The following is a 57,671-nucleotide window of genomic DNA, read 5'->3' as shown; positions in this document are numbered from 1 at the left end:
TTTTTCTTGCGGCGGGCCAGCACTTCTATAGTATTTTCAATCTCCTGAGCGCGCCCAAGCACGGGATCCAGCTTACCTGCCCGTGCCATTTCGGTCAGATCGCGTCCCACTTTATCCAGGTTAGGCGTACCGGTCGGCGTGTCAACCCGCCCATCCTCTGCTCCTTTACCCACGATTTTCACCACTTTCTGGCGAATAGCCTCCGGGGTAATACCATATTTCTTCAACAACGCACCGGCGACGCTATCCGGGACTTCACTCAACCCGATAAGTAAGTGCTCAGGTCCTACATAAGAGTGCCCCAGCTCACGGGAGGCCTGGAAAGCGTACATGAAGGCTTTTTTCAAACGGGGTGAAATGGAGAGGTCGCCTGGCCCCCCCCCGGTTTCCGTCGCGCCGCTGTAAGCATTCTGATCGATGTAACTTTTAATATCCTCTGGGGAGATTTTGAGATCTTTAAACAACGCTGCACACACGTCGGCATCTGCCAGAACGTACAGAAGATGTTCGGTGTCCAGCTCCGTACGATTGAGCTGGTGAGCCTTTTCGGCTGCCTTTTGTAGCAGCTCCAGAGACTGCTTACTGAAGGTTTCCGTCGTATCAATCGACTCCCGTGGCACCGCACCGAAGATATCGTCTTCACTCCCATCGCGGATATTATTACCGAAGCCGTTGAAGAAACCGGAAAGTCCCCCACGCCCCAGTAAGGAATCAAAAGGGTTCAGAATATTCTGGTGCCGCATCAACTGACGGTGATCATAATCACAAATAGCAATCGTTTTTCGTTGACCATTCTGGACGAGCGTAACTTGGCTGGTAGCCGGTCTTACCTGACAAATATCACATAATGTTGGCATTATTCGCCTCCTGATGTAGAAAATGGGTAACACCCAGTGAGACCCATATTTAAGCGTAGCAGAAGGCACCAAAGACATTATACGAAGTTATGAAACATCATGGACCTTCAGATTAAACAATGAAATAACACTAATCAGGTGAGAGATTATCTCCGTCTGCAGCGTTTCATAGGCCGTCCATTCTGTAAGACGTGTAAAAGCATAAATTTCGACGGGCAATCCATAAGCCGTCGGCTGCAGCTGCCTGACCATTAAGGTCATCTCGGTGCAGATGGATCCATGTTGACGCAAATACGCTTTGGCGTATTCCTGGAACAGCTCAATATTCGTCTCAAGCGGAGTCTTCACGTTGGTGAAAAGCGCTAACGTGACGTTTTTGATGATGGCCTGTTTTTCGTCAGGCGTAATAATATGGACGGTCTTGATGTCGATATTGATATTTCTCTGGAGCCGTCTGGCACTGTGTTCAATCATATATCGCCAGTTTTTAAACGAGCCAGAAACCAGGGTGTAGGTTGGAAGGGTGGTGATACTGTTATCAAAATTAAGCACCTTCACTGTGGTCAGACCGATATCTTGTACGACGCCGTTGGCTCCCAACTGCTCCATTTCAATCCAGTCTCCCGGCTGGAGCATATCATTCGCGGAAAGCTGTATACCGGCAACCAGACCAAGCAGCGGATCTTTAAACACAAGCAGCAGCACCGCTGCAATTGCGCTTATACCACTGAGCAGAATAAGTGGCGATTTATCCAGCATCATGGACAGCAGAAAAAGGCAATAGATCAGGGCCCCGACCAGTTTGAGACTCTGTTCAATGCCGCGATAAGGTAGCCCCCTCAGCTGGCTATTGGTTTTTAATAAATCGCCGGCGACATCAATAAATGAATAGAAAGCCAGCAACGCGAACGTCAGAGTCCAGATTCGAGCCCCTGCTAGGATGACATCCAGCACCCTGTTTTCCGTGCTCACGATAAAAGAAAGCTGGCCCGCCAGCACCGCTCCTTGCAGAGTTAAGACAACATAACGGAAGAAATGATGATGGGTGATTACCGCCAGCTTTGAGGACTTGCGTTGCAAAGGGAAGGTGCGAATAAGCGGGGAAATTCTTCTCGGCTGACTCAGTCATTTCATTTCTTCATGTTTGAGCCGATTTTTTCTCCCGTAAATGCCTTGAATCAGCCTATTTAGACCGTTTCTTCGCCATTTAAGGTGTTATCCCCAGTTTTTAGTGAGATCTCTCCCACTGACGTATCATTTGGTCCGCCCGAAACAGGTTGGCCAGCGTGAATAACATCGCCAGTTGGTTATCGTTTTTCAGCAACCCCTTGTATCTGGCTTTCACGAAGCCGAACTGTCGCTTGATGATGCGAAATGGGTGCTCCACCTTGGCCCGGATGCTGGCTTTCATGTATTCGATGTTGATGGCCGTTTTGTTCTTGCGTGGATGCTGTTTCAAGGTTCTTACCTTGCCGGGGCGCTCGGCGATCAGCCAGTCCACATCCACCTCGGCCAGCTCCTCGCGCTGTGGCGCCCCTTGGTAGCCGGCATCGGCTGAGACAAATTGCTCCTCTCCATGCAGCAGATTACCCAGCTGATTGAGGTCATGCTCGTTGGCCGCGGTGGTGACTAGGCTGTGGGTCAGGCCACTCTTGGCATCGACACCAATGTGGGCCTTCATGCCAAAGTGCCACTGATTGCCTTTCTTGGTCTGATGCATCTCCGGATCGCGTTGCTGCTCTTTGTTCTTGGTCGAGCTGGGTGCCTCAATGATGGTGGCATCGACCAAGGTGCCTTGAGTCATCATGACGCCTGCTTCGGCCAGCCAGCGATTGATGGTCTTGAACAATTGGCGGGCCAGTTGATGCTGCTCCAGCAGGTGGCGGAAATTCATGATGGTGGTGCGGTCCGGCAAGGCGCTATCCAGGGATAACCGGGCAAACAGACGCATGGAGGCGATTTCGTACAGAGCATCTTCCATCGCGCCATCGCTCAGGTTGTACCAATGCTGCATGCAGTGAATGCGTAGCATGGTTTCCAGCGGATAAGGTCGCCGGCCATTACCAGCCTTGGGGTAAAACGGCTCGATGACTTCCACCATGTTTTGCCATGGCAGAATCTGCTCCATGCGGGACAAGAAAATCTCTTTTCTGGTCTGACGGCGCTTACTGCTGAATTCACTGTCGGCGAAGGTAAGTTGATGACTCATGATGAACCCTGTTCCATGGCTCCAGATGACAAACATGATCTCATATCAGGGACTTGTTCGCACCTTCCCTAGGTCAAGCTTCATCAGGTAAAATAATCGAAAAAAAACAAGCGCTTTTCCGCCATCCACAGCAACACATGCGCAACGACTTTTTCAATCATATCGATGACAACGCTCTCGGTGATTCCCATCTGCTCCATTTCTTCTCGACTGAGATGATTTTCTTTAACTGAAGTCCTGACGTTAAAAATACCCACTATACTTGGGGGGCTGGTTTGTTTGTTCCTTTTTGGCGATTGACCACATCGCACAATCCGGGCTGAGTACCTTCAAAGTTATCTACTTTCCGCGCAGTTATTTATCAAATATTGCTGTCAGAGAATGAACACATTTTCAGCAGAAATACTTCATCAGAAAAATCACCAGCGTTTAAAAAACAGGTTATTCCCTTTCTGCATGACCGGGATTCTAAAATTTCATTTCCCCCCTCATTTCATTGGACCTATAGTCTATCTGCCTACAGAACATAAATTTAGTTAAGATCTATAAGGAAAGAAAAATGATCGTTTCAGCTCCCGCCGATTATCGTGAGGCCGCCCGTCATCGCCTTCCTCGATTTCTGTTTGATTATATTGATGGCGGCGCAGTAGCAGAAAATACCATGCACGCGAACTCAACTGAACTCGCCTCAATTGCGCTGCGTCAGCGGGTGCTTTGTGGTGTTGGCGACCCGACGCTGACGACTAATATCCTTGGAACGTCATGGGCAATGCCGGTCGCGCTGGGTCCTGTAGGAGCCACTGGCATGTACGCACGGCGCGGCGAAGTCAAAGCGGCGCGAGCCGCAACCGACGCCGGCATCCCTTATACCCTTTCCACGGTATCGGTATGCCCGATAGAAGAAGTTGCGCAGCATGCCTCCGGAGAGCTCTGGTCACAGCTGTACGTGCTTAAAGATCGCGGTTACATGCGCAATGCTCTCGAACGCTCGTGGGCCGCAGGGATGAAAACGCTGGTTTTCACCGTCGATATGCCCATCCCCGGCTCGCGCTATCGCGATAATCGCTCGGGTATGTCCGGACCGTGCGCCACTCTGAGACAATATCTGCAGGCCTGTACCCACCCCCGTTGGGCCATAGACGTTGGGCTGGCTGGCAGACCCCTGTCGTTTGGCAACATTGAAACCTACACCGGACACAAGATGACGATGGACGACTATATGGGGTTTATAAGCAATAACTTCGACCCCTCCATTGCATGGCACGATTTGGAGTGGATACGCGACAGCTGGAAAGGGAAGCTGATTATCAAGGGTATCCTTGACCCTGAAGATGCAAAGAATGCCGTCCGTCTGGGCGCTGATGGCATTGTGGTTTCTAATCACGGGGGCAGGCAGCTTGATGGCGCAATTCCAACGGCCAGGGCGCTACCTCGGGTGGTAGATGCCATCGGCGATGATCTCACGGTTCTGGTCGATTCAGGAGTGCGTTCCGGGGTGGACGTTATCCGGATGCTTGCCCTTGGCGCAAAAGGGGTACTGCTGGGACGTTCATATATTTATGCGCTGGCGACGGCAGGAGAAGCTGGTGTCGCACACCTGCTGCGCCTGTATGCTGAAGATATGAAGGTAACGATGACTCTGACGGGCGCAGCATCACCGGCGGATATTCACGCTGACTGCCTCGACCGTTTAGAGAAAGATATGGCGCAGCTAGCCAGGACGCATTCTGGACAATAGAACCATGAGACCAGACCCACGCTATGCTTACACGGGTCTGGTCGCCCACTAAAAAGTTTACTGGAGTTCAGCGAGAATTTTTATCGGGAAAAACGCAGCCGATGAAAGAGTGCACTGAGCTATCCAATACCACCATGACAGGCGTCACCGTCACTCCCAGTCGCTAGTGTAGAGCGGATTTTTTAATCACCAGATTTTTACATTTTTCTGAGCTATCTTTGCCTGCCAAAAAACCAGCCATTGCGTTCTGCAGGCTTTTCTGACGATCGTTGGCGCACCACACCCGCTCCGAATCCTTGATGGATGGCGGCCCCACCGTCAGAAATGACATTGTCAGGCCGGCACCAGTATATGTTTGACGTGGCTTTGTTGAATAAATCAGATTTCGGGTAAGTCTCCCCCGTAGCGGGTTGTGTTTTCAGGCAATACGCACGCTTTCAGGCATACCTGCTTTCGTCATTTTGTTCAGCGCTCGTACCAGGGCCATAGCCTCCGCAACCTGACCATCGTAGTCACGCAGCGTCAGTGAACCCCCGAACAGCTGTTTTACCCGGTACATCGCCGTTTCCGCTATCGAGCGACGATTGTAATCTGTTGTCCATTTCCACCGCGCATTACTCCCGGTCATTCGCTGATTAGCCACTGCACGGTTACGGTCTGCATATTCACCGGGCCAGTAACCCGCACCTTTTCGGGGAGGGATAAGCGCGCTGATTTTCTTACGCCGCAGTTCATCGTGACATAGCCGGGTATCGTAAGCGCCATCGGCGGCGGCTGACCTGATTTTCCGGTGGGTTTGCCGGATTAACCCGGGGAAGGCCTCTGAGTCCGTAACGTTGTTCAGCGACAGGTCAGCGCAGATGATTTCATGTGTTTTACTGTCAACGGCGAGATGCAGCTTACGCCAGATACGGCGGCGTTCCTGGCCATGCTTTTTGACTTTCCACTCGCCTTCACCGAAGACCTTCAGCCCGGTGGAATCAATTACCAGGTGTGCGATTTCACCCCGGGTGGGCGTTTTGAAACTGACATTAACCGACTTTGCCCGCCTGCTGACACAGCTGTAATCCGGGCAGCGTAGCGGAACGTTCATCAGAGAAAAAATGGAATCAATAAAGCCCTGCGCAGCGCGCAGGGTCAGCCTGAATACGCGTTTAATGACCAGCACAGTCGTGATGGCAAGGTCAGAATAGCGCTGAGGTCTGCCTCGTGAAGAAGGTGTTGCTGACTCATACCAGGCCTGAATAGCTTCATCATCCAGCCAGAAAGTTATGGAGCCACGGTTGATGAGGGCTTTATTGTAGGTGGGCCAGTTGGTGATTTTGAACTTTTGCTTTGCCACGGAACGGAACGGTCTGCGTTGTCGGGAAGATGCGTGATCTGATCCTTCAACTCAGCAAAAGTTCGATTTATTCAACAAAGCCGATGAACGATAATACCCTGTCGAATACCGATTCTTTAAACGATATCGTGAAGGATGGACGGCAACAACTCGCTCGAGGCAGAAATGATTTTCTGCTTTTTAACTCTCAGACCGTCAGCCCGGGAACCAACCTGAGCAGCCTCGATGCGCTTAAACGCGATTATTTGGCCTACGCTGATGTCCTTGATAAAGCGTTAACGCTTACGGAGCAGGGAAAACTGGATGACATCCTACGGCTACGTATTCAGGATTATCAGGTATCCATGCAGGATAGCTATAATCGCTGGCGCGTCACTTATGAAGACGTAAGTCGACGGGGGATCAGTGAAAATCAGAAAACCTTTACAGAAATGCTGTGGACTATGGGGGGTCAGTTTGGATATAGTGAATTATTGTACGGTAAGCCTGTTTTTTTGGACAGGTTTACCTCTAGCAATAGGGTGTACTCCCGCGCTATACGCCGTTTCCCGTGGATTTTGTCTAATCGGATAACCTAAATACGATACGGAATACGCGATAATTTAAAAGCGATAGCCACTGGCACTAAATCAATCCCTTATGGGTTGGCGTGGTTAAATAATGCGCTAAACGTATAATAATTTCCGATCTCCAAACTGCCCCCCTCAATCAGCGGTTGCAGAATAGATACTGGTTTTTCAGTCGGGTGGCGGCGGTTGCCACTGATCGCTAAGGTTTGGCGTCGCTTCTAGAGCGCTGTTTGGCGATGGTTCGAAGGATGCCTACCAAGTTTTGGACGGTAGCTGACTTCTCACGTGGTCGGTGCACCAGTGCAATGGTCGTCCTAAGCACCTTGTGCTTGATTTTCTGATAGGTCACACCGGTCGCATGTATTTGTCGAATGGACTCGGGGATCAGTGTCACACCGAAGCCGGCCGCAACCATGTTCACGGTCGAGGAAATCTGCGGAGATTCCATCTCGATCTGCGGTGAGAAACCCGCAATGCGGCAAGCACTGATAATCGAGTCATACAGGTCAGGGCCTATGTGGCGAGGAAAGAGAATAAGCGGATCGCGCGACAGTTGCGCCAGTTCAATGCTTCTCAAACGGCCCAGGCGATGACCCGATGGCAGGACCGCGACCATTTCCTCCTCAACCAGAGAAACGGTGTCGAGGTCCCGACAATTCAATGGGAGCCTAACCAAAGCGCAATCGACCTTGCCATCCATGACTGTTTCGAGAAGCGTTGTGCTATTGCTCTCTTCGGACTTGATCGAAACGCCCGGATAACCCTGGCGAAATTGACGCATGACCGTAGCCACCAAGGGATGAAAGACCGTCGATCCGGCAAAGCCGATGGACAAACTGCCACTTTCGCCTCTGGCAGCCTTCTTCACCTGTACTAGTGCACGGTCGGCATCTTCAAGTATGCGTCTCGCGCTCTCCCTGAAGATGGTGCCAGCCTCAGTCAGCTCTACTCGTCTCGGATAACGGAAAAAGAGCTTTGTGCCGATTTCCCGCTCAAGCTTGATGATCTGTTGGCTTAGGGGAGGCTGGGCGATGCCGAGTCGCTCTGCTGCGATGGTGAAATGCAGATGCTCGGCCACGGCCAAAAAATACCGCAACTGGCGAAACTCCATGGTATGTCCTCCGGTTCAAGGTGCGTGCGGGCGAAAGCCCAAGACTCCAGATCAGCCATCTGAGCATGGCGGCTTCAGTGCCTGCACCGTATGCGCGTGTACGGAAACGAGGCCGAGCGGCGCACGCCGTCATCTTGGGCACGCCTGCACCCAAATGGAGGGAGAGCGCACGGATACGACCAGCATACCTCGACCAACTTGTTTTCGATATGTTTCTCGTCTTGAAAACGTGTCTATGAAGTATTGGATCGAATCGCGACATGCTCCTAAGCTGACAACATCATCAACAAAGGGCGGTTTTTCTCGTAGGCCAACCAGAGCAGATCCTTGATCTCTGTGCCCTTCGTTTGACGCCCTTAAACAAATAAGGAGTCTCTCGTGTCCTCAATGCTTGAATGGCCCACGGCCGCTTCGGTCCAACCGGCTGGTGACCGCAGCCTTCTCGTCTCCAACTTGACGGCCATCGTCGGCCGAAAAAACGTTTTGACCGATGAAGCCGCGACGAAACGCTATCGAACGGGATTCAGATTTGGCACCGGCAAGGCTCTGGCAGTCGTCAGGCCCGGGTCACTTGTCGAACAATGGCATGTACTGAAGGCCTGCATCAATGCCAACGTGATCGTTATCTCGCAAGCGTCCAACACGGGACTAACGGGTGGTTCAACGCCCGACGGTAACGACTATGACCGCGACATCGTCATCGTCAGCACCATTCGCATGAAAAAGGTCTATCTGATCGAGGGTGGTACGCAGGTTGTCTGCCTACCGGGTGCGACGCTCGATCAGCTTGAGCAAAAGTTATTGCCCATTGGGCGGGAACCGCATTCTGTCATCGGCTCCAGTTGCATCGGCGCCTCAGTATTTGGCGGGGTATGCAACAACTCGGGGGGCGCGCTGGTTCAGCGCGGCCCGGCGTATACGCAGATGTCGGTATTCGCACGCGTCGATGACGAGGGACATTTACACCTGGTCAATCATCTCGGAATCCGTCTGACTGGGTCGGAGGAGGACATCCTGGGACACCTCGACAGCGGTGATTTCTCCGACTCTGACGTCGTTCACGACGCTGGAGCAGGGTCAGATCACAACTATGTCCAGCATGTCCGCGAGATCGACGAGGACACGCCGGCCCGCTTCAATGCGGACCCTGGACGGCTGTACGAGTCCTCCGGATCCGCCGGCAAAGTCATGGTGTTTGCAGTGCGCCTGGACACATTCCCGATCGAGAAGAACCCCCAGGTATTCTATATCGGTACAAACAAGACCGACGAGCTGACCGATATCAGGCGGCAAGTACTCGGCAAATTCAAGCATATGCCGATCTCTGGCGAATACATGCATCGCGATGCGTTCGAAATTGCTGAGAAGTATGGGAAAGATACCTTTCTTATGATCCATTACCTCGGCACGGCGAGATTGCCAAAGCTGTTTGCGCTGAAGGCCCGATTCGATACTATTTTTGACCGAATCCCCTTTCTGCCAGCGCACCTGACCGATCGCTTCATGCAGGCAGCAAGTCACCTGTTCCCGAATCATCTGCCGGCGCGCATGAAAGACTTCCACGAGAAGTTCGAACATCACTTGCTACTCAAAGTCTCGGCGGAGGGCACGGACGAGGCCCGAAGCTTTCTCAAGGACTACTTCTCCACGGCGACCGGTAGCTTCTTCGAATGTACGCCCGAAGAAGGCGACAAAGCTTTCCTGCATCGTTTCGCGGCAGCCGGCGCAGCCAACCGCTACCGTGCGGTACACGCCCGGACCGTGGAGAACATTCTCGCCCTGGATATCGCATTGCCACGCAACAAACGGGACTGGTTCGAGAAGCTGCCGCGGGAGATCGAGACGCCAATCATCCTCAAGCTCTATTACGGCCACTTCCTCTGTCACGTGTTCCACCAGGACTACATCGTGAAGAAGGGCAACGACTGCATGGCGATCGAGCACAAGATGTGGAAGTTGCTGGATCAGCGCGGTGCCGAATACCCAGCTGAACACAATGTCGGACATCTGTATTACGCCAAGCCCGCCCTGCGCAATCACTATCAAGGGCTGGACCCCTGCAACTGCTTCAACCCCGGTATCGGCCACACGTCGAAGTTCACTAACTATCGCTAGCCTGAGGCCGACACGCCAGCAGTACGGGTTGCTCCGAAGCCAGCGGCGCCATGACCGTCGGACCATGAATGGCTTGTAGGCGCTCTAGCACCTGCTTGGGAAGACGGCTTCTAAGGGAGCCGCACACATACACACGAAAAGTAACTCAGCTCAGCTATCGCTCATGCCGATGGTTGCTGGACCCTTGATGGTTAGGAAACTCAATCGACCCTTATTGGGTTTCCTAACCATGAACTGTGGCAAGGAAGAACCCCAGATGGTGCGGGCTGTCGCAGAGTAATGCGGGTAAATGCCAGTTTTGCTGTGTTTTTAAGCTAAAACCCATTTTTCAGGCGCACTTATCCAGATCCGGCGCTTGAAGCCATCGTTTTTTAGCCATCCGATGCAGCCTGTCGGACAGCATTTTGGTGGCGTGTTCACCCGCCATGGCGCCGGCAAAACGCAGCCGGCCTTTGCAGAGGATGCACTGGTACGGATCGGTGCCCAGGAAGCCCTTCATAAGTACTGCGAACCCGGGCCGCTTCGGTTTTTCCCGTACCGTCATTTCCAGCGCATTGTAGACCTTCGGCAGCAGCGAGCCTCGCTTGCGGTTGGCCAGAAAACCGTAGTACCGCACCATTTTAAAATGCCGCGCCGGGATATGGCTGACGTAACGCTGCAGCATCTCCTCCTGGCTGATTTTCTGGCGTTTGTGCTGCTGCGTTCGGTGGTCGTAATACTGATGCACCACGGCACCGCCGCGGTAGTGGCGCAGCTGAGAAGCGGCCACCGGCGGGCGCTTCAGATAACGGCCCAGGTATTTCACGCTGCGCCAGGCGCCGCGGGTCTTTTTGGCGAAGTGCACTTTCCAGGCACGGCGATACTGGGCATGCAGGTAACGGTGCCACCGGTCTTCATTACGGATATGACCGAGGCCCGGCAGGCCGCCGGGGTTGATTTGCGCATAGTTGTCGCGCAGCAGGTAAACCACGGCGTTGCGCCAGATTTGCTCTACCTCTTTCTTTTTAAAGAACAGCTGCCGCCAGGTGCTGTGTTTGATGTCGAGGCCGCCGCGGGTGACGGAGACGTGGATATGCGGATGCTGATTCAGCTGTCGGCCGTAGGTGTGTAGCGCGCAAAAGATGCCGACTTCGATCCCCTGTTGGCGCGCCCAGCGGAGCATGGCGCGAGTGGCACAGCGAAACAGGTCATTGAGCAGGGGCCAGTTGTTGTTGAAGAACGGCCACAGCAGGTGAGGCATGGTAAACGTGATGTGCTGCCAGTCGCAGTCGGGCAGGATGTGCTGCTGTTCGGCGATCCACTGCTCAGTGGCCTTGAGGCCACAGCTGCTGCAGGCTTTGGACTTGCAGCTCTGGCAGAAAAAGCGGGAATGGGTGCAGTCCGGTGAGGCGCAGCAGTAACGGCGCACGCCCATGGCGCAGGTGCCGCAGGCGAGCATGCGCTCGACGGCGAGTTTAGTCCAGTCGCTGAGGGCGTCGCCGTGTTTGTCGAGATAGCGGCTCCAGCCGTCATCATGCTGGAACAGCAGCTTTGCCGGTCGGGGAATATACATGGTGCAGAGTCTACAGGGCGGCAGGGAACAGGAAAAGGGCACCGGCGCCAGCGGGCTCACGTCGCAGGCGTGCTCATTTTATGCGGGTGTTGCGGCAGGGGGCATGCGCCCCCGTGCGAGCTATAGGTCAGTCAGACGGCGTCGGCGTCGGCGTTGAGGTGAGGCTGTATCTTAAAGACGGTTGAGGCAGCAGCGCTGCCGTGCTCGCCCCGCAGGGGCGCTACGTTCTTGGTCGAGCTGGGTGCCTCAATGATGGTGGCATCGACCAAGGTGCCTTGAGTCATCATGACGCCTGCTTCGGCCAGCCAGCGATTGATGGTCTTGAACAATTGGCGGGCCAGTTGATGCTGCTCCAGCAGGTGGCGGAAATTCATGATGGTGGTGCGGTCCGGCAAGGCGCTATCCAGGGATAACCGGGCAAACAGACGCATGGAGGCGATTTCGTACAGAGCATCTTCCATCGCGCCATCGCTCAGGTTGTACCAATGCTGCATGCAGTGAATGCGTAGCATGGTTTCCAGCGGATAAGGTCGCCGGCCATTACCAGCCTTGGGGTAAAACGGCTCGATGACTTCCACCATGTTTTGCCATGGCAGAATCTGCTCCATGCGGGACAAGAAAATCTCTTTTCTGGTCTGACGGCGCTTACTGCTGAATTCACTGTCGGCGAAGGTAAGTTGATGACTCATGATGAACCCTGTTCCATGGCTCCAGATGACAAACATGATCTCATATCAGGGACTTGTTCGCACCTTCCCTAAGGAAATTGGTGCCATCATTAATGTTATCGATGGTATTGCGTTTCAGACTAACATTCTCGCCCTTAACGCGGCCGTTGAAGCAGCAAGAGCTGGGGAGCAGGGGCGCGGATTTGCCGTGGTGGCTGGCGAGGTTCGCAACCTTGCCCAGCGCAGTGCGCTTGCGGCTAAAGATATCAAGATACTCATTGAGGCCTCAGTCAGTCGTATTGAAAATGGCTCAGGCTTGGTTAAACGTGCTGGCGACTCGATGTCTGATATCGTCAATGCAGTGACCCGAGTGACAGATATTATGGCAGAAATTGCTGCTGCATCCGATGAACAGAGCCGCGGAATTGAGCAGGTTGGTATTGCGGTTCACGAAATGGACAGTGTGACGCAGCAGAACGCATCCCTTGTTGAAGAGTCCGTTGCAGCGGCGGCGGCACTTGAAGAGCAGGCCGGGTTGCTGCAACAGTCTGTATCAGTATTCAGGCTCCGGGACGACAACCTGGTTGTACCAGCACAGAAAGCGATTTAACCGACTGAACCGCGTTTCCGGTGGCCGTCGGCAGGAAATTGCGACTGGCTACCAAACACTGCCGGAAACGCGGCTGAACGGTTTTAGCCATGAAGCATGGTGTCGTAAACCTCTTTACAGACTGTAGTCTTGTGCCCCAGATCGGCAAAGAGGTTTACGCGGATGCCGTTCGCCTTCCCCACATAATCACTACTGATTAAAAGTAGTCCATCAGGATAATCTGCCTAACTTCCCCCGTTCCGTTCGGAAAACCGAACATAGCATCCGTATTTTTCCGGATAACCGGAATACCTAAAATCACAGCTCACAATTAACCTCCATTTATCAATTACTTATTTTTTATAAAAAGTGGCACGCTCAGTGCAATGACAGAGATGCGATGAACGTTTCATTCATCAACAGACAATGATTCAATTTGGAGAGTTAAATATGACTGTGTTGCAGAAATCCCTTCCGAAAGGGGTCGAATTATTAAAAAATCCAGGTCTGAATAAAGGCACGGCTTTCTCCCAACAAGAACGTCGTACCTTTGGTTTTACATGTTTTTGTTCGCCGTTGGCTATTCTGTGGGACCGCAGTTCATCCGCGCGATTCGTAGCGATGGCATGCCGCAGGTAGTTTTCACGGTGATCGTCTGCCTGTCAGGACTGGGGACCGCGATTCTTATTGGTAAAGGTCTGCATTATGGCGGGCCGATGACGGCAGGGTTGCTGGCTGGAGGATATTCCCCTGTTGTTTAACCTGTTTGTAAACCAGTCATCGATCAGTTTCAATCGCACAGCCCCAGTGATTAAAGAGACAAAACTTCATCAGTTGATGGCCTGGCGTTGGCCCGGGAACGTAAGGGAGTTGCGAAATGAAGCCGAGAGATTTGTTCTGGGCATTAAGAGTACAATCACAATGGGAGATATTTCTTCGGATATCTCCTCGTTCTCACTGATGCAAACCGTTGAATATTTTGAGAGAGGTTTGATTGCCACTGAGCTCGCACGCCATGCAGGTAGCCTTTCTCGTACAGCAGAGTCACTACAGGTAGCCAAAAGTACGTTGTCCGATAAGATAAAGAAATATGGGCTAAAATTTTGAAAAAATGGAATTCATCCAATAATGCAATAAATTAGAATCGTATTGCTGATTTTCGTTGATTCCAGTTGATCATATAGAACCATGAATCATTATGCCCATCATCACCGAGGATTCCCCTTTTGCATTGGTTAGTTCGTCTACGCCTGACCTGGCGCCAGGTCGTCACTGGATTTCCTTCACGTGCGAGGCTGGCAGCGCGTGATGCACTTGCTACTGCACTCGCCTGCCTGCTGTCATGGATACTGGCCGTATGGCTGCTGGGACATGAACATCCTACTTTTGCCATCGTCAGTGCCGTGGTATGTCTTGCTCCGGGCGTACCCAGTCACCTGAAACAAGCAAGAAATCTAGTGATTGGTTGTACGTTCGGTATTGTGATGGGGGAGTTGATGTGGCAGTTACCCGATACTCACCCACTGATTCGGATGTGCGTCGGTATGTTCTTCGCTATTTTGTTTGGTGCCGCCATTGGCCCGGCCCCGGTGGTACCAATCCAGGCTGGAGTATCGGTTGCTTTGGTTCTTGCCATGGGGCCAGAAAGCGCGGGTGGAACCCGTTTGGTGGATGTTTTGCTGGGAGCCTCTGTAGGATTATTATTCAGCCAGGTGCTTTTTACGTCTAATCCATTTAGTGATATTGGGCGTTCAACTTCTGATTTCCTTCGACAACTCGGTAATGGGATGGATCGAATGCTCAGAGCCTGCGAGGTGCAAAGCAGTAAGGGGGCAGAAGCCGCTTTGAGTCAGCTTTCAGATGCTCAGTCAGCTCTGGCAGCTCTTCGTGCCGCTGTAGCTGAAGCACAGGTCAGTAAACGCTGGTCGCTACGGGGTCGGCTACATGCAGAGCGGATTAACATCGTCACGCAACGTTACGACCGCCATGCAATACGGGTATACGCAACTTCCCTTTTATTAGCGGAAAGCATAAGCCGAGCCATGTCGCACACGCATACTCCGCCACCCGCCGCAGTTATGACGTATTGCCAATGGCTATCAGATAACTGCATGGAATTAGCCCGGCAATCAACCGTTTTTGTGCTAAAGGAAAGTGCCCCCCAAGCTTATATGGGCAAGCAGCCACAGAGCACAATCTATAAGTGCGATATATTACCACCAGAATGGCTCATTGTAGAAGATAATGCTAAACAACTGGAGTATGCCTTACAGGTGCTACTGTGTTCACGAGACGCATAATTGTAATGCCGAGATAACTGTATGCTGAACTACTGTTAGTATTTATCGACGTGTGTCACTTCCGTCACTTGGCTGAACAGTGGAAGATCTAATGACAAGTGGGTAATGACTCCAACTTATTGATAGTGTTTTATGTTCAGATAATGCCCGATGACTTTGTCATGCAGCTCCACCGATTTTGAGAGCGACAGCGACTTCCGTCCCAGCCGTGCCAGGTGCTGCCTCAGATTCAGGTTATGCCGCTCAATTCGCTGCGTATATCGCTTGCTGATTACGTGCAGCTTTCCCTTCAGGCGGGATTCATACAGCGGCCAGCCATCCGTCATCCATATCACCACGTCAAAGGGTGACAGCAGGCTCATAAGACGCCCCAGCGTCGCCATAGTGCGTTCACCGAATACGTGCGCAACAACCGTCTTCCGGAGCCTGTCATACGCGTAAAACAGCCAGCGCTGGCGCGATTTAGCCCCGACATAGCCCCACTGTTCGTCCATTTCCGCGCAGACGATGACGTCACTGCCCGGCTGTATGCGCGAGGTTACCGACTGCGGCCTGAGTTTTTTAAGTGACGTAAAATCGTGTTGAGGCCAACGCCCATAATGCGGGCAGTTGCCCGGCATCCAACGCCATTCATGGCCATATCAATGATTTTCTGGTGCGTACCGGGTTGAGAAGCGGTGTAAGTGAACTGCAGTTGCCATGTTTTACGGCAGTGAGAGCAGAGATAGCGCTGATGTCCGGCGGTGCTTTTGCCGTTACGCACCACCCCGTCAGTAGCTGAACAGGAGGGACAGCTGATAGAAACAGAAGCCACTGGAGCACCTCAAAAACACCATCATACACTAAATCAGTAAGTTGGCAGCATCACCTCTGAGACGCCAGAATATTTGTTCTGGCGTCTGATTTTGAGTTTATTTGACTAATGAAAATAGATCATTGAGTGATTCGCTCATCGACGGATGAGTAAATATCTGATCGCGTAATATGCTATAAGGCAGCCCGGCATCCATCACCATTTTCACTATATTGATCATCTCGTGGGAGTCAACACACAGCAGTGATGCCCCTAATATACGTTGGGTTTTATTATCAACAATCGCTTTTAATACCCCACGGGTATCGTTCATCACTCTGGCGCGCGGAATTGCAGCTACAGGCAATGTCACCACCTGAATATCAGCACCACTCTCTCTGGCTTGTTCTTCTGTCATACCAACCCTGGACAGGGGCGGTGTCATAAATACGGAATAAGGCACATTTTTCCGATCATCAGTACTACGTTTGCCTTCACCCAGTAACTCATCACGTACAATGCGGTAATCATCCAGTGATATGTAAGTAAATTGCAGCCCGCCGGTAACATCTCCCATCGCCCAAATATTGTCTGCGGTGGTATGTAATCGCTTGTCAACGACAATTGCCCCGCGCTCGTTTACTGCGATACCGGCATTTTCTGGATGTAACGAAGCGGTAGCCGGTTGACGACCGGAAGCTATTAACAGTGCATCCACCGCCAGTTGGGCGTGCTCGCTATGCACTTGCACTTGATTTTCATGGTGACTGATTCGCTCCACATGGGCATTGAGGATAATATCGACGCCCTGATCGCGTAAAATCGTCGCGATATTATCAGCAATATCCCGATCTTCCCGAGGCAAAAACAGCGAAGCTGCCTCTAAAATGGTTACTTTGCTGCCAAAATTAGCGAACATAGAGGCGAACTCAACGCCAATATATCCGCCGCCCAAAATACCTAAATGCCCAGGCAATTCTTTTAGATTAAGTAATCCGGTGCTGTCATATACACCAGGCGTGGTGGTAATTCCAGGAATTGGCGGAACCACGGCTTGTGCACCGGTATTAATAAAAATTTTCTCGCCATGAATCTCCAGATTTCCCTCAGGCCGATGAACACGCAGGCTATGATTATTGATAAACTCCGCCTGGCCGTCGATCACGTCGATATTGGGCATATCCGCAAGATTATGAAAATTCTTATTACGTAAAAAATTAACCACTTCATTTTTACGCTGTATGGCACGGACAAAATCTGTGTGCTGCTGTGCGTCATGAACCAATGTTTTGGTTGGGATACAGCCGATATTAATACAGGTCCCGCCATACATTGCATTTGATTGTTCGATGAGAGCCACACGCCAACCTGCTTTTGCCAGCGTGACGGCTAATGTTTTTCCAGCCTTGCCAAAACCAATAATAACTGCCTGATATTTATTCATGATGATTTCCTGTCGAAACGCGTTCATTTGATATCATGACTATAGACGCAAAAGGTGATGCTGCCAACTTACTGATTTAGTGTATGATGGTGTTTTTGAGGTGCTCCAGTGGCTTCTGTTTCTATCAGCTGTCCCTCCTGTTCAGCTACTGACGGGGTGGTGCGTAACAGCAAAAGCACTGCCGGACATCAGCGCTATCTCTGCTCTCACTGCCGTAAAACATGGCAACTGCAGTTCACTTACACCGCTTCTCAACCCGGTACGCACCAGAAAATCATTGATATGGCCATGAATGGTGTTGGATGCCGGGCAACCGCCCGCATTATGGGCGTTGGCCTCAACACGATTTTACGTCACTTAAAAAACTCAGGCCGCAGTCGGTAACCTCGCGCATACAGCCGGGCAGTGACGTCATCGTCTGCGCGGAAATGGACGAACAGTGGGGCTATGTCGGGGCTAAATCGCGCCAGCGCTGGCTGTTTTACGCGTATGACAGGCTCCGGAAGACGGTTGTTGCGCACGTATTCGGTGAACGCACTATGGCGACGCTGGGGCGTCTTATGAGCCTGCTGTCACCCTTTGACGTGGTGATATGGATGACGGATGGCTGGCCGCTGTATGAATCCCGCCTGAAGGGAAAGCTGCACGTAATCAGCAAGCGATATACGCAGCGAATTGAGCGGCATAACCTGAATCTGAGGCAGCACCTGGCACGGCTGGGACGGAAGTCGCTGTCGCTCTCAAAATCGGTGGAGCTGCATGACAAAGTCATCGGGCATTATCTGAACATAAAACACTATCAATAAGTTGGAGTCATTACCGGCTTTATTGAAGCCTACGCCGGTAGAGGAGGCCCGTACCAATCATTGAATCACGCCTTACTCTCGCGGCCAGTTGTTCTTCGTTCAGGTTCTCCGTACCAGCCGGGCGTTGCGGCAGTACGAAATAGCAAATTTCGGCATTACTGTCCCAAACGCGAATTTCTTTCTCCGGTGGAAGCTCAGTACCGAACTTCTTCAGCACGCCTCTTGGATCAATCACCACACGGGAGCGGTACTGTGCAGATTTAAACCAGATTGGCGGCAATCCCAGAACCGGCCACGGATAGCAGGAGCACAGCGTACAAACAACGATGTTATGTACCGCATCACTGTTTTCGAGGACGTGAATGACTGCGCCTTCGGCACCTGAAAAAACCATCTCGCTGATGGCAGCCGTGCCATCTTCAAGCAGCTTTTTTTAAATTCGGCATCAAGCCAGGCGCGCGCCACGACACTGGCACCGTTACGGGGACCGATCTTGTTTTCAAAATAGTCCACGATGGCGTCTGAAGTTTCTGGATCGAGCTGACCTTTCTCCGTCAGGAATGACTGAATCGCCCGCACTTTGATGGCATTTTCGGAAGGTAAGACATCATGATTTGATATGCTGACTCCACTGTAAGTGATTCATAACTGATTGCTCCAGCCTGTTGGCTGGAGCAAAGAAAATTAAAGGGCGGGATGAGTGCGATGCCAGTCAGTAACCTGCTGCCACGCCCAGCCAGACTGTATCAATGCGGTTTCGCCAAAATGTGGTGCAACAAGCTGGAAGGCGATTGGTGCGCCTGCAGCAGTACGCCCGCAGGGCAATGTCAGAGTTGGGTGGCAGGTCAAATCAAAAACGCTGGTGTAACGCAGCACACCACTGAACAGTGTTTCGTCCTGACCAAACATGCTCATGAGGACTTTTACATGATAAAGCAAATGCGCCAGCAGGGTGCGTATATTGTTGATATTGCCACTCAGGTTGGTTGCTCTGAGCGGACTGTCAGACGGTACCTGAAATACCCGGAACCTCCGGCCAGAAAAACACGCCACAAAATGGCCAAACTCAGGCCGTTCATGGACTATATCGACATGCGTCTGGCTGAGAATGTCTGGAACGGCGAGGTCATCCTCGCGGAAATCAAAGCGATGGGTTATACCGGCGGACGCTCCATGTTGCGTTACTACATCCAGCCAAAACGTAAGATGCGGCCATCGAAGAAAACGGTTCGCTTCGAAACTCAGCCCGGTTACCAGCTCCAGCATGACTGGGGAGAAGTTGAGGCTGAGGTTGCCGGGCAACGATGCAGGGTTAACTTCGCGGTTAACACGCTGGGGTTCTCACGTCGCTTCCATGTCTTCGCGGCACCAAAGCAGGATGCTGAACATACCTATGAGTCACTGGTCCGCGCCTTCCGCTACTTCGGCGGCAGCGTGAAAACCGTGCTGGTCGATAATCAGAAAGCCGCAGTGCTGAAAAATAACAACGGGAAGATGGTGTTCAACTCCGGGTTCCTGCTGCTGGCCGATCACTATGGCTTCCTGCCACGGGCATGCCGTCCATGAAGGGCCAGAACCAAAGGTAAGGTGGAGCGGATGGTGAAATACCTCAAGGAGAACTTCTTCGTCCGGTACCGCCGGTTCGACAGCTTCGCCCAGGTTAATCAGCTACTGGAGCAGTGGATGGCTGACGATGCCGACAGGCGAGAACTTCGCCAGTTCAGGCAGACACCGGAACAGCGCTTCACGCAGGAACAGGAGCATCTGCAGCCGTTGCCGGATACGGACTTCGATACCAGCTACTTCGATATCCGTCATGTCTCCTGGGATGGCTATATCGAGGTTGGCGGAAACCGTTACAGCGTGCCGGAAAGCCTGTGTGGCCAGCCGGTATCAATACGGATCTCGCTGGATGATGAACTGCGGATCTACAGTAATGAGCAGCAGATGGCATCGCACCGTCTCTGTTCGGCTGCATCCGGCTGGCAGACCGTGCCGGAGCATCACGCCCCGCTCTGGCAGCAGGTCAGTCAGGTGGAACCCGAAATCTGATTTATTCAACAAAGCCGCACCAAATCATCACTCGAAGATATTCAGGCATGGTACATCCGCGGCAAGCCCCTAATTTGTACTGAGGGGCAAAGTGAAAAAAGTTACTTTTTGTTGAAACGACAGTTAGCAATAACCCCCGCTTGCGGGGGCCATACCCACCAGGAGCAAACGCAGAAAGCCCGAGATACTTCTGCTGTACCGGGGGCTGGCGACATTTCAGGCAACACTCATAGTTGACATCCTCCCCGCCCTAAAGGGCGGGGAGGATGTCAATAATAGCAGACCACATCATGATGTCATTCTGACCGACAGATGCCAGAAGCAGAGGATCCATCCCATTTTATACCTACCTTATAACACTTAGAAAAACAACATGTTAAAAATGTTTATTGGAAACAATTTTATTTCCAATTGTAATGATAACCATTCTCATATTAATATGGCTACGTGATAATTAACTTTTGATGCACTCCGCATGTCTGACCGTGCCACTACCACAGCTTCCTTAACGTTCGAGTCGCTTTATGGCACCCATAACGGCTGGTTGAAAAGTTGGCTGACGCGCAAACTCCAGTCTGCTTTTGATGCAGATGACATTGCCCAGGACACTTTTTTGCGGGTAATGAGCAGCGAAACGCTCTCGACGATCCGCGATCCTCGCTCTTTCCTGTGCACTATCGCCAAACGCGTGATGGTGGACCTGTTTCGCCGAAACGCGCTGGAAAAAGCGTATCTGGAGATGCTGGCGCTTATGCCGGAGGGGGTAGCGCCTTCACCTGAGGAACGCGAAAGCCAGCTCGAGACCCTACAACTCGTCGACAGCATGCTGGACGGGCTAAACGGAAAAACACGTGAAGCGTTTCTGCTTTCGCAACTGGATGGCCTGACATACAGCGAGATTGCGCACAAACTCGGTGTTTCCGTCAGCTCCGTGAAAAAATACGTGGCGAAAGCCGTCGAGCACTGCCTGCTGTTTCGTCTGGAGCATGGGTTATGAATCCTTCGTTAACCGATTCCCGCCGTCAGGCGCTGCGTTCAGCTTCCCACTGGTATGCCGTGCTAAGCGGCGAGCGCGTCAGCCCACAACAGGAAGCGCGCTGGCAACAGTGGTATGAACAGGATCAGGATAACCAGTGGGCCTGGCAGCAGGTTGAAAACCTGCGCAACCAGCTTGGCGGTGTGCCTGGCGACGTTGCCAGCCGGGCGCTGCACGATACCCGCCTCACCCGCCGTCACGTGATGAAAGGATTACTGCTGTTGCTCGGCGCTGGCGGAGGCTGGCAACTCTGGCAGTCGGAAACCGGCGAAGGTCTGCGGGCAGATTACCGCACCGCCAAAGGCGCAGTCAGCCGTCAGCAACTGGAAGATGGCTCCCTGCTCACGCTGAATACCCAAAGCGCGGCGGATGTGCGTTATGATGCGCATCAGCGCACCGTCCGGCTCTGGTACGGTGAAATCGCCATTACTACCGCGAAAGATGCGCAGCAACGCCCCTTCCGCGTCCTGACCCGTCAGGGCCAACTCACCGCTTTAGGGACAGAATTTACCGTCCGCCAGCAGGATAATTTCACGCAGCTTGACGTGCAGCAGCACGCCGTGGAAGTGCTTCTCGCCAGTGCCCCCGCGCAAAAACGCATCGTGAACGCTGGTGAAAGCCTGCAGTTCAGCGCCTCTGAGTTTGGCGCAGTGAAACCGCTGGATGACGAGAGTACAAGCTGGACGAAGGGCATCCTGAGCTTCAGCGATAAACCGCTGGGTGAGGTGATAGCCACGCTAAGCCGTTACCGCAACGGCGTGCTGCGCTGCGATCCCGCCGTTGCCGGGCTGCGCCTGAGCGGGACGTTCCCGCTGAAAAATACCGATGCGATCCTGAACGTTATCGCTCAAACGCTTCCCGTTAAAATTCAGTCTATTACGCGGTACTGGATAAACATTTCACCGCTGTAAGAAAAATAATTCTCATTTCGATTGTCCTTTTTACCCTTCTCGTTCGACTCATAGCTGAACACAACAAAAATGATGATGGAGAAGGTATGACGCCGTTACGCGTTTTTCGTAAAACAACACCTTTGGTTAACGCCATTCGCCTGAGCCTGCTGCCGCTGGCCGGTCTCTCGTTTTCCGCTTTTGCTGCACAGGTTGATATCGCACCGGGATCGCTCGACAAAGCGCTCAATCAGTATGCCGCACACAGCGGAATTACCCTCTCGGTTGACGCCAGCCTGACGCGCGGCAAGCAGAGCAACGGCCTGCACGGAGATTACGACGTCGAGAGCGGCCTGCAACAGCTGCTGGACGGCAGCGGACTGCAGGTAAAACCGCTGGGAAATAACAGCTGGACGCTGGAGCCCGCGCCCGCGCCAAAAGAAGATGCCCTGACCGTGGTCGGCGACTGGCTGGGCGATGCGCGTGAAAACGACGTATTTGAACATGCTGGCGCGCGTGACGTGATCCGCCGTGAGGATTTCGCCAAAACCGGCGCAACCACCATGCGTGAGGTGCTTAACCGCATCCCTGGCGTCAGCGCGCCGGAAAACAACGGCACCGGCAGCCACGACCTGGCGATGAACTTTGGCATCCGGGGCCTGAACCCACGCCTCGCCAGCCGCTCGACCGTCCTGATGGACGGCATCCCCGTCCCCTTTGCCCCTTACGGTCAGCCGCAGCTTTCACTGGCTCCCGTTTCGCTCGGCAACATGGATGCCATTGACGTGGTGCGCGGTGGTGGTGCGGTGCGTTACGGACCGCAGAGCGTGGGCGGCGTGGTGAACTTTGTTACCCGCGCCATTCCGCAGGACTTTGGTATCGAGGCGGGGGTGGAAGGTCAGCTCAGCCCAACCTCTTCACAAAACAACCCGAAAGAGACGCACAACCTGATGGTGGGCGGCACAGCGGACAACGGTTTTGGCACCGCGCTGCTCTACTCCGGCACGCGCGGCAGTGACTGGCGCGAGCACAGCGCCACCCGCATCGACGACCTGATGCTGAAAAGCAAATATGCGCCGAATGAGGTGCACACCTTCAACAGCCTGCTGCAATATTACGATGGTGAAGCCGACATGCCCGGCGGCCTGTCCCGCGCGGATTACGACGCCGATCGCTGGCAATCCACCCGCCCGTATGACCGCTTCTGGGGCCGTCGCAAGCTGGCGAGCCTGGGCTACCAGTTCCAGCCGGACAGCCAGCATAAATTCAACATTCAGGGGTTCTACACCCAAACCCTGCGCAGCGGCTACCTGGAGCAAGGCAAACGCATCACCCTCTCGCCGCGTAACTACTGGGTGCGCGGTATTGAGCCACGCTACAGCCAGAGCTTTATGATCGGCCCTTCCGCGCACGAAGTGGGCGTGGGCTATCGCTATGTGAATGAATCAACGCATGAAATGCGTTACTACACCGCCACCAGCAGCGGGCAGTTGCCGTCTGGCTCAAGCCCTTACGACCGCGACACGCGTTCCGGCACCGAGGCGCACGCCTGGTATCTGGATGACAAAATCGACATCGGCAACTGGACCATCACGCCGGGTATGCGTTTCGAACATATCGAGTCATACCAGAACAACGCCATCAAAGGCACGCACGAAGAGGTGAGCTATAACGCACCGCTTCCGGCGTTGAACGTGCTCTATCACCTGACTGATAGCTGGAATCTTTATGCAAACACTGAAGGCTCGTTCGGCACCGTACAGTACAGCCAGATTGGCAAGGCTGTGCAAAGCGGCAATGTGGAACCGGAAAAAGCGCGAACCTGGGAACTCGGTACCCGCTACGACGACGGCGCGCTGACGGCGGAAATGGGGCTGTTCCTGATTAACTTTAACAATCAGTACGACTCCAACCAGACCAACGACACCGTCACTGCACGTGGCAAAACGCGCCATACCGGGCTGGAAACGCAGGCACGTTACGACCTGGGTACGCTAACGCCAACGCTTGATAACGTTTCCGTCTACGCCAGCTATGCGTATGTGAACGCGGAAATCCGCGAGAAAGGCGACACCTATGGCAATCAGGTGCCATTCTCCCCGAAACATAAAGGCACGCTGGGCGTGGACTACAAGCCGGGCAACTGGACGTTCAATCTGAACAGCGATTTCCAGTCCAGCCAGTTTGCGGATAACGCCAATACAGTGAAAGAGAGCGCCGACGGCAGTACCGGCCGTATTCCCGGCTTCATGCTCTGGGGCGCACGCGTGGCGTATGACTTTGGCCCGCAGATGGCAGATCTGAACCTGGCGTTCGGTGTGAAAAACATCTTCGACCAGGACTACTTCATCCGCTCTTATGACGACAACAACAAAGGCATCTACGCAGGCCAGCCGCGCACGCTGTATATGCAGGGGTCGTTGAAGTTCTGATGTGTTAACGCCCGGCTTGCCGGGCTTTTAGCTGGAATGTGACTATGTTGGCATTTATCCGTTTTCTTTTTGCAGGCCTGCTGCTGGTGATCGGCCACGCCTTTGCCGCCACGGTTCAGGACGAACACGGCACGTTTACACTCGATAAAACGCCACAACGGATTGTGGTGCTGGAACTCTCGTTCGCCGATGCGCTGGCCGCCGTGGACGTCAGCCCGATCGGTATTGCCGACGATAACGATGCAAAACGCATCCTGCCCAAAGTGCGTGCGCACCTGAAACCGTGGCAGTCCGTCGGAACGCGCGCGCAGCCGAGCCTGGAAGCCATTGCTGCCCTGAAACCAGACCTGATCATTGCCGACAGCAGTCGCCATGCGGGGATTTACACCGCCTTGCAGCAAATCGCGCCGGTACTGCTGCTTAAGTCCCGCAACGAAACCTACGCTGAAAATTTGCACTCAGCGGCTATCATCGGCGAAGTGGTAGGTAAAAAACGAGAGATGCAGGCGCGTCTGGAACAACATAAAGAGAAGATGGCGCAGTGGGCCAGCCAGCTTCCCACAGGGACACGCGTGGCCTTTGGCACATCACGCGAACAGCTATTCAACCTGCATACCCAGGAGACCTGGACCGGCAGCGTGCTGGCTTCTCTGGGGCTGAACGTTCCCGCTACGATGGCGGGCGCGTCCATGCCGTCCATCGGCCTGGAGCAACTGCTGGCGGTCAATCCTGCCTGGCTGCTGGTTGCCCACTATCGCGAAGAGAGCATTGTTAAACGCTGGCAACAAGATCCGCTCTGGCAGATATTAACCGCCGCGCAGAAGCAGCAGGTTGCTTCAGTCGACAGTAACGCCTGGGCGCGGATGCGCGGTATTTTTGCCGCAGAGCGTATTGCCGCTGACACGGTAAAAATCTTCCACCATCAGCCGCTTACCGATGTGAAATGACCGCGCTAAAACACCCGGTGCTGCTGTGGGGGCTTCCCGTTGCAGTACTTATTATTATTTTCTGGCTGAGTCTGTTTTGCTACTCGGCCATTCCTGTTTCCGGAGCAGACGCAATCCGCGCCCTGCTGCCTGGACACACGCCAACGCTACCAGAAGCGCTGGTGCAAAACCTTCGTTTGCCGCGAAGCCTGGTCGCCGTTCTGATCGGCGCAAGCCTGGCGCTCGCGGGCACGCTGCTGCAAACCCTGACCCACAACCCAATGGCCTCTCCTTCACTGCTCAGCATTAACAGCGGCGCGGCGCTGGCTATGGCGCTTACCAGCGCGCTGAGTCCGACGCCGGTTGCAGGCTATTCCCTGTCGTTCATCGCGGCATGCGGGGGCGGCGTGAGCTGGCTGCTGGTCATGACCGCAGGAGGCGGGTTTCGTCATACCCAGGACAGAAACAAACTGATCCTCGCGGGTATCGCGCTGTCGGCCTTTTGTATGGCCCTGACCCGCATCACCCTGCTGCTGGCCGAAGATCATGCTTACGGCATCTTTTACTGGCTGGCAGGCGGAGTGTCCCACGCCCACTGGCAGGATGTCTGGCAGCTCTTGCCGGTGGTGGTCACTGCAGTCCCTGTCGTGTTGCTGCTGGCGAATCAACTGAACCTGCTCAACGTCAGCGACAGTACCGCCCATACGCTGGGAGTGAACCTGCCGAGACTACGTTTGATCATCAATATGTTAGTGCTGCTTCTGGTTGGCGCGTGCGTCAGTGTGGCAGGTCCGGTGGCGTTTATCGGCCTGCTGGTGCCACATCTGGCGCGCTTCTGGGCAGGCTTCGATCAGCGCAACGTACTGCCGGTGAGCATGCTGCTGGGGGCCACGCTGATGCTGATGGCAGATGTACTCGCACGCGCGCTGGCCTTCCCCGGCGATCTGCCCGCAGGCGCAGTGCTGGCGCTGATTGGCAGTCCTTGCTTTGTCTGGCTGGTGAGGAGGCGAGGATGAAAATTGCGCTGGTCATTTTCATCACCCTTGCCCTGGCAGGCTGTGCGCTGTTATCACTCCATATGGGGGTGATCCCCGTGCCGTGGCGCGCGCTGCTGACCGACTGGCAGGACGGACGCGAGCATTATTATGTATTGATGGAGTACCGACTGCCGCGCTTGCTGCTGGCACTGTTTGTCGGTGCAGCCCTCGCCGTGGCGGGCGTGCTGGTACAGGGGATTGTGCGTAACCCGCTAGCATCACCGGATATTCTCGGCATTAACCATGCCGCCAGCCTTGCCTCTGTGGGAGCACTGCTTCTTATGCCATCACTATCCGTGATGGTGCTGCCGCTGCTGGCCTTTGCGGGCGGTATGGCGGGGTTGATCTTGCTGAAGATGCTGGCAAAGACCCACCAGCCGATGAAGCTGGCGCTCACCGGCGTGGCGCTTTCCGCCTGCTGGGCGAGCCTGACGGATTACCTGATGCTCCTGCACCCGCAGGATGTAAACAGTGCCCTGCTGTGGCTGACGGGTAGCTTATGGGGGCGCGACTGGCACTTTGTGAAGATTGCCGTGCCGTTGCTCATTCTGTTTTTGCCGCTGAGCCTGCGCTTTTGTCGCGATCTCGACCTGCTGGCGCTGGGCGATGCACGAGCAGCCACGCTCGGCGTGTCGGTTCAGCGCACCCGGTTCCAGGGGCTGATGCTGGCTGTCGCGATGACAGCAACCGGCGTGGCCGTCTGTGGCCCGATAAGTTTTATTGGTCTCGTCGTGCCGCACATGGTGCGCAGGATCGCCGGCGGGCGTCACCGCTGGCTGATGCCCGTTTCGGCCCTGACGGGCGCGTTGTTGCTGGTCATTGCCGATCTGCTGGCACGAATCATTCATCCGCCGATGGAGCTTCCGGCAGGCGTGCTGACCGCCATTATCGGCGCACCGTGGTTTGTCTGGCTGCTTGTGAGAATGCGATAAATGAGATTACGTACTGAAAATCTGACCGCCAGCTATGGCGCACAAACCGTGCTGGATGGACTTTCTCTCGCCCTGCCTGCCGGAAAAATCACGGCCCTGCTCGGCCCTAACGGTTGCGGGAAATCGACGCTGTTGAACTGTTTTTCTCGCCTGTTAACACCAGACTCTGGCGAGATATTGCTTGATGAAAAACCCATAGCCGGTTTTTCCGCCCGCCAGCTGGCTCGCCGCCTGGCTTTACTGCCGCAACACCATTTATCCCCCGAGGGGATCACTGTACGGGAGCTGGTTTCCTACGGCCGCAGCCCGTGGCTGTCGTTGTGGGGGCGACTCTCCGCGGAAGACAACGAGCGGGTCAACGTGGCAATGAGTCAGACCCGGACGCGCAATCTGGCTGACCGCAGGTTAACCCAGCTTTCCGGCGGCCAGCGCCAGCGTGCGTTTCTGGCGATGGTGCTGGCACAGGATACCCCACTCATTCTTCTTGATGAGCCTACGACCTACCTCGATATCAATCATCAGGTTGAACTGATGCGCCTGATGGTTGAACTCAAAAGGCAGGGGAAAACCGTAGTGACGGTACTCCACGATCTGAATCAGGCCAGCCGCTATTGCGATCATCTGGTGGTACTGGCAAGCGGTCGCGTGATGGCGCAAGGTGCTCCGGAAGCAGTGATGAAACCAGAGCTTCTAAAGACGGTGTTCAGCGTAGAAGCGGAAATCCATCCCGAACCGGTATCTGGCAGACCCATGTGTGTGGTGAAGTAGTCTGGCGAAGTCATAAGGATCATCACAGGACAGATAAAGGAAGTGATAACCACCTGCCAACAGGCACCAAAATCTGGCTGGTTGCCGGTATCACCGACATGCGCAACGGCTTCAATGGTCTCGCCGCAAAGGTGCAGACGATGCTGAAAGATGACCCGATGTCCGGCCATGTCTTCATCTTCCGGGGCCGCAGCGGCAGTAAGGTCAAACTGCTGTGGTCCACCGGCGACGGGCTGTGCCTGCTGACCAAACGGCTGGAACGCGGCCGCTTCGCCTGGCCCTCTGCCCGCATTATGGGCGTTGGCCTCAACACGATTTTCCGCCATTTAAAAAACTCAGGCCGCAGTCGGTAACCTCGCGCATACAGCCGGGCAGTGACGTCATCGTCTGCGCGGAAATGGACGAACAGTGGGGATACGTCGGGGCTAAATCGCGCCAGCGCTGGCTTTTTTACGCGTATGACAGGCTCCGGAAGACGGTTGTTGCGCACGTATTCGGTGAACGCACTATGGCGACGCTGGGGCGTCTTATGAGCCTGCTGTCACCCTTTGACGTGGTGATATGGATGACGGATGGCTGGCCGCTGTATGAATCCCGCCTGAAGGGAAAGCTGCACGTAATCAGCAAGCGATATACGCAGCGAATTGAGCGGCATAACCTGAATCTGAGGCAGCACCTGGCACGGCTGGGACGGAAGTCGCTGTCGTTCTCAAAATCGGTGGAGCTGCATGACAAAGTCATCGGGCATTATCTGAACATAAAACACTATCAATAAGTTGGAGTCATTACCCGATATTCTGGGTAATGCTGTCAACCTGTTGATGACTATTTTAATCTGTAGTCATTCAATCCTTGTAACATCAGGATGATCCTGGTGTCAGTGAAAATACGAAATCAACACGTTGGTATCATTACCCACCTGTGAACTGACGTCGGCATTTTGAATCTCACTTCGGCGTGCCCCCTCCGAATGGCGCAAAACATTTCGTGGTATGGCATGATAGCACCCGAAGAGAGTCAATTCAGGGTGGTAAATGTGAAACCAGTAACGCTATACGATGTCGCAGAGTATGCCGGTGTCTCTTATCAGACCGTTTCCCGCGTGATGAACCAGGCCAGCCACGTCTCTGCGAAAACGCGGGAAAAGGTGGAAGCGGCGATGGCGCAGCTGAACTACATTCCCAACCGCGTGGCACAACAACTGGCGGGCAAACAGTCGTTGCTGATTGGCGTTGCTACCTCCAGTCTGGCCCTGCACGCGCCGTCGCAAATTGTCGCGGCGATTAAATCTCGCGCCGATCAACTGGGTGCCAGCGTGGTGGTGTCGATGGTAGAACGAAGCGGCGTCGAAGCCTGTAAAGCGGCGGTGCACAATCTTCTCGCGCAACGCGTCAGTGGGCTGATCATTAACTATCCGCTGGATGACCAGGATGCCATTGCTGTGGAAGCTGCCTGCGCTAATGTTCCGGCGTTATTTCTTGATGTCTCTGACCAGACTCCCATCAACAGTATTATTTTCTCCCATGAAGACGGTACGCGACTGGGCGTGGAGCATCTGGTCGCATTGGGTCACCAGCAAATCGCGCTGTTAGCGGGCCCATTAAGTTCTGTCTCGGCGCGTCTGCGTCTGGCGGGCTGGCATAAATATCTCACTCGCAATCAAATTCAGCCGATAGCGGAACGGGAAGGCGACTGGAGTGCCATGTCCGGTTTTCAACAAACCATGCAAATGCTAAATGAGGGCATCGTTCCCACTGCGATGCTGGTTGCCAACGATCAGATGGCGCTGGGCGCAATGCGCGCCATTACCGAGTCCGGGTTGCGCGTTGGTGCGGATATCTCGGTAGTGGGATACGACGATACCGAAGACAGCTCGTGTTATATCCCGCCGTTAACCACCATCAAACAGGATTTTCGCCTGCTGGGGCAAACCAGCGTGGACCGCTTGCTGCAACTCTCTCAGGGCCAGGCGGTGAAGGGCAATCAGCTTTTGCCCGTCTCTCTGGTGAAAAGAAAAACCACCCTGGCGCCCAAGACGCAAACCGCCTCTCCCCGCGCGTTGGCCGATTCATTAATGCAGCTGGCACGACAAGTTTCCCGACTGGAAAGCGGGCAGTGAGCGCAACGCAATTAATGTGAGTCAGCTCACTCATTAGGCACCCCAGGCTTTACACTTTATGCGTCCGACTCGTATGTTGTGTGAAATTGTTAGCGGATAACAATTTCACACAGGATACAGCTATGACTATGATTACGGATTCACTGGCCGTCGTATTACAACGTCGTGACTGGGAAAACCCTGGCGTTACCCAACTTAATCGCCTTGCAGCACATCCCCCTTTCGCCAGCTGGCGTAATAGCGAAGAGGCCCGCACCAATCTCCCTTCCCAACAGTTGCGCAGCCTGAATGGTGAGTGGCAATTTGTCTGGTTTCCGGCACCAGAAGCGGTTCCGGAAAGCTGGCTGGAGTGCGATCTTCCTGTCGCCGATACTGTCGTCGTCCCCTCAAACTGGCAGATGCACGGTTACGACGCGCCCATCTACACCAACGTGACCTATCCCATTACGGTCAATCCGCCATTTGTTCCCACGGAGAATCCGACTGGTTGTTACTCGCTCACATTTAATGTTGATGAAAGCTGGCTACAGGAAGGCCAGACGCGAATTATTTTTGATGGCGTTAACTCGGCGTTTCATCTGTGGTGCAACGGGCGCTGGGTCGGTTACGGCCAGGACAGCCGTTTGCCGTCTGAATTTGACCTGAGCACATTTTTACGCGCCGGAGAAAACCGCCTCGCGGTGATGGTGCTGCGCTGGAGTGACGGCAGTTATCTGGAAGATCAGGATATGTGGCGGATGAGCGGCATTTTCCGTGACGTCTCGTTGCTGCATAAACCGAGCACGCAAATCAGCGATTTCCATGTAGCCACTCACTTTAATGATGATTTCAGCCGCGCTGTACTGGAGGCAGACGTTCAGATGTACGGCGAGCTGCGCGATGAGCTGCGGGTGACGGTTTCTTTGTGGCAGGGTGAAACGCAGGTCGCCAGCGGCACCGCGCCTTTCGGCGGTGAAATTATCGATGAGCGTGGTGGTTATGCCGATCACGTCACCCTACGTCTGAACGTCGAAAACCCGAAACTGTGGAGCGCCGAAATCCCGAATCTCTATCGTGCGGTGGTTGAACTGCACACCGCCGACGGCACGCTGATTGAAGCAGAAGCCTGCGATGTCGGTTTCCGCGAGGTGCGGATTGAAAATGGTCTGCTGCTGCTGAACGGCAAGCCGTTGCTGATTCGCGGCGTTAACCGTCACGAGCATCATCCTCTGCATGGTCAGGTCATGGATGAGCAGACGATGGTGCAGGATATCCTGCTGATGAAGCAGAACAACTTTAACGCCGTGCGCTGTTCGCATTATCCGAACCATCCGCTGTGGTACACGCTGTGCGACCACTACGGCCTGTATGTGGTGGATGAAGCCAACATTGAAACCCACGGCATGGTGCCAATGAATCGTCTGACCGATGATCCGCGCTGGCTACCCGCGATGAGCGAACGCGTAACGCGAATGGTGCAGCGCGATCGTAATCACCCGAGTGTGATCATCTGGTCGCTGGGGAATGAATCAGGCCACGGCGCTAATCACGACGCACTCTATCGCTGGATCAAATCTGTCGATCCTTCCCGCCCGGTACAGTATGAAGGCGGCGGAGCCGACACCTTCGCAACCGATATTATTTGCCCGATGTACGCGCGCGTGGATGAAGACCAGCCCTTCCCGGCTGTGCCGAAATGGTCCATCAAAAAATGGCTTTCGTTGCCTGGAGAGACGCGCCCACTGATCCTTTGCGAATACGCCCACGCGATGGGTAACAGTCTTGGCGGCTTCGCTAAATACTGGCAGGCGTTTCGTCAGTACCCCCGTTTACAGGGCGGCTTCGTCTGGGACTGGGTGGATCAGTCGCTGATTAAATATGATGAAAATGGCAATCCGTGGTCGGCTTACGGCGGTGATTTTGGCGATACGCCGAATGATCGCCAGTTCTGCATGAACGGTCTGGTCTTTGCCGACCGCACGCCGCATCCGGCGCTGACGGAAGCAAAACACCAGCAGCAGTTTTTCCAGTTCAGTTTATCCGGGCGAACCATCGAAGTGACCAGCGAATACCTGTTCCGTCATAGCGATAACGAGCTCCTGCACTGGATGGTGGCGCTGGATGGCAAGCCGCTGGCAAGCGGTGAAGTGCCTCTGGATGTCGCTCCACAAGGTAAACAGTTGATTGAACTGCCTGGACTACCGCAGCCGAAGAGCGCCGGACAACTCTGGCTAACGGTTCACGTAGTGCAACCGAACGCGACCACATGGTCAGCAGCCGGACACATCAGCGCCTGGCAGCAGTGGCGTCTGGCGGAAAACCTCAGCGTGACACTCCCCTCCGCGCCCCACGCCATCCCGCAACTGACCACCAGCGAAACGGATTTTTGCATCGAGCTGGATAATAAGCGTTGGCAATTTAACCGCCAGTCAGGCTTTCTTTCACAGATGTGGATTGGCGATAAAAAACAACTGCTGACGCCGCTGCGCGATCAGTTCACCCGCGCACCGCTGGATAACGACGGCGTAAGTGAAGCGACCCGCATTGACCCTAACGCCTGGGTCGAACGCTGGAAGGCGGCGGGCCATTACCAGGCCGAAGCAGCGTTGTTGCAGTGCACGGCAGATACGCTTGCCGACGCGGTGCTGATTACCACGGTCCACGCGTGGCAGCATCAGGGGAAAACCTTATTTATCAGCCGGAAAACCTACCGGATTGATGGAAGTGGTCAAATGGCGATTACCGTTGATGTTGAAGTGGCGAGCAATACGCCACATCCGGCGCGGATTGGCCTGACCTGCCAGCTGGCGCAGGTAGCAGAGCGGGTAAACTGGCTCGGATTAGGGCCGCAAGAAAACTATCCCGACCGCCTTACTGCGGCCTGTTTTGACCGCTGGGATCTGCCATTGTCAGACATGTATACCCCGTACGTCTTCCCGAGCGAAAACGGTCTGCGCTGCGGGACGCGCGAATTGAATTATGGCCCACACCAGTGGCGCGGCGACTTCCAGTTCAACATCAGCCGCTACAGTCAACAGCAACTGATGGAAACCAGCCATCGCCATCTGCTGCACGCGGAAGAAGGCACATGGCTGAATATCGACGGTTTCCATATGGGGATTGGTGGCGACGACTCCTGGAGCCCGTCAGTGTCGGCGGAATTCCAGCTTAGCGCCGGTAGCTACCATTACCAGTTGCTCTGGTGTCAAAAATAATAATAACCGGGCAGGCCATGTCTGCCCGTATTTCGCGTAAGGAAATCCATTATGTACTATTTAAAAAACACAAACTTTTGGATGTTCGGTTTATTCTTTTTCTTTTACTTTTTTATCATGGGAGCCTACTTCCCGTTTTTCCCGATTTGGCTACATGACATCAACCATATCAGCAAAAGTGATACGGGTATTATTTTTGCCGCTATTTCTCTGTTCTCGCTATTATTCCAACCGCTGTTTGGTCTGCTTTCTGACAAACTCGGGCTGCGCAAATACCTGCTGTGGATTATTACCGGCATGTTAGTGGTGTTTGCGCCGTTCTTTATTTTTATCTTCGGGCCACTGTTACAATACAACATTTTAGTAGGAGCGATTGTTGGTGGTATTTATCTTGGCTTTTGTTTTAACGCCGGTGCGCCAGCAGTAGAGGCATTTATCGAGAAAGTCAGCCGTCGTAGTAATTTCGAATTTGGTCGCGCGCGGATGTTTGGCTGTGTTGGCTGGGCGCTGTGTGCCTCGATTGTCGGCATCATGTTCACCATCAATAATCAGTTTGTTTTCTGGCTGGGTTCTGGCTGTGCACTCCTCCTCGCCGTTTTACTCTTTTTCGCCAAAACGGATGCGCCCTCTTCTGCCACGGTTGCCAATGCGGTAGGTGCCAACCATTCGGCATTTAGCCTTAAGCTGGCGCTGGAACTGTTCAGACAGCCAAAACTGTGGTTTTTGTCACTGTATGTTATTGGCGTTTCCTGCACCTACGATGTTTTTGACCAACAGTTTGCTAATTTCTTTACTTCGTTCTTTGCTACCGGTGAACAGGGTACGCGGGTATTTGGCTACGTAACGACAATGGGCGAATTACTTAACGCCTCGATTATGTTTTTTGCGCCACTGATCATTAATCGCATCGGTGGGAAAAACGCCCTGCTGCTGGCTGGCACTATTATGTCAGTACGTATTATTGGCTCATCGTTCGCTACCTCAGCACTGGAAGTGGTTACTCTGAAAACGCTGCATATGTTTGAAGTACCGTTCCTGCTGGTGGGCAGCTTTAAATATATTACCAGCCAGTTTGAAGTGCGTTTTTCAGCGACGATTTATCTGGTCTGTTTCTGCTTCTTTAAGCAACTGGCGATGATTTTTATGTCTATTCTGGCGGGCAATATGTATGAAAGCATCGGTTTCCAGGGCGCTTACCTGGTGCTGGGTCTGGTGGCGCTGGGCTTCACCTTAATTTCCGTGTTCACGCTTAGCGGCCCCGGCCCACTTTCCCTGCTGCGTCGCCAGGTGAATGAAGTCGCTTAAGAAATTAATGTCGGATACGGCGCGAGCGCCTTATCCGACCAACTTATCAGGACGGAATGTTAAAAATGAACATGTCGATGACAGAAAAAATAAAAGCAGGCAAGCTATTTACCGATATGTGCGAAGGCTTACCTGAAAAAAGACTTCGTGGGAAAACATTAATGTATGAGTTCAATCACTCGCATCCATCAGAAGTTGAAAAAAGGGTAATGACTCCAACTTATTGATAGTGTTTTATGTTCAGATAATGCCCGATGACTTTGTCATGCAGCTCCACCGATTTTGAGAGCGACAGCGACTTCCGTCCCAGCCGTGCCAGGTGCTGCCTCAGATTCAGGTTATGCCGCTCAATTCGCTGCGTATATCGCTTGCTGATTACGTGCAGCTTTCCCTTCAGGCGGGATTCATACAGCGGCCAGCCATCCGTCATCCATATCACCACGTCAAAGGGTGACAGCAGGCTCATAAGACGCCCCAGCGTCGCCATAGTGCGTTCACCGAATACGTGCGCAACAACCGTCTTCCGGAGCCTGTCATACGCGTAAAACAGCCAGCGCTGGCGCGATTTAGCCCCGACATAGCCCCACTGTTCGTCCATTTCCGCGCAGACGATGACGTCACTGCCCGGCTGTATGCGCGAGGTTACCGACTGCGGCCTGAGTTTTTTAAGTGACGTAAAATCGTGTTGAGGCCAACGCCCATAATGCGGGCGGTTGCCCGGCATCCAACACCATTCATGGCCATATCAATGATTTTCTGGTGCGTACCGGGTTGAGAAGCGGTGTAAGTGAACTGCAGTTGCCATGTTTTACGGCAGTGAGAGCAGAGATAGCGCTGATGTCCGGCAGTGCTTTTGCTGTTACGCACCACCCCGTCAGTAGCTGAACAGGAGGGACAGCTGATAGAAACAGAAGCCACTGGAGCACCTCAAAAACACCATCATACACTAAATCAGTAAGTTGGCAGCATCACCCATTTTTGTGCATTACGTCGCATGTATATTCCTCGTTAAAATACAGTCGGGGCTGAATAAAGGTGAGGCTCGCAATGCCCTTGCGCGAGCGGTCTTTATGCATCGGCTGGGTGAAATCAGAGATCGGGGGCTGGAGAATCAGAGCTATCGAGCCAGCGGTCTGACGTTGCTGACTGCGGCGATCTCACTGTGGAATACGGTATATATAGAAAGAGCGATAGATTCTTTGAGACGAAAAGGGATCCCGATTAATGAGCAACTGATTACCCATCTGTCACCACTGGGATGGGAACATATCAACCTGAGCGGGGATTACGTCTGGAGAACGAACCTCAAACTGGGACAGGGTAAATACCGCGCATTACGCTCAGTGAATAGTAATATGTACAAAAAACAGGCTTAGCGTAGGATAATTTCCGTTTTCCAAGCGGACCCCTATTTACGGGAAGGAGACATTCTTGTCGTGTGGAAACTGGACCGTTTAGGCCGTTCTATGGCACACCTGGTCAATACGGTGCAAGAACTGTCTGGTCGTGGCGTTGGCCTAAAAGTGCTAACAGGGCAGGGGGCGGCCATCGATACCACGACAGCTCCGGGCAAGCTGGTTTTTGGGATATTTGCAGCACTGGCTGAATTTGAGCGAGACCTTATTCGTGAACGAACCAAGGCGGGGCTTTCTGCTGCAGCGGCTAGGGGACGAAAGGGCGGACGTAAACCAGTAGTCACTGATGAAGGTTTGCAGAAGGCGCAGAGTTTAATGGCTCAAGGATTGAGTGTCCGGGAGGCAGCCGGAAGACTGAAAATTGGTAAGACGGCTCTTTATGATGCTTTACGCGCTTTCAAAACCAAAGGATTGTAAGTTAGACACCATCGAAATTTTGTGGCACCAATAATCAACCCGACAATTGGCGTTAGGCCGGACAACTTGAAGGGTTCCTGCGTGCAACCACCTGCTATCTAATTTAGGGGATGAAGGATTATGCCAGCAAGTCAAAAAAGCCGTAAAAGAAAACCTTCAAAGAGTGGGAAAAATAGAACATCACTTTTAGAACATAAAAAAGTTGGTTCTGAGTTAAGACCTGCATTTTCCCAGTTTGAAGGTGAAGTAATATTCTCTCATTGGTCAGATGAACGTCTTCCAGAAATTCTATGGGCTGCTGTTATAAGGGTTATTGAACGTAGCGCCCCTGCGGGGCGAGCACGGCAGCGCTGCTGCCTCAACCGTCTTTAAGATACAGCCTCACCTCAACGCCGACGCCGACGCCGTCTGACTGACCTATAGCTCGCACGGGGGCGCATGCCCCCTGCCGCAACACCCGCATAAAATGAGCACGCCTGCGACGTGAGCCCGCTGGCGCCGGTGCCCTTTTCCTGTTCCCTGCCGCCCTGTAGACTCTGCACCATGTATATTCCCCGACCGGCAAAGCTGCTGTTCCAGCATGATGACGGCTGGAGCCGCTATCTCGACAAACACGGCGACGCCCTCAGCGACTGGACTAAACTCGCCGTCGAGCGCATGCTCGCCTGCGGCACCTGCGCCATGGGCGTGCGCCGTTACTGCTGCGCCTCACCGGACTGCACCCATTCCCGCTTTTTCTGCCAGAGCTGCAAGTCCAAAGCCTGCAGCAGCTGTGGCCTCAAGGCCACTGAGCAGTGGATCGCCGAACAGCAGCACATCCTGCCCGACTGCGACTGGCAGCACATCACGTTTACCATGCCTCACCTGCTGTGGCCGTTCTTCAACAACAACTGGCCCCTGCTCAATGACCTGTTTCGCTGTGCCACTCGCGCCATGCTCCGCTGGGCGCGCCAACAGGGGATCGAAGTCGGCATCTTTTGCGCGCTACACACCTACGGCCGACAGCTGAATCAGCATCCGCATATCCACGTCTCCGTCACCCGCGGCGGCCTCGACATCAAACACAGCACCTGGCGGCAGCTGTTCTTTAAAAAGAAAGAGGTAGAGCAAATCTGGCGCAACGCCGTGGTTTACCTGCTGCGCGACAACTATGCGCAAATCAACCCCGGCGGCCTGCCGGGCCTCGGTCATATCCGTAATGAAGACCGGTGGCACCGTTACCTGCATGCCCAGTATCGCCGTGCCTGGAAAGTGCACTTCGCCAAAAAGACCCGCGGCGCCTGGCGCAGCGTGAAATACCTGGGCCGTTATCTGAAGCGCCCGCCGGTGGCCGCTTCTCAGCTGCGCCACTACCGCGGCGGTGCCGTGGTGCATCAGTATTACGACCACCGAACGCAGCAGCACAAACGCCAGAAAATCAGCCAGGAGGAGATGCTGCAGCGTTACGTCAGCCATATCCCGGCGCGGCATTTTAAAATGGTGCGGTACTACGGTTTTCTGGCCAACCGCAAGCGAGGCTCGCTGCTGCCGAAGGTCTACAATGCGCTGGAAATGACGGTACGGGAAAAACCGAAGCGGCCCGGGTTCGCAGTACTTATGAAGGGCTTCCTGGGCACCGATCCGTACCAGTGCATCCTCTGCAAAGGCCGGCTGCGTTTTGCCGGCGCCATGGCGGGTGAACACGCCACCAAAATGCTGTCCGACAGGCTGCATCGGATGGCTAAAAAACGATGGCTTCAAGCGCCGGATCTGGATAAGTGCGCCTGAAAAATGGGTTTTAGCTTAAAAACACAGCAAAACTGGCATTTACCCGCATTACTCTGCGACAGCCCGCACCATCTGGGGTTCTTCCTTGCCACAGTTCATGGTTAGGAAACCCAATAAGGGTCGATTGAGTTTCCTAACCATCAAGATCAGAACTATGCGATTTCTGAATTTAGGCGTGTGATTGATTTTGTCAGAAATCATGATAAAAAAGAAGAGTTATCAGATTTATCTCTTACTGGTATTTCAAAATTAAATGTACCGCTTCGCGATGAGTTTTTATCTTTCTTATTATCAAATCCTATTACAGCGTCAGCTTTAACAGTACTATTGATTTTTGAATATCTCCCTGCCAAGACTACATGGGCTAAATATCTTCCAAATACAGAGCCAGACATTAATATTATAATGATGGCAATAGGTATGTGTATACCTCACCAATCTCAAGAAGCAACAGATTGTCGATGGCTTGTAGCGATGGTCAGTGTAGTTACAGGAAAATTACGTGGGCCACGTGAATTTATAGAACCATTATTTAATTATCCGGATGAGGGTGACTTAAGAATAATACGTCCCACAATTCGAACTCTAGAAATGGCACTTAAATCCGAAAATGAGAAAAACTTAGTGTGGTCGAAAAACTTTTGGAATGAAGCTTGGGAAATCTCACCATGCTTAGAATTAGTGAAATCAGCCTCAACCCTCCCACTTGAACCTTACTGTACAAGAGAAAAAGTAGAAGCGTTACGCTATCAGTTAGAACAGCATTGGGAGAATACTCATTTAACCACGGCGATTGATGCAAAACACGATTGTGTTTTTGGAATAGCATTTTATTCTTTAACCATATTAGAAGAGTTGTTGCAGAGTGAAGTTAGGTCTGGAATATTAGCTAGATTAGGATTAAGAACGGTTTTAGAAAGTTACATCAGCTTGAATTATATGGTTTTGAAGGATGATAAAGAGTTATGGAAAAAGTGGAGAACTTATGGCGCAGGTCAAGCCAAATTAAATGCTTTAAAATTTGATGAATTTGTAGAATCACCTGAATTCATTAATAATGATACTTTAGAATCAATAGCATGTGAAGACGTATGGGAAGAATTTATTAATATAGAGCTTGGTAGTTGGAGTGGGTTAGATTTGAGAAAAATCAGTGAGTTAGCAGGTGTTAAAGACGATTACGATAAATACTATTCTTGGACGTCTACATATACTCATGCTACATGGGGAGCCGTAAGGGAGGCATGTTTTACCACTTGTGGAAATCCATTGCACCGTCTTCATCGATACCCTCATAAATCAAAATTACCTGATACGTTGTATGATGCATGTGTACTAGTCGATAAAATATTAAGTACATTAAACAAATGTTATCCAACATTTGAATTTCGGTTTTTTGATTAATAGAAAACGTTTATAGAGGGGGCCGAATGTCAAAAAGGCCCCTAACACCGCAAGTAACTCAGTCGCTCAAGTCCACTGCAATAAGCTAGTTCTCATTGAAATTAACGGCACCGCTAATCAAGAATGCATTTTATTGTAGAAACTCTCCGCCTGCTGCCAAAGCCGATGCAATTCTTCGGCGTGATTCGTGACCCAGGGTATAAAAATACTTCCATACCTGTTGTAAAATTCTCTGTTAATCTCAACAGCCACGAAATTGGGATCGTCGAGATAAACGCTTAAGGTCTGTAACTTATGAGTAAAACATACCTGAGGACTCAACCCTTTTCTGTAATAACAAAATATATCTCCTTCATTGTATTTCAAATCACTAAGTGAGTTAATTTTTCTAAGTAAGTCTTGAGATATTGAATATGAACCATAACGCGCCATTTCAGTTCTTCCGTGCTTTTCGAAATCATATGCATAATAATTTCCATCTTCTTCCATAAACTCAACCACCTTCATATGACAGTGCGGTAGAACCCCAGTGTGCACATACCAGGTATCATGCATAAGATTGGGATGGGTACTCCAATATTCACGCTCTTGGGGGGTTAAAATCTTATTACCTGCAAGAGCAGTTATCCCCAATCGCAAGGCATAATCTTTCGGTTGCTTCAGAATGGTTATTAAATCTGTGTATTTAAGAAATCCTGGCTGAGATTGAATCCATTTGGCATCAATAGTAATTCTAACAGCTCGTTTATTCTGTACTGGGGGTAAAATCTGGGCATTTGTGAAACCATTCATCTGCCTCCAGAACAATTCTTCATATTTGTTTAAAATTTCAGAACCGTTTGTAAGGCCATGCCCTAAAGGTGAGGGGGATGTTGTATACCAACTGTGCTTTCGTAAGATAGTGTTATCAGAGAGTTGAAGATAACCTTCATTTATTCCATTTGACACATTGATCGCATGTAAACCAGGAACACTAGTGTAATGATACAATTCCATTTAAGGCCTCACTCTTATTTCGTCGGTTATAGTATTGCTAATAAATCATTATCGACCATATCAGGTTCGGCTTTATTTTTTTATGCGCAAAGCGCATGAAGGCGACAGGTATTGCTACTTGGTGCTCTCTAAGTATGCCAACTTATGACCATGAAGGCCGCAGTCAGCCCGCTAAATGGCTAAGCTAAATTGTACCAACCGTTATCACTCACAGAAAGATGCCCCTGATCTACCAGCTCGTTTAATGCTAGTAGGGGTCATCAGTGCCCTGGCAGACGAACTGGAAATTGGAAACCCGATTGTTGTAAGGCATCACCTCTGATATTTGGGCCCTCCGGGTAATGCCGGTCACCTTAAGTGACCGGCTTTACCCGCGAGGCGGGCTTTTTTGTCACTTGCTGCTGGAACCAACACTAAGACTAAGTTCTGTAATGTGCAGGTTCCAACCACCTTGCCCCATGGCAAACATTGAACTGGCTATGCTTACAATGAGGATCACTGCGAAGAAGATTTCTTTCTTCATTTGGCAGCCTTTAACAATCTGGGCAAACCACCCTGTATTATCGTGTATCAGGCACAAGCAAGAGGATGTGATACATCTTGTATGCGCTGACGTATATTCCAGAGCTTATTCAAACCGCCGCTACAGTAGATGAATAAGGCGCTGGAACTACCCGGATCATAGATGTGGTGATTTTTTTTTACAACCATACAATATGTAGATTGTCTAAAAATGCTTATTGCAAATTTAACAAAGCCCGCAGGATGCAGGGTGAGGTGTAGAAATTTTTTTCTATAAATTTCTTTTCGAGCCTTTTTAGAGGCTTTTTTTGGCCGCTTTCCTTATCAAATTTGATAAAAACACCCCTTTACTTATATTAGCGCACATGGTGAAATGCCCCGGTGATACATCTTGTGTGCGTTTCTAACCTCGCTTAGAAATCACATCTGAAGGACTGGCCGCTAACCGGTTTCTTCATTAAGTTTAAGAAAACCGTCTCTTTAGGCGGTTTTTTTATGCCTAATTTTCTCAAATCCCCCATTAAATTTTCTTCATTTCGGGGTTTGAGGCCCAATGGGGCTTAACCAAAGTAATTAAAAAAAAATAACTTGTTATTTATACTCTTAATGTCCAACTCGCGATTATTTATGCGCGTAAGCGCATGAAGGCGACGCACTATGTTCGACAGTGATCCTTTGCTCATTGTCGCCGGTGAAGCGGCGCAGCCGCCCCGGCTTGATAGGTTCCCCCGATGCCCACCCCTCGCCCTGCCAGACCATACCCGCCATCAACTACACATAACCTTAAGTACGCGGTCGGAGTGGTCCTGGCGAAGCCAGGGCGTATCTCCGCGTTAGCGCCTATGGCGCTTACGAGCGTGTACTTCAGAGCTAAAGCCACACCTCTCAAAGCGACACATTTTTAATAGTTACAACATTCACTTTTAAAGCCACTCTGTTCCGGGCCGTTGGCCCGGGGCGGGGCGGCTTTACAGGTGGACGGAGGGGGTGCGTTTGCGCTCGGTGCCGGGGGTTGACGTGGGTGAGGTTTAGTGAATGTTGTAACTAATATCACGGGTGTTATGCCCCGGCTTGTCCGGGGAGCTACTTCTTCTTTGCCTTTGCCGATGATGCTGTTGGTCAGGCGTTGTTGCCCTGAGCAACGCGAAGGGAGCTACTCCAGATGCCGGGCTTTAGCCGGCTCAGGAGTACTCTTTCTTTAGAAAGCTTGTTTTGTTCAGAAGTAACGTTCGAAATTAATCCTATCTGAAGAGGGGTTTTCGAAGTTAATGGAATGCCTCGACCGGAGGAATTAACTCTTCGAATTTAAACGATTATTTCTTAATCAGGCATTGGCCAGCGCCGTATCGTGAGCACGCCTCGACCGTCGCCGGTGCGCATTTTGGCGGATAACAGACGTGGGGAAGCCTGCCAGGCATCCGCGAACGGAAAAAATGCCAGCATCAGGCCCGCGAAATCGCAGGAAGGGGAAAGGTTTAGAGAAGAATGTGGTTAAGACAGTGGAACGCCGGCGCGCTCCAGGAGCCGCTGATAAAACGCCTCAGCATCCTTGGCCAGCAGCGTCGGGAACTCGGCTTTGAGGGCGCTTTCCAGTGACATTTGCGCGACCATCGTCAGTTGGCCGGCGGCAGTATAGCGACGCCAGGCATTCTGGTAACGATTTGTCTCTTTTGCCGGACGCAATTGCCGCACTTTACGCGCCTGTTCGTCAAGAACGGCGCCAATGTCCGCCTCAGTACGCGCTTTTTCATCGCGCAGCTCCGGGCTGACAACCCAGCGTTTTATCTGTCTCAGCCGGTTTTTGAGGGAATGGTGGCGGTCGATGCTGATGCCCAGACGCGCCATTTTGAGCAGGTGACGCTGGTACTTCTGCTGCATCGACTCTGCCAGTCCGCTGGCTACCGCCCACTGGCGATATTTATGCAACCACTCCCGGATGCTTTCAACCGCGATGCCGCGTGAGGTAAAGCATTTGTCGGTGAGAAAAATACGCATGGGCTTGTTCTGGCCAGAGTCGGCGTCGCGGTCGCGGTGTATCACCACGTAGTCCAGCTGTTCCATGACGCGCAGGGCATGGAGCAATACGTCATACGCCTTGCGGCCGTTCTCATAAACGTGCAGCGCGTTCATGCGGCGGGCAATCTCTTCCACCGGCAGCATCATTTCGAAAAGGTAATCGCTGTCCGGGCTGTAGTCACAATTTGCGGCCAGAACCAGGGACAGAGAAGTCAGCGCCTCACGGCTCTCAGAGCGAGGGGTAATACGCATAGGTTTAGGAGTAAAGGCGGGGTCAGACGCACGGGAGTAAGGCGTGTAACCCGTACGGCGAAGTGCGATCAGATCGGCATTTCGACGCCAGTCGTGCTGGCGGAAGCAGGCCACCACTTTTGCGGCCATGCCGCGCGGCGTTTTGCCCGTGTAGACCGGCTGGTTGTTGCGGTGCGTCTTCGACTGCCCTTTGCGCAGACGGTTAGCTTCACCCCGGCGCGAAGGACGATAAACACTGGCAGAAACACTGTTTGCTACCGGTGAGAATGGAAATATTTGCTCAGACACGGCTCCCAACGCTTATGTTGCGCCGGAGGAGTTGACCTTTAAAAGGCATAAATCTATACTCCCTGCATAGAGCAACAACTCTATACAGTTTTAGTGAGCCCCGATTATCTTCTCCCTAGTCGCCAAACCTGAGGAAGATTTTCGGGGTTTTTGCTTTTCTGGGCCTGTAAAACCTTCTACACAGCACCCATTCCCTGCCACCTTGCGGCGTGGCCAGCCATAAATTCTCTAACTGATCAGCAATCTAGCACTACCTGTGGTCACATGCAAGAATGTCAACCCACGCACTTACCTGGTTCGTTCAGCTGCATTCTTTATGAGTCGCTGAAGGACTTCAGCTTGCGTTGCACCTTCTTCTTTGCACATGCCCATCAACATCGACTTAATCTCAGGGTCCACAAAGACTTTAATTTCTTTTTGGCTTAACCGTTTACGAGAAATTGAAGCGAGTTGTCGTTCTGTTCCCGACAATGGCTGGCCTTTTCTGTAAGCACGTTTAGGTTTCGCTGAGGAAGGAGCTGCATTTGTGGATTGTGACATTTTGGCCTCCCCAAGGATCTGAATATATCGTTTGGGAAAGCCTACTATAGATTCATTAAATCAGCAGCATAAAAAGCATTTTCACTCCCGTTGGCGCGGGATAAGACAAAAATGCGAAAAGAGGTAACGTTCGCCATTCAGAACGCCGGAGGATCTCTGTCAGTACGATGACACCCAGTCTTTCCCTAACGCCCAGCGCGACTGCCAGTGGGTCAGGTAGGTTTGTGCCAGGTCAGGCACATCGTGCAGTACCAGAGCGTTCTCCGAATTCGACCGCGCGGCAGACTGGGTATAGTTATACGACCCGGTTTCGACCGTCTGGCCATCAACAATAATCACTTTGTCATGCATGATTTTAAACTGGCTGACGGTACGCACCGGGATCCCCGCATTCACCAGTAAATTCATCGCGGCCACACTGGCTTTCCCGCGATTGCCGCCCTCATCCAGTACCACCTGGACGTCAACGCCGCGTTTCTTTGCGGCGACCAGTGCCCCGGCAATGTCGGGCGAGGTAAACGAGTACCCCATCAGACGAACGCTTTGTCGCGCATCGTCTAAAGTCTGCAGTACCAGCTGCTGCGCGCTGCCTTCCGGTGAGAATCCCACCTGTACCGACGGGGCCGCGCTGGCGGTACAAACGCCTGTCATCAATAACGTGGCCAGTAAGGCCACCCGCAATCTGTTGTGCTTCATCTGTCTTTTTCCTCCCGATAGGGCAATGCATAAATTCCTGATGACGCACTGGCGGTCAGCAGGCAAAAGGAACCTTCCCCACAGGTCGCGTCCCAGGTCAGGTTTTCCGGCACGCACTTAGTCAGACAGGTAATGGCCACCTTCAGTGCCTCGTGGTGCAATCCCGGACGGGTTCTGAAACACACCCGCTGATGCTCGATATCATCATCGCTGAACATAAAGCCATGCAGGTCAAAAAAGTGGATCGACAGTGCTTTTTCACCCTTCATCGTTTTTCTCCCGACACCGCGCAAGGCCACCTCAAACCCGGTGGCCTGCACGACCTCGCCTTATTTCATCGCATTATCGATGGCCTGCTGCATCACCTGGGCAGACACAACGCCCGGAATTACCGTCGTGTTGTCTACGGTCGCGTTCTCTGCCGGCATCACGATGATCCCCGGCGTCCCGGTTAATCCCAATAGCTCTGCCAGCGCACTGTTACCCGCGATCAGGGCATCTGCCGCTGCGCGGTTCGCGACGTCTTCTTCTCCTGCGCCCGCTGCCGTGGCCACTTTTTCAATATCGTCAGACGTCAGTTTCCCTTCGTTATGGCCGGTGCCGTAAATCCCGTTGTGGTAGGCCATATAGGCATCAGCCCCCCTCTGTTTCCAGATGGCCAGACCCCGGCGTGACGCCTGCGTAGACTCGGGGTAATGCCCGGCAAAAATCGTCCAGTCACGAAAGGCAAAGCGCACATCCGGGTTGCTGACCATGACCTGCTCCATCACCGGAGCCATCATGCTGCAGGCAATGCATTCGTAGTCAAAAAACTCCGTCACAATCACTTTCGATTTTTGCGGGCCTTTCACCGGCACGCCGTCAAGCTGCATCAGCAGCCGGTGCCCCTTCAGCACCGACTGTGCCATCAGCTGTGCCTTGATGGCTGCCTGCTGTGCCTGCAGCTTTTTGCTCACCTCGATAAGCACCTGCGGATGGGCCACCAGGTAGTCGGCGGCAATCTCGCCGATACGGATTTGCTGCGCCGGTGTGAACTCTTCCGGCTCTGCAGCGCCGGCGTGGATTGAACCGAAAGTAAAACTCAGGGCGAGCGAAAGCGCCGCCGCGTTAAAACGGTTTGTCATGATGATGTCTCTCGAAGAAGGATCCCGGTGTCACCGGTGAATAAAAGGTTGGACCGCTGCCAGCGGTGTGTCGCGGTGTGGATTAACGTTCTTTCTGAATATTTCGGACGGCTTCGTGGGTAATTTCTTCCCGCTCCGGCTCCCGGCCCCGGCTTTCGGGCGGTAACGACAGTTGCCCTTGTTTTTCCAGTTCACGCGCCGCGCTGGCCAGCGCCCGCTCTGACAGGTCATTTTGCGGGTTTTTAGCGGTGCCGTGCGCTTTATCCTGCTCGGCCTGCACGTAGCGGAGTGCTTCTGCAGACACCAGGCTTCCCTGCGCGTTTTCAGCCGGCAATACTGCACTGTCAAACTGACCCGCCCCGGCAAGGGTGGCCAGCACAGCCCGAATGGCGCCGTTGTTGTCCTGCAGGGCTTCGTTTTGGGCAAGCAGGCCGGACGCCTGACGGATAAGCGCGGCGTAGTCCGGCAGCTTCTCACCCGGTAGCACCGGTATTTCCTGCCGCATGTTCTGAACGACACGCTCTACCAATTGTGCTGACAACGCTGGCACATCCTGTCCTTTAGTCTCTGGAAGCTGAATTTCAGACAGGGGATGCCGCGTCTCTTCAATAGCCCGGAGTGCCTGGCGAAGCAGGGCAGACTCATCCGCCGGCCTTTCTTCTGCCGGCAGATACCGCAGGATCTCCTGCAGCTCAGACTGGACCAGCCTGAGCAACGTGGCATCCGGCCTGAACGTCCGGTCAGTCACCCCGCCCGCCACTTTCAGCAGTTGCGCGGACGGCATTTGCCGGCCGGTGAGCAGCAATACGCCTGCCGCCGGGTTGCCTCGCGCTGCCGCCAGTGCCTGCGGCATATCGCTGACCACAATCGTGTCACCGTTGCGGCTTTTTTGCACCACCGCCGCCTGGGCGCCCTCGGTCGTCAGCTGGCGTACCGGCCCGGTCTGTATCTGACCGGTGTCTGACTGAAGGGGAAACATCGTCAGACCCGCCGTTTTGCCGTTGCCGTCATAAACCGGTAACGCCAGATGCGGCATCGGATATTTTCGGGTCGGCGGAATAATCCGCGCCGTCACGGGGTTATCTTTTAAGCCCTGTTCCCGCAGGTAGGTTCGCCCGATGGCCGTTTTGCCCACCGGCTGCCCCATCGCCCAGATGCTCCGGGCCTGCGCCCGCTCTGATTCCGGCTTCAGGGCATCATGCGCAGTCTGCGGGCCGTTATCTTTTTGCCGCAGCGTATCCATCCAGTCACGAAGACCATCGGTGTAAATCTGCACATGGTCGCGGGCACGGGAGGCGTTAATGTAAAAGGCCCGCATGCCGCTCATTCGCTTACGCGCCCCCTCCGTCCCCTCCAGCGCAATCACATAGTCCGTACTGGCCCCCTGTGCGCCGTAGCCGGTCACCGCCCAGGCATAATCGATGTGCTGGTCTGCCCGCGTCATGCCCGGCGTAATGACCTTTTCGCCGCCGGCGTTTTTGAGTACCACCTCGCCGTTGTCCCGCAGTGTTTCCACCCGGTACTGTTCATGGGCATCATGGCCCGCCTGCTTCTGCGTTTTGCTCATGCGCACGCTGTCACCTTCCCGCAGCTCAATCTCACGCCGTTCAAACACCTCAATTTCGGTGGCGTTTAGCTCTTTCGGAGAGTAATAGTGCATGCGGTCATTTTCATCGCGCAAAAAGACGCGCTCCGTTCCCAAATCGATGCCGGTCACGCTCAGATAACGCTCGTTGGCCAGCACCACCTGCCCCGCCTTCCAGTCATTAATGCGGTTGAAATCGTGACGACCGCCGGTAATGCGATCCAGTATCGGGACGGTCACCGCCTTCTCCCCCAACGCCCCTTCTTTTAACATGGCCTGATGAATGTATTTATTGATCATCTGCCGGTCCTCATGCAGCTGCACCACAATCATGGTGCGCTCGCGGGCATCCGGTGTCCGGCTCATGTAGTCCACGGTAATCCGTGTCCACGGTGATTCGGTTTCGACCACCGAGTGGCCAGGTGCCTCCCAGGACCTCAGCCGGGGCACCGTCTTCGGTGACACTCTCTCCATTTTCTCCAGGGCAGCACCGGCTTTGTTCTCAATGACGCTGTAAACGGCAGACTTCAGGTCATGATTACGCTGGCGAACGATTTCGCTCATCACAGCCACGTCGAGGGAACTGCGCTCCTGCATCAGCGTGAACGGTGCCCCGCTTTCCGGCGACTGCAGCTGACCGGTATCGCCCACCGCAACGGCCCGGCCCTCTCCGCGCGATATCGCCTGATAGGCGGCAGCGGTGTCCTGATTCCCCAGCATCGAGGACTCATCAATCAGAAAAAGTGTCCTGGCATAACGCACGTCTTCGCCCGCCGCCGTGCGTTGTTGCCAGTCCACCACGAAGGATTTAAGGGTCTGCGCCTCGATGCCAACGTCACGCATTTCCTTCACCGCGCGGTGTGTTGGGGCAAGCCCAATCACGAGCGGCCGTTCACTTTCCGGCAGGGTGTCAATCGCGGCTTTCACCGCCCGGAACTGGGTGGTTTTCCCGACGCCAGCATAGCCCTGTACGCCAGTAAAGCGATCGGGGCTTTGCAGGATAAGCGTCGTGGCGGCCTTCTGCCCGGCGGTCAGCCCATTAAGCAAGACCGGGTCCATCGTGGCCATCAGCGGCGTCTGGGTATTTTTACCCGTATCAATCTCACGGATGATGGCCTTTTCCATCTCCCAGGTCGCCCGCCCCACAAATCCCCCACCGCCGGCGACTTTCACCGGGATGAGGTCTCCCTCTTTCACCTGCCGGGCCACTTCGCCCCGTAACGCCCCCAGATTATTGAAGAACGTGCCCGCCTGCTCCAGCAGCTTCACCTCAGAGAAGGCGACGTCCTTCATCTGGGCTACCGCCCGCGACACGGCCTTTTGCGCATCCGTGAGTAATCCCGCGTTTAACACGGCCAGCGCTTCCCCGGCGTCTTCCTTGCCACTGGCCTGGCGGACTAACGCCAGCGGTGAGCGGGTGGTGCGCATCCGGCCGAGTTTCTCTTCCGCCTTGTTTTGTGCTTCCCCGGTAAAGATTTCCGCCTCATGGCCCGACTGGGCCAGGGCGTTCATGATGTTGCCGGACAGGTCACGGGCGTTGAGGCTGGCCAGCACGATACCGTGCTCATTGTCCCGGCTCCCCGGTGCGCTGACGTAGCCGTGCGTCAGATACAGCGGACGGTCGGTCGCGACCTGCAGCGGTTTTTTCTGGTCATCGCGCTGCACCGTTAATTTTCCCTCACTGACGGCAGTGACCGTCAGCCGGTCGCGGGCTTTCAGCCCATTGGCTTTGTCAGCGGCCAGGGCAAACAGCTGCTCTCCCTGAGCAACGTGCAACTGTTCACGGGTAAACAGCCGCCAGTCACCGGTCAGGTCGCTCAGTTTTACGCGGCTCAGAACGCCGTCACTGTCGATAAGTGACAACATGCGCGTCTCCTCATGCACCCGGTCAAGGGTGTAGTGGCGGGTCTCATTTTTGTCTGACCGGTCTTCCAGCACCATCCCTGCCCGGTACGTGGCCGGGAGCAGGCGTTCTTTCACGCTGGCATAGACCGGCGTGCGGGCTTCGACGGTTACGCCGTCCCGTTCAAGCTTGCCGGCGTTTTGCAGGGCGTCACGGATAATGCTGGTCAGGTGCTGCTGCTCGCGGGCGCCGGTGACCACGGCGGTGACGGGGGTGTCCGGTGAACTCAGGTCAGCATAGCGTTCAGCCAGTGCCCGGTAACGGTCACGCTTATCGCCGATACTGATCACCCGTGCTTCCAGCCCCGCCACCGGTTCGGTCAGACCGTGACGGGGCACGCCGGCGGATGACAGCACCGACAGGGCGTTGGCGTTGGACTGCCGCCCGGCGCTGTCCAGGAAAATAAGCTGGGCGTCTTTCTCCTTCGCTTCGCCGCTCAGGACCAGCATCTCCTTGAGTCCGAGGCGCTCCGCACTTTCCACGATGAGCGTGCTGTGCGCAGAGAGACTGAACCCCTTATCCAGAACGCGGCTGCGATAGAGAATGTCGTCTTTGAGCAGCGCAGATTTGCCAAAGCTCAGGCCCCGTTCGGCAGAGCTGGCCAGTATTTTCACCTCGCGGCCATGCTCACGTGACATTGTCACCAGTTCTTCCGTCACCTCGCGCAGACGGCTGATAGACGCCGGTGCGTTCAGGATGGCCACCGGCGCAAATTCCACCGCTTTGAGCCGCTCAGGCGTGTCGATGTCGGTCTGCCGGAAGCTGACCACTTTCCCTTCCTTCACGATATCGGCCGCCAGGGCCTGCACAGACAGTTCATCCAGCAGATGAATATGCGAGGTAAATACCCCTTTGTCCCCGTCCAGCGGGGCCAGCAGGTTTTCACTGATGGCCCGGTCGATCGCCTTGCGCAGATTGGGGATCGACTGTTGCCCTTCCCCCGCCTCATGCGCCGTCATCAGCAGGTCACCGTAGGTAAAGCGGGTGCGGGTATCACTGAGCACCGAAATCGCAGTACGCACCGCCTGCATGACGCTTGGCGGCATCGGACGTTCTTCCGCCTGTTCAGGCTCCACGGCGCGAACCTGTGCCGCGTCTATCACCTCACGGATATCAAAATTCAGGTCTGCCATCTGCTGATCCCATCGCGCCTGCAGGCGGTTGCGCCCGGCCTGCGTCTCTGGTTTGGCGATTGGCGGTTCCGCCGGAGCGTCCTTCGCCCCCGGACTTTTTCCCGGCGTTACCTGTCCGGGTTCGGGCAGACTGACCGCCTCAGCGGTCGTGCGGACAGGGGCATTCCCTGCGTCTCCCACCTCAATTGCAGGCTCTGAGGGGAGATCCACGCGTTCACGGGACAGGGATGGCTCGGTGACGGCTTCAGCCGGACTGGCCATCTCAGCAGGCGTACGGGCAGAGGCTATACTCGGTTTACCCACTTCGGCTGCCGATTCTGACGGTAAATCCAGACGCACAGGGGGCAGTGATGGCTCGTTGCGGGCGTCAGCGGACGTCCGTGACGGGACAACCGGCGTGCGTGCGCCCTGCGCATCGACGTCATCGAGTCCGTAACGGCTGATATCGACCTTTTTCTGCCGGGTGTCTAACGCCGCGACGTCGCGGCTTTTCAGCGACGCTTCATCCCCGACCTGGGCGGCAATTTCACGGTGGCGGGATGAAAACTCCTCCAGCACCGCCTCCGGAAACCCTTTGATTTCCCACAGTTCATGCTTGCCGCCGGTGAGTTCTGTCTCATACCCCATCGCCTCGGTTTTCGCCTTCAGGCTGTTGCGGTAGATTTTGCCGAAGCTGACCTGATGGCGGTACATCGTCTCAATAAACCCGGCACCGTAAATGGCATCGGTGGCCAGCGCCTTCCACTTCCCGTCCAGCTCGGTCACGTTGGCAACTACCGCATGGGTATGAATGGCCGGATCGAGATTGCGTGACGTATCGTGGGTAAAGAGCGCCGCCACCATCTTGCCGGTGGGGACGATCGAGGTGATGCCCTCCTTCGTGTCACGGGCGGAAATCGTCTGCTCCATGATGGCCAGCGTTTCTTTGACCGCCTCAATATGGGCCTGCAGCAGGCGCTTATCGCCGCCGGCCAGGATAAGCATTGAGACGCTTTTCGGTGCAGAAAAGGTGAAGTCGTGTCCGGGCCGGTGCACATGATTACCTGACACTTCCTTCCCCAGCTCCACGCCATTCGGCAACCGCCCGTGCAGCACATTGGTGAACGCCTCAAGATCAACGTTCCCTTCCAGACCCAGCTCACGGGCGCCTTCCCCCAGCCACTGGCTTTGCAGATCATCGAGAAAATAGTAGTTATCTTTGCTGCTGTAATAGCCCGCCGCGTCTGCAGCAGACGCAACGGAGGCAACGGTCATCATCGTTCAAAACCTCCGGGTTCGTGGTGTTCATCCATATGCTGGTACGCGTCATAATCATCGTGGTGTCGCAGAATGTTCTGTTCCTCCTCGGCCATCGCGCGGTTTGCCGCGCCGTACTCCGTCGCCTGGGCTTCATCCAGGCTTTCCGGTGACTCCTTCCGGGCGCCCAACGTGCGCAAAACAAGCTCGCCTTTTTCATCCACTTCCACGTCCATCTGCAGATCCGGTGCTTCCCCCTGCGCCTCTGTTGCCGCCTGGTCTTCGGTGCCGTCAGCGGTCGGCGCGGGTTTGCGCCTTTTTTGCGCGAGCATCTCCAGGGCGCTGAGTCTGGCGGAAGGCACGACCTGCTTAACCGCTACCGCAGGGGCTTTGGCCACAGCCGGGCTAACAGGTGGCACGGCGGCCGAATCCGCAGTGACGGCACGCGGGAGCGCGGGATCCGACACTTCAGATTTGACCGGTGCGGGCGCAATCGGAGGTTTGTCCGCCGTTCTGGATACGGCATCCCTCTCTCTGGGGTTTCCCGCCGCTTCCGGCCTCCTCATTCGCGGCGTAAAGGGACGCACGTTACTGGAAGGTTCCGGGAAGACGGCAGTGCCGGGCTGGACAGGGTCTTCAGCCACCGGCGGTGTTGCCGGTGTTTTCAGTGTTTCAACGGTGAGCGGCGTCGGCGAAACCGTGACGGGCACGCTTTCCCGGACGGGGCTTTGTGACGAAATGCTGTCTTTCGGGGGCGGCGTCTGGGATTGAGTGACAATCTCCGGTTCTGCAGTCGTTGACTGCCCTTCCAGAATTTCGTCGCCGGTCGGGAAGACAATGCCCGCCCTGCGCGTCGCCTGTTCGTTCTTGCTGATGACCTGTTCCAGCTGGGGACTGAGCACGTCCTTAAAATCGCGCTCAATCAGCGACTTGTGATACTTCTTCTGCGGACGGTACTTCAGATCCAGTTTCACGACCGGGTATTCCCCCGGCAGGCGGGCATAGAAACGCAGGTTCGGCATCGACATGATGTTGTCATAATCGACCACCGGCTCATTGACCTTGTCGCGGCTGATGGAGATACCGTCACGGATTTGGTCAAGACCGTAGCTGTTTTGCTCCCGCGCCTCACGACGGCGCTGATGCCCCAGCTCTTCCTCTACGATTTTCGCCACTTCAGCGCTTGGCGAACGGCCGTAGAAACGGGTGTTCAGCAGGTCAAAAATAGACTTGGCCACCTCACGTCCGTACACGTTGATAAGCTGTGGCATGTTCTGAATGCCAATAACAAAACAACCGCCAAATTTGCGCCCTTCAGCCAATGTCTCGGCAAACTCGGGGATTTTTTGCAGGCTGGTCTTTTCATCGACGACAAACCACACACGGCGATCGGGATCTTCCCCCATGCTTTGCAGATAAATCGTGGCCATCGACAGCCACATGGATATCAGCGGACGAACCGACTTGCGGTGACGGGCCGTGGTGGAGATAAACAGCCAGCTTTTGTCGTACCGGGCGTCGGTCATCCACTCCCGGATGCTGAACTCGGGTTTCCCCTCCTGGTCAAGCCCCTGCAGGTATCGCAGCGCTTTGGCGTAGTTGGTGACCACCGAACGGATAGAGATGGCCGTTTTCTCAATTTTTTCCTCAACCAGGTTGGCAGAGGGGGTGTTTTTGAGAAATTCGCGCAGACTTTTCAGGTCGATAGACAAGAGCGCGGTCAGGAATTTCTCAATACTGCGGTCGCTATGTGAGGCAAACTGCATCGCCGTATCGCTGAAAATTGTACGCGAAGAGGACACCCAGAACGGGTCGGACTCCCCCTCCACCGGAATAAGCGAGGCCGTCAGGTTCTCGTAGTCCACGACCTCCCGCGCTTCCCGCCACAACACCCAATTTTCGCAACGCTTATCGTGCGGGTTGAGAATTTTGTCGATACGTTCGTCAAAATGCGTTTCAATAAAAGTGCCGCCGGAGTCGTAGACAATCGCCCGGTCCCCCCGTTTACGAATAAAGTCGAGCAACCAGCGGATAAGCGTGGATTTACCGACTGCAATAGTGCCGTGTATCAGGTAGTTCATGATCTCGGCGTTCTTCACCATATGCAGGCCGCCGATCTGCAGGTCTGATTTCTGACCGGCCTTTTTCAACTGACGGTTTACGCTGTCCACGTCATCGGTCAGCGTCATGCCGGAGAGATAGGTATCTTCACTCTCTTTTTTTCCAATGCGCCCCACATACCAGGCAATCACGCTGAACAGCAGCAAACACACCGTGCCGCAGCCGGCGGCGCTCAGCTTTAAGTTATTCACCAGCTGGCCGCCCATCGACTGCATCCAGGGGTCAGCCAGCAGCTGTCCCAGCGTCAGTTTGGTGGTGCACAACTGTATGCCGCTATTGCAGTGCCAGCTGATGTCCCAGGTCGCCGGGCTTTTCGGGTTCATCAACGGCACAAAGCTGGATAACAGCCTGCCGGTCCAGTACCAGAAACCGTTATTCAGCACATCGGCGGAGGTGACCGCCCAAAATACGCCGCCGGTGGATAACAAAAACAACAGTAACAGCCAGTTCAATATCCACTGGTTGACCTGGGCAAACATACGCAGGCGGTAGGCCGTCATCTGGCCCCCCTGCGTGAGGTATTTCGGTGTAAAACTCATGGTTCAGCTCCGGCAAACGCGCAGGCTTAAGCCGCCCGGACGGGCAGTTCAGGTTGGTCAGTAAAAGAAGCGGGGAATGAAATTGGGCTAAAAAGTTGTAAAGGACTTAATGAAACGACGACGGATTGTGATGGCTGAACTGCGCCTGGATCAGTGCACCGGTCGTTCTGAACAGGAAAGCCACCGCGTTTATCATGGCAACCGTGACAGACGACAAAAATGCACCCACCGCCAACACCAACATTATCAGCAGTACGACCGGCAAAGCATCAGGCAGCATATCGCTGCGGGTCTGGCGTAAGGCCAGCGAGAAGGCGTACAAATTACTGTCGTGCATGATGAACTGCAGCAGGCCGACGCCGTGATACCAGAGAACAAACGCGCTCCAGATGAAAAACAGGGTAAACCAGGCCATCAGGCCACGGGCACTTTTGTATAGCATGAGCAATTCCTTCAGTTGGGCGTTTATCGGCAACGCTCGCCACAGTCCGGACGCGGGGATTTGCGTCTGGACGAGGAAGCGGAATATCACAGGTGGATAAGCAGGCACGGTCACTGGGGAGTTAACAGGCAGAGCGCTGAATTATGACGTCATGCGAGTGGGTGAACATGGCACACGGGCGTGTGCCATCAGGACAATAAACAACAAAGATAAAACGTTCAGGTCAGTTCATGATCCCGGCGACGGATTTCGCCAGCTGGGCTTCCAGAACCGGTTTTGCCTCTTCGAACTTGAGGTTCACCTTGTTGGCGTTAGAAACCACGCGCGTCTGGTATTTCATGCGGTTACCTTCTTCACTGCTGGTCTGCACCTTCACACCCGAGTTACCCTGGCGTAATGCGGCGATGTTATCTGTTGTCACGGTCGCTTTGCTGCGTTCCGAAATCTGCAGATCGGTCACCATTGTGTAGTTGGTGTCTTCCACCATCGCGTCTGCCGCCATACCGGCAAGACCTGCGGCCAGTCCTACCCCCAGGATCGCACCGCCAGATGTACTGTTATATGCGGTGATCCCAGCGCCCAGTGCGGCACCTGCGGCAGCACCTTCATAGCCCGTTGAGAGCAGCCCCTGCGCCTGACGCAGGTCCATTTTCTCGGCTTTCAGGACGTTGGCCTGGATCCAGTAATAGGCAGAGTCCGGTGACGACGTGACGTTATAGCCTTTAGCACGCAAATCCTGTGCTAATAGCGTTTGCAGGTCGCTCATGTCTTTGTCAGAGGTGTTTCGGATCTGGATATAGACCGTTTTTTCGCTGGATGGCTCCAGCCACACGGTCTGACTCATCTGTGTTTTTACATCGAGGTTACGTTTTTTGATGGCGGTGCCCATCGCGCTACAACCGGAAAGTACCAGACATGAGACGACCACAGCCGCCACAAGAGAATTGCGGTTTTTCATTTACTGTTTCCTTGTCAAAAAAGCGGGGCAGGCACGCCCCGAAATATTGGCTATTTGGATATAAATCTGGAGGGTGAAACCCTTCCGTTAGAATTACAGAAGGGTTATCGGCAGCAGGGGATAATGCTTAAATCTTTTTAATCAAGTTACTGATTTTTTCGAGGGCCAGACCAGCACCCAAACGGTTAATTTCAGACCCGACAACCAAACTTATGGCAAACAACAAAGCGAAAAGAAGTGCTGGGATTGCAAAAGCGAGCCAGGGAATTAAGCCAGACAGCAATGCTGAAAAAACCATCAAAATTAAAAACAGTGCCACTGTTCGTTTTACTAACTTCCTAAGATGACTGAGAATAACTGATTTGCGACGGATATCCTCGGGCACGGCCATATACATTATGAGATTGTTATAGGTCATAAAAGCGAACAACACACCAACAATTACTGTAGGAACGATTACAACCCAACCCTCAGATGTTAAAAAATTGATATACCCATCGGAGTAGGCATATTTATATTTTATTGAGCTAACAAAGTAGAATACCAATGTGCTGACACAACTAAGAAAAAACGCTATGACTGGTATAAAAAAACATTTTTTAAATAAGTCTGAATTAGAGGGGATAATCCTAATTCCTGATGAAAACTTGTTTGTGAGCATAGCAATATCGGCGTCAACTTCTGCTCTCGTGAAATTACTCATATTCCCTCTCTAATTGAATGCTTATGAGGCCTTTTTTTGCTGTTCTCTAAGCTTTTGAAGCTTAGCTTTAAAGTTATCCGTTTCGGTGCCATCAACAATAGGTTTAGTCTGCCTAATGTCCTCTTCAGTGCGGCCAATCTGTTGGCCTTTCACCGCACCTTGATGCTCATTTCTGAGTATATCACTGGATGCCTGAACAGGGGTTTCGTTTTGATCGATTTTCCCGCCATTTTCTCTAATGACATTAGAATTAGCAGATCTTTGTGCTGCAACCTGCCCTGCCACGTTATTAGGGATACCAGCACCCTCAGCGTGCTCCCTCACTTTCTCAGCAGCCGCATTATAATTATCTTCCATTGACGCTGACGGTGGGCCACCTTGTACATGGAGGTTTCTCTCCTGATTATGTAGGTTTACCTCACCCCCACTTGTCAGTAATGGGCCGGCCCCACGTACTGGAGACGTACCGTGAACCTCACTCGGTTCATGAAGATTTCTCTCCTGATTATGCAGGTTTTCCTCACCCCCGCTCGTCAATAATGGACCGGGTCCCCGTACCGGAGATGTACCGTGAACTTCATCTGCGCCCCCACTTGCTGTAGTCCCCGGAGCGTTCCCTGTTGTTAATGTTCCTCTAGGGTCAGTTTCCGTAACACCGCGAGAGCCTGTTACATCGTTCTGCTGACTGCCCACCACCGCACTGGCTCCATAAGGTACAGGGATTGGGTCGCCTGCAGGGGTATGTTGCTCAGTGACTGCACCGTATTCTAACGAATTTGATGGTGTTAAAGGTTGTGTGTTTGTCTGATCCGTCCGTGCACCATAGTTTT

41 protein-coding genes and 11 pseudogenes (2 of these 52 running past the window's edge) are annotated in these 57,671 nt (G+C 53.6%); 27 read left to right on the top strand and 25 right to left on the bottom strand.

Annotated features, from left to right (window positions below; all coding sequences use genetic code 11):
* The 3 genes from V2154_RS24115 to V2154_RS24105 form a co-directional block, all read right to left on the bottom strand.
* A protein-coding gene (locus V2154_RS24115; protein WP_353504340.1) for an ATP-dependent Clp protease ATP-binding subunit crosses the window boundary here: on the bottom strand, positions 1-857 show its 5' end (the start). It extends 1,882 nt beyond the left edge of the window; 857 of the gene's 2,739 nt are visible here — the first part of the coding sequence; its start codon is at positions 855-857; the stop codon falls past the left edge of the window.
* An 87-nt stretch (positions 858-944) separates the two neighbouring features.
* A complete protein-coding gene (locus tag V2154_RS24110) occupies positions 945-1,937 on the bottom strand; it encodes a mechanosensitive ion channel family protein (RefSeq protein ID WP_353504339.1) in 993 nt (330 codons plus the stop codon).
* Between the two features lie 148 nt (positions 1,938-2,085).
* Positions 2,086-3,066, bottom strand: coding sequence for an IS5-like element IS5 family transposase (locus V2154_RS24105; RefSeq protein ID WP_000019402.1), 981 nt, complete (start codon positions 3,064-3,066; stop codon positions 2,086-2,088).
* A gap of 559 nt (positions 3,067-3,625) precedes the next feature.
* Between V2154_RS24105 and lldD the strand changes: the two genes are divergently transcribed.
* Positions 3,626-4,804, top strand: coding sequence for an FMN-dependent L-lactate dehydrogenase LldD (gene lldD / locus V2154_RS24100; protein WP_001572339.1), 1,179 nt, complete (start codon positions 3,626-3,628; stop codon positions 4,802-4,804).
* A 418-nt stretch (positions 4,805-5,222) separates the two neighbouring features.
* On the opposite strand, the pseudogene V2154_RS24090 reads toward lldD, so the two are convergent.
* Positions 5,223-6,196: pseudogene (locus tag V2154_RS24090) on the bottom strand (IS5-like element IS903B family transposase).
* On the opposite strand from V2154_RS24090, the gene V2154_RS24085 reads away from it, so the two are divergent.
* On the top strand, positions 6,176-6,724 hold the full coding sequence (locus tag V2154_RS24085) for an MCP four helix bundle domain-containing protein (RefSeq protein WP_353504338.1): 549 nt from the start codon (positions 6,176-6,178) through the stop codon (positions 6,722-6,724). The pseudogene V2154_RS24090 and the gene V2154_RS24085 overlap by 21 nt on opposite strands.
* A 190-nt stretch (positions 6,725-6,914) precedes the next feature.
* On the opposite strand, the gene V2154_RS24080 is transcribed toward V2154_RS24085, so the two are convergent.
* Positions 6,915-7,826 (bottom strand): LysR family transcriptional regulator, encoded by a 912-nt coding sequence (locus V2154_RS24080; protein WP_353504337.1) that lies wholly within the window; start codon positions 7,824-7,826, stop codon positions 6,915-6,917.
* A gap of 387 nt (positions 7,827-8,213) precedes the next feature.
* On the opposite strand from V2154_RS24080, the gene dld reads away from it, so the two are divergent.
* Positions 8,214-9,941, top strand: coding sequence for a D-lactate dehydrogenase (dld, locus tag V2154_RS24075; protein ID WP_353504352.1), 1,728 nt, complete (start codon positions 8,214-8,216; stop codon positions 9,939-9,941).
* Between the two features lie 328 nt (positions 9,942-10,269).
* Here the strand turns inward: dld and V2154_RS24070 are convergent, their stop codons facing one another.
* Both V2154_RS24070 and V2154_RS24065 read right to left on the bottom strand, forming a co-directional pair.
* Positions 10,270-11,493: an IS91 family transposase gene (locus V2154_RS24070; protein ID WP_353504335.1), complete on the bottom strand. Its 1,224-nt coding sequence runs from the start codon at positions 11,491-11,493 to the stop codon at positions 10,270-10,272.
* 224 nt (positions 11,494-11,717) lie between these two features.
* Positions 11,718-12,182, bottom strand: a pseudogene (locus V2154_RS24065) (IS5-like element IS5B family transposase); the annotation flags it as partial.
* On the opposite strand from V2154_RS24065, the pseudogene V2154_RS24060 reads away from it, so the two are divergent.
* From V2154_RS24060 to V2154_RS24045, 4 genes and pseudogenes are all read left to right on the top strand, one after another.
* Positions 12,181-12,738: pseudogene (locus tag V2154_RS24060) on the top strand (methyl-accepting chemotaxis protein); the annotation flags it as partial. The pseudogenes V2154_RS24065 and V2154_RS24060 sit on opposite strands and share 2 nt — an antisense overlap.
* A gap of 566 nt (positions 12,739-13,304) precedes the next feature.
* Positions 13,305-13,511, top strand: a pseudogene (locus V2154_RS24055) (aspartate-alanine antiporter-like transporter); the annotation flags it as partial.
* Positions 13,504-13,857 carry an AAA-type ATPase lid domain-containing protein gene (locus tag V2154_RS24050; protein WP_017146595.1) on the top strand — a complete coding sequence of 118 codons (354 nt, stop codon included), beginning with the start codon at positions 13,504-13,506 and terminating at the stop codon, positions 13,855-13,857. The pseudogene V2154_RS24055 and the gene V2154_RS24050, both read left to right, overlap by 8 nt.
* Before the next feature lie 119 nt (positions 13,858-13,976).
* On the top strand, positions 13,977-15,050 hold the full coding sequence (locus V2154_RS24045; RefSeq protein WP_001572325.1) for an FUSC family protein: 1,074 nt from the start codon (positions 13,977-13,979) through the stop codon (positions 15,048-15,050).
* A gap of 116 nt (positions 15,051-15,166) precedes the next feature.
* On the opposite strand, the gene V2154_RS24040 is transcribed toward V2154_RS24045, so the two are convergent.
* A protein-coding gene (locus tag V2154_RS24040) for an IS1-like element IS1A family transposase (protein ID WP_100214959.1) occupies positions 15,167-15,864 on the bottom strand; the annotation gives its coding sequence in 2 pieces (ribosomal slippage) (positions 15,167-15,615 and positions 15,615-15,864; 699 coding nt in all).
* A gap of 97 nt (positions 15,865-15,961) precedes the next feature.
* Positions 15,962-17,287: a reactive chlorine resistance oxidoreductase RclA gene (gene rclA, locus V2154_RS24035; RefSeq protein WP_004117991.1), complete on the bottom strand. Its 1,326-nt coding sequence runs from the start codon at positions 17,285-17,287 to the stop codon at positions 15,962-15,964.
* Positions 17,288-17,395: 108 nt separating this feature from the next.
* Between rclA and V2154_RS24030 the strand changes: the two genes are divergently transcribed.
* Positions 17,396-18,093 (top strand): IS1-like element IS1A family transposase gene (locus tag V2154_RS24030; protein ID WP_249415720.1). Its coding sequence is split into 2 segments (ribosomal slippage): positions 17,396-17,645 and positions 17,645-18,093, totalling 699 coding nucleotides; the frame shifts between segments, so codons are not numbered across the junction.
* Positions 18,094-18,112: 19 nt separating this feature from the next.
* On the opposite strand, the pseudogene nthA reads toward V2154_RS24030, so the two are convergent.
* A pseudogene (gene nthA, locus V2154_RS24025) lies at positions 18,113-18,672 on the bottom strand (nitrile hydratase subunit alpha).
* Between the two features lie 105 nt (positions 18,673-18,777).
* On the bottom strand, positions 18,778-19,008 hold the full coding sequence (locus V2154_RS24020) for an amidase family protein (protein WP_024193449.1): 231 nt from the start codon (positions 19,006-19,008) through the stop codon (positions 18,778-18,780).
* Positions 19,009-19,020: 12 nt separating this feature from the next.
* On the opposite strand from V2154_RS24020, the pseudogene istA reads away from it, so the two are divergent.
* From istA to V2154_RS23945, 14 genes and pseudogenes are all read left to right on the top strand, one after another.
* Positions 19,021-20,145: pseudogene (gene istA / locus V2154_RS24015) on the top strand (IS21 family transposase).
* 475 nt (positions 20,146-20,620) lie between these two features.
* Positions 20,621-21,142: an RNA polymerase sigma factor FecI gene (gene fecI, locus V2154_RS24005; protein WP_001572456.1), complete on the top strand. Its 522-nt coding sequence runs from the start codon at positions 20,621-20,623 to the stop codon at positions 21,140-21,142.
* Positions 21,139-22,092 (top strand): ferric citrate uptake sigma factor regulator FecR, encoded by a 954-nt coding sequence (fecR, locus tag V2154_RS24000; protein ID WP_017146590.1) that lies wholly within the window; start codon positions 21,139-21,141, stop codon positions 22,090-22,092. The genes fecI and fecR overlap by 4 nt, the downstream gene beginning before the upstream one ends.
* 86 nt (positions 22,093-22,178) lie before the next feature.
* Complete coding sequence (gene fecA, locus V2154_RS23995; protein WP_020325014.1) at positions 22,179-24,503, top strand: TonB-dependent Fe(3+) dicitrate receptor FecA; 2,325 nt, start codon at positions 22,179-22,181, stop codon at positions 24,501-24,503.
* A gap of 44 nt (positions 24,504-24,547) precedes the next feature.
* On the top strand, positions 24,548-25,450 hold the full coding sequence (fecB, locus tag V2154_RS23990; RefSeq protein WP_046360980.1) for a Fe(3+) dicitrate ABC transporter substrate-binding protein FecB: 903 nt from the start codon (positions 24,548-24,550) through the stop codon (positions 25,448-25,450).
* Complete coding sequence (gene fecC / locus V2154_RS23985; protein ID WP_046360979.1) at positions 25,447-26,445, top strand: iron-dicitrate ABC transporter permease FecC; 999 nt, start codon at positions 25,447-25,449, stop codon at positions 26,443-26,445. Before fecB ends, fecC begins: the two co-directional genes overlap by 4 nt.
* Positions 26,442-27,398 carry a Fe(3+) dicitrate ABC transporter permease subunit FecD gene (gene fecD, locus V2154_RS23980; RefSeq protein ID WP_099065436.1) on the top strand — a complete coding sequence of 319 codons (957 nt, stop codon included), beginning with the start codon at positions 26,442-26,444 and terminating at the stop codon, positions 27,396-27,398. Before fecC ends, fecD begins: the two co-directional genes overlap by 4 nt.
* A complete protein-coding gene (fecE, locus tag V2154_RS23975; protein ID WP_001572449.1) occupies positions 27,399-28,166 on the top strand; it encodes a Fe(3+) dicitrate ABC transporter ATP-binding protein FecE in 768 nt (255 codons plus the stop codon).
* A gap of 98 nt (positions 28,167-28,264) precedes the next feature.
* Positions 28,265-28,456 (top strand): annotated as a pseudogene (gene tnpB, locus V2154_RS23970) (IS66 family insertion sequence element accessory protein TnpB); the annotation flags it as partial.
* Positions 28,448-28,941 (top strand): annotated as a pseudogene (locus V2154_RS23965) (IS1-like element IS1B family transposase); the annotation flags it as partial. The pseudogenes tnpB and V2154_RS23965, both read left to right, overlap by 9 nt.
* Positions 28,942-29,202: 261 nt before the next feature.
* On the top strand, positions 29,203-30,285 hold the full coding sequence (lacI, locus tag V2154_RS23960; protein WP_024193489.1) for a DNA-binding transcriptional repressor LacI: 1,083 nt from the start codon (positions 29,203-29,205) through the stop codon (positions 30,283-30,285).
* Between the two features lie 122 nt (positions 30,286-30,407).
* Entirely contained in the window at positions 30,408-33,479 is a 3,072-nt protein-coding gene (gene lacZ / locus V2154_RS23955; RefSeq protein WP_046361013.1) for a beta-galactosidase, read from the top strand.
* 51 nt (positions 33,480-33,530) lie between these two features.
* Positions 33,531-34,784: a lactose permease gene (lacY, locus tag V2154_RS23950; RefSeq protein ID WP_046361014.1), complete on the top strand. Its 1,254-nt coding sequence runs from the start codon at positions 33,531-33,533 to the stop codon at positions 34,782-34,784.
* 65 nt (positions 34,785-34,849) lie between these two features.
* Positions 34,850-34,990 (top strand): annotated as a pseudogene (locus tag V2154_RS23945) (maltose acetyltransferase domain-containing protein); the annotation flags it as partial.
* Positions 34,991-35,004: 14 nt separating this feature from the next.
* On the opposite strand, the gene V2154_RS23940 reads toward V2154_RS23945, so the two are convergent.
* Positions 35,005-35,702, bottom strand: a protein-coding gene (locus tag V2154_RS23940) for an IS1-like element IS1A family transposase (RefSeq protein ID WP_249415720.1) whose coding sequence is annotated in 2 segments (ribosomal slippage) — positions 35,005-35,453 and positions 35,453-35,702 — 699 coding nt in all. Because the reading frame shifts where the segments join, the coding sequence is not laid out codon by codon here.
* A 92-nt stretch (positions 35,703-35,794) separates the two neighbouring features.
* Here V2154_RS23940 and V2154_RS23935 point away from each other — a divergent pair.
* The 5 genes and pseudogenes from V2154_RS23935 to V2154_RS23915 all read left to right on the top strand — a co-directional run.
* Positions 35,795-36,160 (top strand): annotated as a pseudogene (locus tag V2154_RS23935) (Tn3 family transposase); the annotation flags it as partial.
* Between the two features lie 36 nt (positions 36,161-36,196).
* Positions 36,197-36,616 (top strand): annotated as a pseudogene (locus V2154_RS23930) (recombinase family protein); the annotation flags it as partial.
* Positions 36,617-36,736: 120 nt separating this feature from the next.
* The gene (locus V2154_RS23925; RefSeq protein ID WP_353504336.1) at positions 36,737-36,988 is read left to right on the top strand and encodes a hypothetical protein; all 252 of its coding nucleotides are present in this window, start codon (positions 36,737-36,739) and stop codon (positions 36,986-36,988) included.
* 171 nt (positions 36,989-37,159) lie between these two features.
* Positions 37,160-38,383 carry an IS91 family transposase gene (locus V2154_RS23920; RefSeq protein WP_353504335.1) on the top strand — a complete coding sequence of 408 codons (1,224 nt, stop codon included), beginning with the start codon at positions 37,160-37,162 and terminating at the stop codon, positions 38,381-38,383.
* Positions 38,384-38,560: 177 nt separating this feature from the next.
* Positions 38,561-39,787 (top strand): DUF5677 domain-containing protein, encoded by a 1,227-nt coding sequence (locus V2154_RS23915; protein ID WP_353504334.1) that lies wholly within the window; start codon positions 38,561-38,563, stop codon positions 39,785-39,787.
* A 117-nt stretch (positions 39,788-39,904) separates the two neighbouring features.
* On the opposite strand, the gene V2154_RS23910 is transcribed toward V2154_RS23915, so the two are convergent.
* The 13 genes from V2154_RS23910 to traG form a co-directional block, all read right to left on the bottom strand.
* The gene (locus tag V2154_RS23910; RefSeq protein WP_353504333.1) at positions 39,905-40,783 is read right to left on the bottom strand and encodes a hypothetical protein; all 879 of its coding nucleotides are present in this window, start codon (positions 40,781-40,783) and stop codon (positions 39,905-39,907) included.
* A gap of 391 nt (positions 40,784-41,174) precedes the next feature.
* Positions 41,175-41,306 (bottom strand): hypothetical protein, encoded by a 132-nt coding sequence (locus tag V2154_RS23905; RefSeq protein ID WP_255414179.1) that lies wholly within the window; start codon positions 41,304-41,306, stop codon positions 41,175-41,177.
* Positions 41,307-42,796: 1,490 nt separating this feature from the next.
* The gene (locus V2154_RS23900) at positions 42,797-43,861 is read right to left on the bottom strand and encodes a Replication protein (RefSeq protein ID WP_353504332.1); all 1,065 of its coding nucleotides are present in this window, start codon (positions 43,859-43,861) and stop codon (positions 42,797-42,799) included.
* Between the two features lie 288 nt (positions 43,862-44,149).
* Positions 44,150-44,401, bottom strand: a complete 252-nt coding sequence (gene repA, locus V2154_RS23895; protein WP_353504331.1) for a replication regulatory protein RepA — start codon at positions 44,399-44,401, stop codon at positions 44,150-44,152.
* A gap of 159 nt (positions 44,402-44,560) precedes the next feature.
* Positions 44,561-45,052, bottom strand: coding sequence for a phospholipase D family nuclease (locus V2154_RS23890; RefSeq protein ID WP_353504351.1), 492 nt, complete (start codon positions 45,050-45,052; stop codon positions 44,561-44,563).
* Between the two features lie 41 nt (positions 45,053-45,093).
* On the bottom strand, positions 45,094-45,366 hold the full coding sequence (locus tag V2154_RS23885) for a hypothetical protein (protein ID WP_353504330.1): 273 nt from the start codon (positions 45,364-45,366) through the stop codon (positions 45,094-45,096).
* 60 nt (positions 45,367-45,426) lie between these two features.
* Complete coding sequence (locus V2154_RS23880) at positions 45,427-46,221, bottom strand: DsbA family protein (protein ID WP_353504329.1); 795 nt, start codon at positions 46,219-46,221, stop codon at positions 45,427-45,429.
* A gap of 82 nt (positions 46,222-46,303) precedes the next feature.
* A complete protein-coding gene (gene traI / locus V2154_RS23875; protein ID WP_353504328.1) occupies positions 46,304-52,099 on the bottom strand; it encodes a conjugative transfer relaxase/helicase TraI in 5,796 nt (1,931 codons plus the stop codon).
* Positions 52,096-54,738 (bottom strand): type IV conjugative transfer system coupling protein TraD, encoded by a 2,643-nt coding sequence (gene traD / locus V2154_RS23870; protein ID WP_353504327.1) that lies wholly within the window; start codon positions 54,736-54,738, stop codon positions 52,096-52,098. Before traD ends, traI begins: the two co-directional genes overlap by 4 nt.
* Positions 54,739-54,844: 106 nt before the next feature.
* The gene (locus V2154_RS23865) at positions 54,845-55,180 is read right to left on the bottom strand and encodes a hypothetical protein (protein ID WP_353504326.1); all 336 of its coding nucleotides are present in this window, start codon (positions 55,178-55,180) and stop codon (positions 54,845-54,847) included.
* Positions 55,181-55,403: 223 nt separating this feature from the next.
* Entirely contained in the window at positions 55,404-56,138 is a 735-nt protein-coding gene (gene traT, locus V2154_RS23860; RefSeq protein WP_014695898.1) for a complement resistance protein TraT, read from the bottom strand.
* Between the two features lie 127 nt (positions 56,139-56,265).
* A complete protein-coding gene (locus V2154_RS23855; RefSeq protein ID WP_353504325.1) occupies positions 56,266-56,841 on the bottom strand; it encodes a hypothetical protein in 576 nt (191 codons plus the stop codon).
* Positions 56,842-56,862: 21 nt separating this feature from the next.
* Positions 56,863-57,671 carry the end of a conjugal transfer mating-pair stabilization protein TraG gene (traG, locus tag V2154_RS23850; RefSeq protein WP_353504324.1) on the bottom strand. It continues 2,446 nt past the right edge of the window, so the window shows 809 of its 3,255 coding nt (coding positions 2,447-3,255); its start codon lies off the right edge, out of view; it ends in the stop codon at positions 56,863-56,865.

Source organism: Ewingella sp. CoE-038-23, assembly GCF_040419245.1.
Classification (GTDB): Bacteria; Pseudomonadota; Gammaproteobacteria; order Enterobacterales; family Enterobacteriaceae; genus Ewingella; species Ewingella allii.
This window is presented reverse-complemented; position numbering and strand designations above follow the sequence as displayed.

Coding starts and splice junctions, on each gene's coding strand:
- V2154_RS23905 (WP_255414179.1), bottom strand. CDS start 41,306: ATGAAGAAAGAAATCTTCTTCGCAGTGATCCTCATTGTAAGCATAGCC.
- V2154_RS24020 (WP_024193449.1), bottom strand. CDS start 19,008: ATGAGCATGTTTGGTCAGGACGAAACACTGTTCAGTGGTGTGCTGCGT.
- repA (WP_353504331.1), bottom strand. CDS start 44,401: ATGTCACAATCCACAAATGCAGCTCCTTCCTCAGCGAAACCTAAACGT.
- V2154_RS23920 (WP_353504335.1), top strand. CDS start 37,160: ATGTATATTCCCCGACCGGCAAAGCTGCTGTTCCAGCATGATGACGGC.
- V2154_RS24105 (WP_000019402.1), bottom strand. CDS start 3,066: ATGAGTCATCAACTTACCTTCGCCGACAGTGAATTCAGCAGTAAGCGC.
- fecB (WP_046360980.1), top strand. CDS start 24,548: ATGTTGGCATTTATCCGTTTTCTTTTTGCAGGCCTGCTGCTGGTGATC.
- fecA (WP_020325014.1), top strand. CDS start 22,179: ATGACGCCGTTACGCGTTTTTCGTAAAACAACACCTTTGGTTAACGCC.
- V2154_RS24080 (WP_353504337.1), bottom strand. CDS start 7,826: ATGGAGTTTCGCCAGTTGCGGTATTTTTTGGCCGTGGCCGAGCATCTG.
- V2154_RS24070 (WP_353504335.1), bottom strand. CDS start 11,493: ATGTATATTCCCCGACCGGCAAAGCTGCTGTTCCAGCATGATGACGGC.
- V2154_RS23865 (WP_353504326.1), bottom strand. CDS start 55,180: ATGCTATACAAAAGTGCCCGTGGCCTGATGGCCTGGTTTACCCTGTTT.
- traT (WP_014695898.1), bottom strand. CDS start 56,138: ATGAAAAACCGCAATTCTCTTGTGGCGGCTGTGGTCGTCTCATGTCTG.
- traD (WP_353504327.1), bottom strand. CDS start 54,738: ATGAGTTTTACACCGAAATACCTCACGCAGGGGGGCCAGATGACGGCC.
- fecE (WP_001572449.1), top strand. CDS start 27,399: ATGAGATTACGTACTGAAAATCTGACCGCCAGCTATGGCGCACAAACC.
- dld (WP_353504352.1), top strand. CDS start 8,214: ATGCTTGAATGGCCCACGGCCGCTTCGGTCCAACCGGCTGGTGACCGC.
- V2154_RS23880 (WP_353504329.1), bottom strand. CDS start 46,221: ATGACAAACCGTTTTAACGCGGCGGCGCTTTCGCTCGCCCTGAGTTTT.
- fecI (WP_001572456.1), top strand. CDS start 20,621: ATGTCTGACCGTGCCACTACCACAGCTTCCTTAACGTTCGAGTCGCTT.
- lacZ (WP_046361013.1), top strand. CDS start 30,408: ATGACTATGATTACGGATTCACTGGCCGTCGTATTACAACGTCGTGAC.
- V2154_RS23925 (WP_353504336.1), top strand. CDS start 36,737: ATGCCAGCAAGTCAAAAAAGCCGTAAAAGAAAACCTTCAAAGAGTGGG.
- rclA (WP_004117991.1), bottom strand. CDS start 17,287: ATGAATAAATATCAGGCAGTTATTATTGGTTTTGGCAAGGCTGGAAAA.
- lacY (WP_046361014.1), top strand. CDS start 33,531: ATGTACTATTTAAAAAACACAAACTTTTGGATGTTCGGTTTATTCTTT.
- fecD (WP_099065436.1), top strand. CDS start 26,442: ATGAAAATTGCGCTGGTCATTTTCATCACCCTTGCCCTGGCAGGCTGT.
- fecC (WP_046360979.1), top strand. CDS start 25,447: ATGACCGCGCTAAAACACCCGGTGCTGCTGTGGGGGCTTCCCGTTGCA.
- V2154_RS23890 (WP_353504351.1), bottom strand. CDS start 45,052: ATGACAGGCGTTTGTACCGCCAGCGCGGCCCCGTCGGTACAGGTGGGA.
- V2154_RS23855 (WP_353504325.1), bottom strand. CDS start 56,841: ATGAGTAATTTCACGAGAGCAGAAGTTGACGCCGATATTGCTATGCTC.
- V2154_RS23885 (WP_353504330.1), bottom strand. CDS start 45,366: ATGAAGGGTGAAAAAGCACTGTCGATCCACTTTTTTGACCTGCATGGC.
- lldD (WP_001572339.1), top strand. CDS start 3,626: ATGATCGTTTCAGCTCCCGCCGATTATCGTGAGGCCGCCCGTCATCGC.
- fecR (WP_017146590.1), top strand. CDS start 21,139: ATGAATCCTTCGTTAACCGATTCCCGCCGTCAGGCGCTGCGTTCAGCT.
- V2154_RS24085 (WP_353504338.1), top strand. CDS start 6,176: ATGCGTGATCTGATCCTTCAACTCAGCAAAAGTTCGATTTATTCAACA.
- traI (WP_353504328.1), bottom strand. CDS start 52,099: ATGATGACCGTTGCCTCCGTTGCGTCTGCTGCAGACGCGGCGGGCTAT.
- V2154_RS23910 (WP_353504333.1), bottom strand. CDS start 40,783: ATGGAATTGTATCATTACACTAGTGTTCCTGGTTTACATGCGATCAAT.